This is a genomic window from Amphritea pacifica, from assembly GCF_016924145.1.
GTDB lineage: Bacteria > Pseudomonadota > Gammaproteobacteria > Pseudomonadales > Balneatricaceae > Amphritea > Amphritea pacifica.
The window spans coordinates 1-57,671 of sequence record NZ_JAFFZO010000001.1 but is presented as its reverse complement, the minus strand read 5'-3'; the positions used below and the strand labels follow the sequence as shown (position 1 = coordinate 57,671).

The following is a 57,671-nucleotide window of genomic DNA, read 5'->3' as shown; positions in this document are numbered from 1 at the left end:
GAAACTTAACCTCAAGAAGGGAAAAATATATGAAGATCAAACATCTGGTTTCAGGTATTGCTCTGTCTATGGGGGCCAGTGTACTGAGTGTCAGTGCTATGGCCGCAGATACGATTAAAGTTGGCGTACTGCACTCTCTGTCCGGCACCATGGCGATCAGTGAGACAACCCTGAAAGACACCGTTCTGATGATGGTTGAAGAGCAGAACAAGAAGGGTGGTCTGCTGGGTAAGAAGCTGGAAGCGGTGGTGGTTGACCCTGCTTCTAACTGGCCGCTGTTTGCTGAGAAAACCCGTGAGCTGCTGACCAAGGATCAGGTTGATGTGATCTTCGGTTGCTGGACCTCTGTATCCCGTAAGTCTGCGCTGCCGGTTCTGGAAGAGCTGAACGGTCTGATGTTCTACCCGGTTCAGTATGAGGGTGAGGAGTCCTCTAAAAACGTATTCTACACCGGTGCTGCGCCAAACCAGCAGGCGATTCCTGCAGTTGATTACCTGATGAATGATCTGGGTGTGAAGCGCTGGGTGCTGGCGGGTACTGACTATGTTTACCCACGTACCACCAACAAGATTCTGGAAGCGTACCTGAAAGCGAAAGGTGTGGCTGAAGAAGATATCATGATCAACTACACGCCGTTCGGTCACTCTGACTGGCAGTCAATTGTCTCTGATATCAAGAGCTTCGGCGCTGAAGGTAAGAAGACTGCGGTAGTCTCTACTATCAATGGTGACGCTAACGTGCCGTTCTACAAGGAACTGGGTAACCAGGGTATCTCTGCTGAAGATATCCCTGTGGTTGCATTCTCTGTTGGTGAGGAGGAGCTGTCAGGTCTGGACACTAAGCCTCTGGTCGGTCATCTGGCTGCATGGAACTACTTCCAGAGTGTTGAGAGCGATGCTAACAGCGCGTTTATCTCTCAGTGGAAAGCGTTCACTGGCAATCCTGACCGCGTAACCAATGACCCGATGGAAGCTACTTATATCGGCTTCAAGATGTGGACTCAGGCGGTTGAGAAAGCCGGCACTACTGATGTGGACGCGGTTGAGCAGGCGATGATCGGCCAGGAGACAGAAAACCTGACCGGTGGTATGGCTTACATGAACAAAAACCACCACCTGAGCAAGCCGGTGCTGATCGGTGAGATTCAGGATGATGGCCAGTTTGAAGTGGTCTGGGAAACGGAAGGTGTTGTACCGGGTGATGCGTGGTCTGACTTCCTGCCGGGTTCTAAGGATCTGATCGCAGACTGGACTGCTCCTATCTCTTGCGGTAACTACAACACCGTGACTAAGACCTGTTCCGGTCAGAACTACTGATTCCTCAGGGAAAACCGTAGTGAATTTGCCTGAATTCTTCAGGTTGTGAAAAGCAGGCTTCCATCGGAAGCCTGTATTACAAGTAGGCAGGGGTGATGGTGCTGTCTGATCACAGACAACCTTCACAAGGGCCGGTTAATGCAACACCTCTAAGACGTTGATGTCGCCCCCTTAACTGCCTTACCCGGACGGAGAATACCAGTGAGATATATAAACGCGATCTGCGCCTGCCTGCTTGGTTTGCTGATCAGCACCAGTGTCCTGGCAGAACCGCCCTCAGAGGCTCAGCAGCCTTTGCTGCTGGAGCTGACCGAGGTGAAGCTGAACAAGGCGTTGCCAGTGCTGCAACAGCTTGAAACCACTGAGGGGGCCGATATGCTGGCCCTGTTCAAGACGATGCTGAACGGCGATCTCTATTATGAAAAAGAGAGTAAACGTCTGATCGCAGCTCTCAAAGAGCAAAGTGTCACCCGCTACACTGACCTGTTTTCTGGTGAAGAGCTGAATGATCTGAGCAAAAATCAGGTGAGTAAAATTAAAGTCAATAATAAGCTGCGGGGTTATCTGGGGGAGGCTATCGCCCGGATGCAACTGAACCATCCTGATTCTGTCGTCAGAAAGGATGCGGTTCGCTCACTGTTCTCCGACCTGGGTGCCAATACCATTGAACTGATTCGCACTGCCCGCCTGAAAGAGCAGAGTCGCTCGGTTCAGGATGTGATGGATGTGGCGCTGGCTCTCTATCGTACTGAGCACGCTGCAGAAGCAACCGATCGGCTCCAGGCAGTTAAGGTGCTTGAAGGCAGCCTTGAGCCTGAAGTGCGTAATCAGTTGACCAGACTGGCAGAGAACGATCCCTCCCGCAGTGTTCGCAAAGCGGCGCAAACGGGGCTGGATAAGATAGATCAGAAAGCTGAGATGTATGGTTTTATCAATCAGCTGTTTTTTGGCCTGAGCCTTGGCTCGGTGTTGCTGCTGGCAGCGATCGGTCTGGCGATCACCTTCGGGGTGATGGGGGTGATCAATATGGCCCATGGCGAGATGATTATGCTGGGGGCTTATACCACCTATGTGGTGCAGCTGATGCTGCCGAATATGATTGAATACTCCCTCTGGATCGCGGTGCCGCTGGCCTTTATGGTGTCCGGTCTGGCGGGGATTCTGATTGAACGACTGGTGATTCGTCACCTGCATGGCCGGCCACTGGAAACGCTGCTGGCGACCTTTGGTATCAGTCTGATTCTGCAGCAGATGGTGCGTACTGTATTTTCACCCCTTAACCGTCAGGTGGCCACCCCTGACTGGATGAGTGGTTCTATTGAGATTAATCCGTTACTGAGTCTGACCCTCAACCGGCTCTACATTGTTGCCTTTGCGCTGCTGGTCTTCATGATTTTGTTAATCGTGCTGAAGAAAACCTCGCTGGGTCTGAATGTCCGGGCGGTGTCACAGAACCGGGATATGGCGAAGGCGATGGGGATCCGTACCGACCGGGTGGATGCGCTGACCTTTGGTCTGGGTTCCGGTATTGCCGGTATTGCCGGGGTGGCGCTGAGTCAGCTGACTAACGTCGGTCCGAACCTGGGGCAGGCGTATATCATCGATTCCTTTATGGTGGTGGTATTCGGCGGTGTGGGTAACCTCTGGGGAACGCTGGTTGCCGCCTTTACGCTGGGGGTTGCTAATAAGTTTATTGAACCGGTCACCGGTGCGGTGCTGGCGAGTATTCTGGTGTTGGTCTTTATCATTCTGTTTATTCAGAAACGTCCTAAAGGGCTGTTTCCTCAGAAAGGGAGGGCTGCAGAATGAGTTCACTTCTAAGCAGTTTCATGAGCTTTTCCCGGATTAATGGTGACAGCAGGGTTGCCCCTTTTGTGGTGGTTCTGCTGGTGGTGACCGCGCTGGCATCGTTCTGCAATCTGTTGATGCCTGCCGATTCCGTTTTTTATGTCTCCACCTATACCATCACCCTGTTAGGTAAATATCTCTGCTATGCGATGCTGGCGCTGGCGGTGGATGTGATCTGGGGATACTGCGGTATTCTCAGCCTGGGACACGGTGCGTTCTTTGCCCTGGGCGGTTATGCGATGGGGATGTATCTGATGCGTCAGATCGGTGACCGGGGTGTGTATGGCAACCCTGAATTACCGGATTTTATGGTCTTCCTCAACTGGAGTGAGCTGCCCTGGTTCTGGCATGGTATGGATCAGTTCTGGGTTGCGATGCTGATGGTACTGCTGGTGCCGGGTTTGCTGGCCTATGTGTTTGGCTGGCTGGCATTCCGTTCCCGGGTAACCGGTGTCTATCTGTCGATTATGACCCAGGCACTGACCTATGCACTGCTGTTGTCTTTTTTCCGGAATGAGATGGGGTTTGGCGGTAATAACGGTCTGACGGACTTTAAAGATATTCTTGGCTTTGATCTGCAATCCGATAATACCCGGGTAACCCTGTTTATCGTGACGGCACTGATGCTTTGCGGTTTGCTGGTGTTGAGTAAGAAAATCATGCAGACCCGGTTTGGTAAGGTGATTGTAGCGATCCGTGATGGTGAGAGCCGGGCGCGGTTTATCGGTTATCGCACGGAAAACTATAAGGTCTGGCTGTTTGTTTATTCGGCGATGATCGCCGGAATTGCCGGGGCGCTTTATGTGCCGCAGGTAGGGATTATCAACCCCGGTGAGTTTTCGCCAATCAACTCCATTGAGATTGTTATCTGGGTCGCTGTCGGTGGTCGTGGAACCCTGGTGGGTGCGATTATCGGTGCGATTCTGGTGAACTACGCGAAAACCAAGTTTACCGCCATTATGCCGGATGGCTGGCTGTTCGCCCTGGGGGCGATGTTTGTACTGGTGACTCTCTATCTGCCCAAAGGTCTGATGGGGCTTGTGGCTCAGCTAAAAGATCAACAACTGAAAGGCGAACAGCATAAGTCACAGAAGGCTGCTGATAACAGCCCGAATGAAAAAACAGAGGAGGGCCACGCATGAGTTTACTCGATACCACCCGTGAAGTGATGCGCCGGGATCAGGTCTGGCCGTTTCTTCAGGATCACAGTCAGGAGGTAGATATCTCCCATCAGGTGCTGCTCTATGTTGAGGGGCTGAATCTGAGCTTCGATGGCTTTAAAGCGCTGAATGATCTTAACCTGTATATCAATGATGGTGAGCTGCGTTGTCTGATCGGTGCTAACGGTGCGGGTAAAACCACGCTGATGGATGTGATTACCGGTAAAACAAAATGTGACAGCGGTACCGTCTATTTTGGCCAGTCCCTGAATCTGCTGGAGAAAGATGAAGCCGAGATCGCTCAGTTGGGGATCGGCCGTAAGTTTCAGAAACCGACGGTGTTTGAAGCCCATACAGTGATGGATAATCTGGAGCTGTCGCTGAAATCTAATAAATCCGTGATGCCCACACTGCTGGCTACCCTTAACAGTGCCGAGTATGACCAGATCGATCATGTGCTGGAGACCATCGGTCTGAAAGGGGAGCGGATGATGCTGGCCGGTTCTCTCTCTCATGGTCAGAAACAGTGGCTTGAGATCGGTATGTTACTGATGGCCAATCCGCGCCTGCTGCTGGTGGATGAGCCGGTGGCCGGTATGACCGTGCAGGAGGGGGAGCGGACCGCGGAACTGCTGACCTCGCTGGCCGGTGAGCGCACCGTGGTGGTGGTGGAACACGATATGGAGTTTGTCCGCAGTATCGCCCGTACGGTGACCGTATTACATCAGGGCTCAGTGCTGGCAGAGGGGACGATGGATGAGATCCAGAATAATCAGGATGTGATTGAAGTGTATCTGGGAGAAGCGCCATGATCAGTATTAACAATGTCAATCAGTTTTATGGTGGCACCCAGATCCTCTGGGATCTTAATCTGGATATTAAACCCGGTTCCTGCACCTGCATCATGGGGCGCAACGGGGTGGGTAAAACCACGCTGTTAAAGTGTATTATGGGGCTGTTGCCGGTCAGCAGTGGTGAGATTTTGCTGGAAGGAGAACCACTGCAGAAGAAAAAAGCGGAGTATCGTGCGCCTGCCGGTATCGGCTATGTCCCCCAGGGGCGGGATATCTTTCCGCTGCTGACGGTGGAGGAAAATCTCAAGATAGGTCTGCCGATCCGCAAGGATGGTGCGAAAGAGATCCCGGAAAAGATTTTCGAGCTGTTTCCGGTGCTGAAAGAGATGCTACAGCGCCGCGGGGGGGACCTCTCGGGTGGTCAGCAACAGCAACTGGCGATCGGCCGGGCACTGGTGCTGGAGCCGAAAGTGCTGATTCTTGATGAACCCAACGAAGGTATCCAACCCAATATTGTCAAACAGATTGGAGATGTTATTCTGAAGCTCAATAAGGAAGAGGGGCTGACAGTGATTCTGATAGAACAGAAGTTGGGCTTTGCGCGCCGGGTTGGCGAAGAGTTCCGGTTGATGGAACGGGGGCGCGTAGTCGCCAGTGACCGCATGGATAATCTGAGTGAGGAGCTGATCCGCCAGTATCTGGCGGTGTAAACTATGACCAGCCTGTCTCAACCGACACACAGCCTTCCTGAAACGCCGCAACAGAAGAAAGCCTCAGCCTGGAATGCTGAGCTTTCACTGCAGTTCGGCCGGACAGCCCGGGGCACTGTACTGCAACGGGCTGAACATCAGGGGCCGCTCTATGTGCAGAAAGCGTTTTACCCTGAGGGACCGGATCTGGCACAGGTTTATCTGCTGCACCCCCCCGGTGGTATGGTGTCAGGCGATCGCCTGCAAGTCACGGTGGACTGTCAAAATGACAGCCATGCGTTGCTGACCACCCCCGGCGCTGGCCGGGTATACAGGGCGCGTCCCGACCGCACATTGCAGCATCAGACCAATACACTGAACATCGCTGCAGGCGGCTCAGTCGAGTGGCTGCCGATGGAAACTATTCTCTATCCCGATGCCTGTACCCGGCTGGATACCCATGTCAATCTGGCGGATGATGCTCAGTTCATCGGCTGGGAGATCACCAGTCTGGGGATGCCGAATCAGAATCTGTCGTTTGTCAGCGGCACCCTCTCGCAGACGTTGCAGATCAGCCGCCATGATCGGGTTTTGCTGCGCGAACGCTTGCAGATTGATGACCAGAACCGGGCGTTACTGCAAGGCAGTGCCGGATTACGCGGACTGCCGGTGACCGGCTTGATGGTGGCCGGACCGTTTATCCTGGCCGATAATCAGACCTCAGAACCGACCATCGACGCACTGATACAGCAACTGCGTCAGTTTACCGAGGAGTGCGATGCTCTGGCGGCGGTGAGTCTGACCGGTGAGTTTATGACCATTCGTTATCTGGGTAACCGGACCGATCAGGCGATGAAGCTGTTTATCCGTTGCTGGCACGAGATCCGCCCGCAACTGCTGGGGCGCGAAGCGTGTGAACCGCGTATCTGGGCGACCTGAAGAGAATGAATCTTAACCGCGGTCACCCTGTGAACGCTATGAACGAGATAAGTGAAAGGGATCGATTATGGAACTGCTTCCAAGAGAGAAAGATAAGTTACTGGTTTTCACCGCGGCGCTACTTGCCGAACGTCGTCTGAATCGCGGGCTGAAACTGAATTACCCGGAAGCGATGGCCTATCTGACGATGGAGATCATGGAGGGCGCCCGGGATGGTAAAACGGTAGCCGAGCTGATGGGGTACGGTAAGACGTTACTGACAGCCGATCAGGTGTTGCCCGGGGTGGTGGAGCTGATCCATGAAGTGCAGGTGGAAGCGACTTTCCCCGATGGCACGAAGCTTGTCACTGTACATAACCCGATCTGCTGAGAGGAGATATCTATGATTCCCGGAGAGATACAGGCCGCCAAAGGCACGATTGAGCTGAACGAGGGACGCAAAACGATCTCCCTGCGGGTGGAGAATCGGGGAGACCGTCCGGTGCAGATCGGTTCCCACTACCATTTTTACGAGGTGAATCCGGCCCTTGAGTTCGACCGCGAACAGGCCCGGGGTTATCGTTTGAATATTATTTCCGGTACGGCGGTGCGTTTTGAGCCGGGCCAGGGGCGTGAGGTTGAACTGGTGGCGTATGCCGGTAGCCGCATTGTCTATGGTTTTCGTGGAGATGTGATGGGGCCGCTGGATGCCGGGGAGGATGCAGTATGAGTAAGATGGATCGTACCGCTTATGCACAGATGTTTGGCCCAACCACCGGTGACCGGGTGCGGCTGGGGGATACTGAACTGTGGATTGAGGTAGAGAAAGATTTCACCACCTACGGTGACGAAGTGAAGTTCGGCGGTGGTAAGGTGATCCGTGATGGTCAGGGGCAGAGTCAGTGCGGCAACGATATTACCGTTGATCTGGTGATCACCAACGCACTGGTGCTGGATCACTGGGGTATTGTTAAAGGTGACGTGGGTATCCGTGAAGGCCGTATTTTTAAAGTCGGTAAAGCGGGTAACCCGGATACACAGGATAATGTGGATATCGTTATCGGACCGGGTACCGAAGTGATCGCTGGTGAGGGGAGTATTCTCACCGCCGGCGGTATTGATGCCCATATCCACTTTATCTGCCCACAGCAGATCGAGGAGGCACTGATGTCCGGTGTAACCACTATGATTGGTGGCGGCACCGGGCCTGCAACCGGCACCAATGCGACCACCTGTACGCCGGGGCCGTGGTATATCGGTAAGATGTTGCAGTCAACCGATGCTATGCCGATGAATTTTGGCTTTCTGGGCAAGGGTAACGGCAGCCTGCCGCAGCCGCTGGAGGAGCAACTGGAAGCGGGTGCCTGTGGTCTGAAACTGCATGAAGACTGGGGTACCACGCCTGCATCCATCGATAACTGTCTCTCTGTGGCCGATAAATATGATGTTCAGGTGGCGATCCATACCGACACCCTGAATGAATCTGGTTTTGTTGATGATACCCTGGCGGCGTTTAAAGACCGGGTGATCCATACCTACCACACCGAAGGCGCAGGCGGCGGCCACGCACCGGATATTATCCGCGCCTGTGCCTATCCCAATGTGCTGCCCTCGTCGACCAACCCGACCCGTCCCTATACCCGTAATACGGTGGATGAGCATCTGGATATGTTGATGGTGTGTCACCATCTGGACAGCAATATCCCTGAGGATGTGGCCTTTGCCGATTCGCGGATTCGTAAAGAGACGATTGCCGCTGAGGACATCTTCCACGATCGCGGTGCGTTCAGCATGATCTCCTCAGACTCTCAGGCGATGGGGCGTGTCGGTGAGGTGGTGACCCGTACCTGGCAGACCGCCCATAAGATGAAAACTCAGTTTGGTCTGCTTCCGGAAGATGAAACCCTGGGGTGTGATAACTTCCGTGCCCGTCGTTATATCGCGAAGTACACTATTAACCCGGCGATTGCTCACGGTATCTCCCATGAGGTGGGCTCGATTGAACCGGGTAAACTGGCGGATCTGGTGCTGTGGAAACCGGCATTCTTTGGCGTTAAACCCTCGCTGATTATCAAAGGCGGCATGATCGCAGCGGCTCCGATGGGTGATCCAAACGCCTCTATTCCAACCCCGCAACCGGTTCACTACCGGCCGATGTTTGGCTCCTTTGGACAGGCGCCCGCTAAGACCTCGGTCACCTTTGTCTCCGGTGCGGCACTGGAAAAAGATATTGGCGGACAGCTGGGTCTGAATCGTCGCCTGGTGGCCTGTTCTAATACCCGCACTATCGGCAAGAAAGATATGGTGCACAACGACTGGATGCCAGTGATTACAGTTGATCCGCAAACCTATGAGGTGCGCGCCGATGGTGAGTTATTAACCTGTGAGCCGGCGGAAACACTGCCACTGGCGCAACTGTATAATCTGTTTTAAGCGAAGCCGTTTTTTGGCCTGTGTGTTTAAGGAAAAGAGATGCTGGAAGTGTATGAGCGTTTAGGTGATCACTGTCACGGTGTGGTGTATACCACCGTGGTACTGAGTCAGGAACAACGGGATCGTGGCCGGTTAAAACTGACCGGAGAGAATGGTGAAGAGATCCGCCTGTTTCTGGAGCGGGGTAAACCGCTGCTGGTGGGCGAATATCTGAAAAGCAGTTGTGGCAAACTGATTAAGGTGGAAGGTGCGGTGGAACCGGTCACCCATGCCGAATGTGATGACTGGCATACCTTTGCCCGGGCCTGCTATCACCTGGGGAACCGTCACGTAAAATTGCAGGTAGGGGAGCGCTGGTTGCGGATGCAACCGGATCATGTGCTGGAGGAGATGCTGGAACTGTTAGGTCTGACACTCAGCCATCAGGAAGCGATCTTTGTACCGGAATCGGGAGCCTACAGTCATGGCGGCCATCACCACCACTGATACCGCACTGTTAAGGCTGATGCAGCTGAGCAGTGTCAGCCTGCCGGTGGGTGGCTATGCCTTCTCCCAGGGTCTGGAGTTCGCTATTGAGAGTGGCTGGATCAGAAACGCACCGCAGGTGTCTGAGTGGCTGGAGCAGCAGCTGTTCTATTCAGTGGCACAGACCGATCTGCCGCTGTTGAAATTAGCGATGGCTGCTGCTGACGTTCAGGATCAACAGGCGTTACAGCGGTGCAATGATCTGGCGCTGGCCTGCCGGGAAACCCGCGAGCTGCGACTGACCGACAGTGCGATGGGGGAAGCGATGAACCGTTTGCTGGTGAGTCTGGGATTGTCCCAGCCATTGCCGACATCCGGTGAACTGAGTTTTGTTGTGCTGTTTGGTATCGCCGCGCAGCATTGGCAGATCGGTTATGCTGCGGCTGCCTTAGGGTTTCTCTGGTCGTGGCTGGAAAATCAGGTCGCCGCCGCCACGAAGCTGGTGCCGCTGGGACAGACTCAGGCGCAGCAACTGCTGGGCGAGTTGCAACCGCTGTTACCTCAGGCGATCAGTCGGGCAGAAGTGGTTACAGAAGATGAGATTGGCAGTGGGCTGCAGGGGCTGGCCATCGCCAGTGCAGGCCATGAAACACAGTATTCGAGATTATTCCGTTCCTGACCGGATCAGGCGGAAAGATAGAGTTTCAGGAGAGTTATTTTGAACACAGAGACAGCTAGACAGACAAACACACAGATGGGCAAGCCAAAACAGACACTGCGGGTGGGTGTTGGTGGCCCGGTCGGATCAGGTAAAACCGCCCTGTTACGCTCACTCTGTTCAGCCATGCGGGAACATTATGATATCGCCGTCGTCACCAATGATATCTATACCCAGGAGGATGCTAAATTCCTGACGCAGCATGAAGCGCTGGATGCAGATCGGATCATCGGTGTTGAGACCGGCGGTTGCCCGCATACGGCGATCCGTGAAGATGCGTCCATGAATCTGGCTGCGATCGATCAGCTGCTTGCCCGCCATGGTGAGCTGGATGTGGTCTTTGTCGAGAGTGGTGGTGATAACCTCAGTGCAACTTTCAGCCCGGAACTGTCGGATCTGACCCTCTATGTAATTGATGTCTCTGCCGGCGATAAGATTCCCCGTAAGGGCGGCCCGGGTATTACCCGTTCCGATCTGCTGATCATCAATAAGACCGATCTGGCACCATTGGTAGGTGCATCCCTTGAGGTGATGGATGTGGACGCCAGACGGATGCGCGGCGACCGGCCCTTTGTGTTTTCAAATCTGAAGAAAGCGGAAGGCCTGCAGGAAATTATCGATTTTATTGTATCCGAAGGGATGCTGGAGTCTAAGCAACTGCCACCGGTTAAGGCGGTTGTCTGAAATTTAATAGGATAGTAAGGAGCTCACAATGAATAAACGCAATCAGTTACGTCTGCTGGCGATGGCAGGGGCAATGGCACCGTTATCCGCCATGGCGCACACCGGCCATGAAGTGGCCGGTTTTGTTCAGGGCATTCTGCACCCACTGTCGGGGGCTGATCACCTGCTGGTGATGCTGGCGGTTGGTCTTATGGCTGTTGGCCATACGCGGGATACCTCCAGCCGCACCCGTATCGCGGTGCCGGCAGCGTTCCTGTTGGCGATGGTGGCCGGTACTCTGCTGGCAATGGTTGGGCTGAGCGTGCCGTTTGTCGAACAGGGAATCGTTGTGTCAGTGATCGCTGCCGGAGTGCTGCTGGCTCTGGCTGTACGTTTCTCAATGGTTGCCGGAATCGCAGTCGCCGCAGGATTTGCGTTGTTCCACGGTCTGGCGCATGGTGCTGAATTGCCGCTGGCGGCTCATCCGGTTGCCTATATTGTAGGTTTCCTGATCACCACCTCTGCGCTGCTGATGGCTGGCACCCGTCTGGGACAGCTGGCGGATAGTTATAGCATGGGGCTGATCTCCCGTATTGCGGGCGTTGCGGTAGCCACGTTTGGTGTGTTGGCAGCGGTTTGATTAGCAGCAGGTATGTACTCTCCCTGTAGCTGATGTTACAGGGATAGAGTTCTAGGAGGATGAGAGTAATTGAGAGATTATTTCAGCTAAACCTTTAGCATCAAAATTGTAATGATGCGCGGGATGATGATCCCTGCGTGTATTTTGAGGAACTGATCTGACTAAGCAGATAGTTGAACCTCAGCTACTAAAACTGTAGAGAAAAGTTAAAAAATACCTGATAAAATTCAATAAATTGCTTTGATTTTTAAGTGGTGTATTCTGCGTTGTGTTCAGCGCTATGTTAATTTGTTGATGTCTAGGTAAAAAATGGCAATTGAAATTATCTCCGGTGAAAATGCATGGTCAAAGGATAACCAGAGAAACAAAACCAGACGGTGGCCCTCCAGACGGAACCCTGAACGCTTATACCCCATCGCAACCCCCGAAGCAAAAGTAAGCTTTAAGATTAAACCCGATGAGAAGATTTTCTGTATCGGGTCCTGTTTTGCCAATGAGATAAGCCAGGCGCTATATCGACAGCATTATGATGTGCTATCCATTTTTCATGATTTACCAAAATCAGAGGATAGTCCCTTTAATAATGATTCTGTTTTTCATAAATATAATGTTGCTTCAATCTACAATGAATTGGCATGGGCATTAGATCCCGAGCAACCCTACTGTCATGATCAAGCGTTGATCAGTATCGGTGAGGACATTGTTCAGGACTATCAATTGACCGGGAAGCAGCGAAGTTACAGTCGTGAATTGGGTGAAACATTTCGTGATGCATTTAACCGTGCATTTTCTGCAATCAGAGAAGCCGATGTCGTTATATTGACTTTGGGCGTCAGTGAAGTCTGGTTTGATAAAGACACGCAGCGATATTTGAATGTTGCTGTGCCACACAGTTTGATAAAAACGTACCCGGAACGGTTTGAACTGCATGTATTTGACTATGAAACTACCTCGTTTTATCTGAATGCGATCTATCAGTTGCTGGCAACGCATCTTAAGCCTGATTTCAGGTTGTTAGTTACCGTTTCTCCAATACCACTTACCTATACATTCAGGCAGCAGGATGTGTTTATATCTAACAGTTACTCTAAAGCGGTACTCAGGGTTACGGTAGAGGAGCTTGTCGCGAGTAAAGCCAATGTTAACTATTTTCCCAGCTATGAATTTGTCACACTGAGTAATCCGTCAGCAATCTGGCGTCATGATGATTACCGGCATGTTGATTCCAGTTTTGTTGATTACATCATGGGTAATGTCATGGCTCAGTTCACTGATGCAACTGACGCGGACCATGATAAAAACTTGTTACTTAAAGTTAAGTCTTTGTATTACGGTGGTTTCATTAAGGATGCTAAAAAATTATTGTCGTTAATAAGAAAGAATCAGAAAACCAGCTCTACTGAGGTTTTTCTGCTCTGGACCGCGATGAATACAGGTCTGAGTGGGAAGGTTAAATTACTATTTTTTAAATGTTCTTCCTATTTTCAAACCTATCGTCATCTGAGCTTTGTTCAGCATATCGATTCGGTCTTGAGTATATTCAGGAAGCTATCCAAGGACGCATTAGTTGGCCATGTAGATCATTGGGACGGTCAGTGTCTTAATGGTTGGGCCTGTAATCAGAACAGCTCTAAGCCGGTTCAGATTAAAGTGTTGCTGGGTAAGGCAGTTATAAAAACAGAGCTTGCTGCTTTAGCCCGTCCGGATGTTGCCAGGCATCTGGGGCTCAAAAATGAAAACTTTGGCTTCAAAGTACCTTTAGATTCGAGTCAGGTAGAGGGACAACTGATTAGGGTTGTGTTCGCCGAGAGTGGTGATGATCTGAACTTTAGTCCCATCTATATTGATTCTAAAGTGACGGATCTGTAGTACAGTCTTTAAACAGGTAGCGATAACGTAGGTGTCAATCATGGGTTATTCCGCAGAGCGGATTACTCTGCGAAAGAGTCATCTTAAATTGTGTTCTGTTTGCCCGCGCAGAAGCCATAAAGTTTTGATGGATATTTGCACAAATATCTTTTTCAACGTTGCCTGATCGGGCACCCAGCTGCAGAACAGGTCCAGCAGCTCAGCATTGTCGGGAGATTGTTCCGGGGGCAGGCTGACATGGGGCCAGTTGGATCCCTGGATGATACGGTCTGGTGCATGGTTGATCAGCGCTTTGGAGATCGCCGCCAGATCTTCATAATGAGGCGGGCCTGATTTCGATGTTTCGTAGCAACCTGCCAGTTTTACATAACAGTTTCCGGAATCAATATGTTCTAACAGCGCTGTAAAGACCAGGTCATTAACGCTGGCTGGTTCGAGAAACTTCCAGATATTATGTTATCCCAAAGGCGTTGTTTTAGAGTTTATCTCTAGCATATCTTTCATCCGTACTGCACGTATCGATGATGAGTGAACCACGACTCCCTGGCTGCCTGACTCATATCGCTTATCTTCGCTGGTTTTCCAGGAGCCAGGAGAGGTTTATACCCTAAAACCGACATTTAGCTCTTCCAGGGCTGTTGTCAGTTCTTCAAATACCATTTGTCTCAACCAGATATGGCCGGGATCTTTCATATGCCGCTCATGCCAGATGATGGAATAGGTAAAGCCTTTCTGTTCCATAGGGAAGGGCAGCATCGTCAGTTTATATTGTTCGGCAAAACTGACCGCTAAACCGTAGGGGACGGTCAGTATCAGATCGGTTTGCGAAATCATCGCCAGAGCGGCGACAAAATGCGGCACCCTTAAGGCGATCCGCCGGCTCAGCCCCCGCTCTTCTAACAGATAGTCGATAGCCCCTTTGCGTGCACCGCCCATGGTGATCAGCGCGTGGGGGTAGGTGGCATAACTTTCCAGACTCAACCCCCGTTTTATCAGCGGGTGATCCTCTCTGATGACACAGATAAACCGGTCACTGCCCACTCCGCGACCATGGATGGCTGCCGGAGCATCCTCGACGGCGCAGATAGACAGATCGATATCCTCATGATCCAGATGTTGCACCAAATTTTCATGCCAGGGGACGATCTCAAGATTGACTCCTGGTGCTTCAGCACGTATCCGCTTCAGAACCGGAGGCAGTAATACCTGGGTACCGTAATCCGTTGTCGCCAGTCTGAAATTTTGCGTTGCCGTTGCCGGATTGAAGGTAGCAGGGGAGATTAGCTGACTCAGATCCTGCAGAGATTGCTGCAACTGCAATGCCAGCGCTTCAGCGCGTGGGGTGGGTGCTAACCCTTTTGGGGTGCGGGTGAACAGGGGATCATTAAACAACGCTCTCAGGCGAGTCAGGTTCCGGCTGATGGCGGGTTGCGTCAGGTTTAACCGACCCGCTGCACGGGTGACGCTGCGTTCTTCAAGTAACACCTGAAACACGGGCAGTAGATTAAGATCGGTGTCAGAAAGGTTGCTGATATTCATAATATAATTTCTGATTATGTAGAATATATATGACATGCATTGGATGCATTAAGGTTGAAAGCATAGACTACTCATCATTCTCAGACAACATAATCTAAGGTGCTAAATGTATATTGAATCAAGCCGTGAAATCCATCTTGTGAGCCGTCCGCAGGGGATGCCTGCCAACAGTGATTTCAAACTGGTGAGTCAGCCTGTCCCGGTGTTGAACGATGGCGAGGTGTTAGTTAAAAATCTGTGGCTTTCTGTAGACCCCTATATGCGCGGTAGGATGGTAGAACGTGCCAGCTATATTGAGCCATTTGCCCTGAATGAGGCGCTCAGCGGCGGCGCCGTGGGTGAAGTGGTTGAATCCCGTCATCCGCAATTTCCGGTGGGTAGTAAGGTTTCCAGCATGAATGGCTGGCGTGAATACTTCACCTCCACAGGTAGTGATCTGCAGTTGCTGCCGCAAACAGGGATCGCTGATCAGGCATTCCTCAGCGCACTGGGGATGACCGGTATGACCGCCTATACCGGTCTTTTCAAAATTGCCGAACTTGAAGAGGGCGACCGGGTATTTGTATCAGCTGCTTCAGGTGCTGTCGGCGCGATGGTGTGTCAGATTGCTAAACTGAAGGGCTGCTATGTGGCGGGTAGCGTAGGCTCAGATGAGAAAGCCCGTTATCTGCTTGATGAGCTGGGTGTTGATGCGGTGGTCAATTATAAAACCACATCGGATCTGCAAAACAGTATAGCCGAGGCCTGCCCTGAAGGGATCGATGTTTATTTTGAGAACGTCGGTGGTGATCACCTGGAAGCGGTACTCAACCTGATGAACGATCATGGCCGGATCGCGGTGTGCGGTATGATCGATCAATACAACGCCACATCGCCGCAGCCGGGGCCGGCCAACCTGGCGCAGATCATTATCAAAAAATTGAAAATCCAGGGCTTTATCGTCTTTGAGCACTGGGATGGTTATCCCGCCTTTGTGGAGCAGATGCTGCAGTGGATTACCGCTGGGCAGATCCGTTGGAAGGAGACTGTATTTGAGGGAATTGAACAGGCACCTGATGCGTTTATCGGACTGTTTAACGGACAAAATCTGGGCAAGATGCTGGTTAAGCTTACCTGATTACCTCTATCGACCTTTTACGGCAGGCTCCGGGCGTTCTGAATCAGTTATTCAGTGTGTCAGTGCCTGCCTGACAATCACTGATTTGTGGATTGAATATATGAACATCTTATTTGTACTGACGTCCCATGATGCACTGGGTGATACCGGTGAGAAAACCGGATTCTGGATTGAGGAGTTTGCGGCTCCCTATTATGTGTTGGCTGATGCCGGCGCTGACATCACCTTAGCATCGCCTGCCGGAGGGCTGCCGCCGATCGATCCGAAAAGTGCTCTTGAAGAGTTTCAGACTGATGACACCCGTCGCTTTGATCAGGATGCAGAGTTGCAGCAAAAACTGGCTCATACTTTCAAACTGGCAGATATAACCGCCGATCAGTTTGATGCAATCTTCTATCCGGGTGGCCACGGGCCGATGTGGGATCTGTCCAATGATCAGCACTCTGTTGAACTGATTGAGTCCTTTGCCCGTCAGGGTAAGTTGGTGGCAGCGGTCTGTCATGCTTCCAGCGTATTGCTGCATACCCGGGATGCAGGGGGAAAGCCCCTGGTTAAAAACCGCAAAGTAACCGGTTTTAGTAACACTGAAGAAGCCGCAGTGGGTCTTACCGGGGTGGTTCCCTTTCTTCTGGAAGATGAGTTGAAAAAACTGGGTGGGGTATACAGTCAGGGAGCTGACTGGGTGCCTTATACGGTAGAAGATGGACAGCTGATTACCGGTCAGAACCCTGCGTCATCATCGCAGGTAGCGAAGACGCTTCTCGCCCGACTGAGTCAGTAGATCAGTTCAGCAGGCATAAAAAAAACGGGAGCAAAAGCTCCCGTTTTGATTTACAGGCTTTTAGTGCGGAGTGATACCCCGGATGGTTTCTGACCGGCGACGCAGATATTCTACGGTGCTTAGCAGCAGTATCGACATACATACCAGCAGTGTCGCCACTGCCAGAATAGTCGGGCTGATCTGTTCCCGGATACCGGCCCACATCTGCATTGGCACTGTCCGTTGTTCAGCACCGGCAATAAAGATCGCAACTACCACTTCGTCAACGGAAGTCATCAGTGCGAACAGACCACCCGAAATTACCCCGGTTAAAATCAATGGCACAGTGACTTTAAAGAAGGCATAGGTGGGGGTTGCTCCAAGGCTTGCTGCGGCCCTGACCAGGTTGTAATCAAAGCCACTGAGGGTCGCTGTAACCGTTATCACCACAAAAGGTGTGCCTAGTGCTGTATGGGCCAGAATCAGCCCCAGATAGCTCTGTGATATTCCCAGTGAGGAATAGAAAAAGAACATACCTGCGGCAGAGATGATCAGAGGTACGATCATAGGGGAGATCAAAAAACCCATGATCATGCCTTTGAACGGCAGTTCTGAACGACTTAGCCCCAGTGCTGCTAGGGTGCCCAGAATCATAGATAAGATAGTAGAGCAAACCGCCACAATAAAGGTGTTCTGGATCGCATTCATCCAGCGTTCACTGCCAAAGAACTCCTGATACCAGCGCAGAGAATAGGCATCCGGGTCGAATGCCAGCATACCCTCTGTAAAACTGAAGTAGGGTTCAACATTAAATGACAGTGGAATAATAATGAGCAGGGGTGATATCAGGAAAACAAATACCATGCCGCAAAAAATGCGAAATGCGTAGTACCAGAATGTTTCCAGCGGGCCTGCGTAGGATGGAAGCGCCATAGTATTACCTCAAACTCATCTGATTGTTACCGCCTAAAAGACGGCTGTATAGCCCGTAGATCCCTAACACCAGCGCCAGAAGTACGACGCCTAATGCTGCAGCGAGACCCCAGTTAAGCGAGCTCTGCATGTGATAGGCAATCATGTTGCCGATAAACTGACCTGTCTGACCACCCACCAGCGCCGGAGTGATGTAGTAACCAATAGCCAGAATAAAGACCAGTATTGCGCCAGCAGAGATGCCGGGGACTGACTGAGGCAGATATACTTTGAAAAATGCAGTAAATGGTGTTGCGCCTAAAGATCGGGCCGCTCGCATATAGCTCGGTGGTATGGTCTTCATCACTGAGTAGAGCGGCAGAATCATAAACGGCAACAGTATATGGGTCATGGTGATCACCGTGCCGGTGGCGTTATAGATCATGCTGAGGCGATTATCATCACTCACCAGGCCAAACCACACCAGAATGTCATTGATTACGCCCTGGCCCTGTAGCAACGCTATCCATGACGACGTGCGTACCAGTAGTGAAGTCCAGAACGGCAGTAACACCAGAATCATCAGCGTGTTTGCTATGCTCATTGGCAGTGAGGCCAGCAGATAGGAAACCGGATAACCGAGTATGAGCGTCAGCGTGGTAATTAATACAGACATCCACACGGTTCGCCAGAGCATCTGCAGGTAGACACGCTGCTGTTCCGGCAACATTTTTATTTCCCCCGTGGGGGTTGTTTCCATATCAAACGCGGCGATGTAATAGGAGAGGGTGTAAGGCTTGGATTCGCGTTTGATCACTCGCCAGTTATCAATATCGCCCCAGCCATCATTAATTTTGATCAGTTGCTCTTTATAGGGAGGTTTAAGCCTGCCCGCTTTGCGTGCGGTGCCGGTGAGAAGGCTGCGCATCTGACTTTTTTCATAATTCAGTCGGGTAGCTGCTTTACCTATGGTGTGGTTTTTACGTCCCACTTCCAGGTCTTCTACCAGTGCTGCATAGGTTTCCTCGCCCGGTAGCTCGTTGCTATCAGCATCCCAATGTGCCAAGGCTGCCGTTGTGTTCGGCATGTATTCGGAAACTTGTGGGTTATCGACCGAACGGAACAGCATCGTCGCGATTGGTGAGACAAAGGTGACCATGATAAAGATAAGCAGTGGTGCAACCAGAAGCATAGCGCGGATTTTCTTACGGCGCAGTGAACGGTGCATATCAGCGGTTAAGCTTTTCTGCTCTTCAGGGGTTAATTGGCCTTCGGCCTCGACAGTAGTTGCCATCATGAGGAATACAAACCCTTTTATGAAGATGAATAAAATAGCGGTCGTGAAATCAGATCACCGCCTGAGGATTGGGCCATCATCCAAACCCAAACCATAATCTGGCTTTGTCCCGGTTAATCTTCCAAGCCGCTACAAAGCCAGTAAATAAACTGCAAAGGGGGGCTGGTTTGCCCCCACAGTTTACGTTTTTATTGTACCAGCCACGCGTTGAAGCGCTGACGCAACTCGTCGCCATTATCTGCCCAGAACTCTGCATTTTTCTTAATTGGAGTTTTGAAGTTTTCTGGGTTGGTTGGCATATGAGGTGCCATCTCTACACCGGTTTCCAGGTGAGTGGATACCAGGGGGGCGGAAGACTTACGCGCAGGACCGTAGGAGATATACTTGGTCTGATCTGCCAGGCGCTGAGTGTCAGTGGCAAAGCGCAGGTAATCCATTGCCGCTTTCTTATGTGGAGCACCCTTAGGAATGATATAACCATCCAGTTCGTAAACCTGACCGTCCCAGATGATGGTAAACGGCTGGTTTTCTACAACCTGAGCATTAAAGATACGACCGTTGTAAGCAGAGGCAATGGCAACTTCACCGTCGGCCAGCAGCTGAGGAGGCTGAGCACCGGCATCCCACCAGATGATAGAATCTTTAATGGTGTCTAGTTTCGCAAAAGCACGATCTACCCCTTCTGGGGTGCTCAGCACTTCGTAAACTTTGTCGTAAGGTACGCCGTCAGCGGCCAGAGCCCACTCAAGGTTCGCATCGGGTTTTTTCTCCAGAGCGCGCTTGCCCGGGAACTTCTTAAGGTCGAAGACATCCGCAATAGTGCTGGGCTTTTCGCCTGGGAAGGCATTGTTGTTGTAAGAGAACAGCGTGGCGTAAACGATGGTTGGAACATAGCAGCCAGAGAGAGAGCCTTCAACGAAGTCTTCCATCACCGGTGTGCCGTCAGCGCCAGGGTTCAGATCTTTTTCATAGTCCAGCTCCTGAGCAATGCCTTCGTCACATGCCAGAATCGCGTCACCTTCCAGAATATCGAGAACATCCCAGGTTACGTTGCCCGCTTCAACCTGCGCCCGCAGACCTGCCAGACCATTTCCTGACTTATCTTCGTCAACAATTTCGATACCGGTTTTAGCGGTGAACGGGTTACTGTAGGCCTCACGCTGAGATTTTGTATAGGCTCCTCCCCATGATACGACGGTCAGTGGTTCAGCTGCTATCGCAGATCCCATGCAAACCGCAGCACCCAGTGCCAGGACAGATGATAGTTTGGAAAATTTCTTCATTTGATCTTTCCTCTCGGGCTTGATGTCATCACGTCTTCCTCTTGAAGACGCTGTTTATAAGTCCATCACGGTGTGATGAGACGTTGTTATTCTTTTTGTAACTTATAGCAATCCAGTCCGGATCAGATCGGGTCCAGAGCCCGGCAATCCTTAGAGGACCAGCCTATAGGAGCGGTGCCTCCGACCTGTAATCCCTTGTTATCGGTTGAGTTAGGTACCTTAACGATAAATTCATCGTGGCCGCAGACATTCATGCGGACCCGTTTGTGATCACCCAGATAGATAACCTCTTCAACCTTTCCTGTGAATACGTTATCGCACTGTCCCTCAACAGGGTCGAGAAATACTCGTTCGGGACGTAAGGACAGCGTGCTTTCTTTGCCAATATCATCGGTATTGATATCCAGGGCAGTAACCAGTTCGCCAGTAGGCAGGCGTACTGTACAGATACCATCCTGAGTGGATTGTAAAGTGCCGGTCAGTTTGTTGTTCTCACCGATAAACTGAGCAACAAAAGAGTTGATAGGCTTTTCGTAAAGTTCAGTAGGGGGCGCGAGCTGTTGAATGACGCCGTCATTGAAGACCGCAATACGATTTGACATGGTCAGTGCTTCAGACTGATCGTGGGTTACATATACCACGGTAACGCCAAGACGCTCGTGAATATGCTTAATCTCATATTGCATCTGTTCCCGCAGGTTTTTGTCCAGCGCGCCCAGCGGCTCATCCATCAGAATCAGGTCGGGTTCAAACACCAGGGCTCGTGCCACCGCCACCCGCTGTTGCTGTCCACCGGATAGCTGAGCAGGGCGACGGTCTCCGAAGGATCCCAGTTCGACCATATCAAGCGCTCTCTTAACCCGGGTTTCGATATCAGAGGAGTTCATGTTTCTGACTTTTAGCGGAAATGCGAGGTTTTCAGCAACGGTCATATGTGGGAACAGGGCATAGTTCTGAAACACCATGCCGATGCCACGTTTATGAGGAGCCACATTATTTATGGCCTGACCGTTCAGATAGATATTGCCCTTCGTTGCGGTTTCGAAACCCGCCAGCATCATTAAGGAAGTAGTTTTTCCCGAGCCGGATGGCCCGAGCATGGTCAGAAACTCACCGCGTGGAACGTCAATATTCAAGTCTTTTACTACGAGAGTTCTGCCATCGTAGCTTTTCTGAACACCCTCAAATCGTACAAAAGCCTCATTGGAAGCTGAATTTTCCATCTGCTGTTTTGCCTCGCTACCAGTTATTTTTATTGCCCGCAAATTAAAAAATCTGTAGTCGGTTACTGTTTCATCTCTATTAATACACTACGATATTACGAAGTAAAAGTGCAAACATAACCTTTAAAAACCTATAATTAAGTCTAACAGGACTGTTTTCTAGATTAAAATTTACCAAATTCACTGCAAAAATTGACTATTTGCGACATTTTACTATTCCGGCTTTCCTCCTGGGTGTCGGGATGACACTTTTTATGTTGCGTCAAAGTAGTGCGTGCTGTATCGATAAAATTGCTACTTTGAGTGTCTTAATTACCTTTATTGTCCTTATTGCCCCATTCTGGATTATCGACGTCAGGATTAAAGACTGATCTGCGTTCCAATAAAGTACTCAGGCGTGATCCACGCGATGACCATCAGTCTGCTTAATCGGAGGCTGCCGTTCGCCTACCCAAATGCCAACTGTCTCAGGTTCCTCTTCTTAGGTTCTTATGGTTTCTATTCATTGTCCGGCGTTTTTAAATGAGGTCATAAACCCTGGCAATACGCTCTGCCAGACTAAAATATGCTATATCGGACTGAATAGTTATCCGTAATCACTGCCTGCAACCTATAAAGAATAGATTATTGTTGTGTAATTGCACCCTTATCTTGTTTTTTTATCAGATTGGGTATGCTTCCTGCAGTCTCTCTATACAAAGGCAGAATGGTTTAATAAATCAGCACAGATTGCACCGGTTTGGTGCGTTTTATTAAGGGCTTAGATTTGGCTGCACAACTATGGGAGGGAGGGGATGACTCAAAAAATTCTGATCTTTACAGATCTCGATGGTTCGCTGTTGGATCACTTCAGTTACAGTTTTAGTCCTGCGAAACCTTTGCTGTCTCTTTTCAATGAGATTGGCGTACCCGTTATCCCTGTAACCAGCAAAACCCGGGCTGAGTTAGCGGTTCTGCGATGCGAACTGGATAACCATGGTCCGTTTGTAGTCGAAAATGGCGCCGCTGTGTTTATTCCTGAAAACTATTTTTCCTCACCTCCCTCAGGTTGTGAGCTGATTGATGGTTTCTACCGTTATCAATTTTCTAAACCCCGTGAATACTGGACAGGCCTGTTGGCGCAGCAGGAGGCCGGGTTTGGAGGGGAGTTTGAAACCTTCACCCGTTTAGGTGTGGAGGGTATCCGGGCATCGACCGGGTTAACGGAAAGTGCTGCCAGACAAGCCAGTCAGAGGGAGTTCAGTGAACCCGTCCTGTGGCTCGGATCAGATGAGCGGAAGCAGTGCTTTATTGAAACGCTCAGAGAGACGGGAGCGACGGTGCTCCAGGGGGGGCGGTTTCTCCATGTCACCGGAGCCGGAAATAAAGGAAAGGCGCTGCAATGGCTGACGGAACAGTTTCGAGTTGAATATCCGGACAGTGCGTTACTAACTATCGCTGCCGGGGATAGTGACAACGATGTCGATATGTTGCAGGTGGCTGATTGTGCTGTGGTGGTTCGCTCGCCTGTGCATCAGCCCCCTGAAGTTGTACATCAGCATCTCTATCTGTCCCGGCAAACAGGTCCGCAAGGGTGGGTTGAAGGGGTCAACTGGTTCTTAGGTGCTGCTGACCGGCCTGAGACCGTGAATTCAATTGAATACCTTCGTACGAAGTTAAGGAGTCGTTGTTATGGGTGATTTTTATCAGAATGGCATTATCACCACCCTGCACAATCTGTCGAACAGGCCGATTGCGGAGGTTGAAGAGGAGCTGACCCGGTTTGCCAGAAAGAGACCCTTAGCACTGATTCTGCCCTCACTTTTTTCTGAATTGGAGGGGCCGGCGCTTGGCCATATTATTGATGAGATCAGTAAAGTCCCCTATCTTTCAGAGATTGTTATCGGGCTGGACCGGGCTAATGAGGATCAGTTTCGCTACGCCCGTTCATTTTTTAATAAGCTACCCCAGCATCATCGCATACTGTGGAACGATGGTCCGCGGCTCAGAGCGCTGGATGCCGAACTTCAGGCATTGAAGCTGGCACCAAAAGAGGCAGGGAAGGGCCGTAATGTCTGGTATTGCATGGGGTATATTCTGGCATCAGGGCGGGCAGAATCGGTGGCGTTGCATGACTGCGACGTGGTGACTTACAGTCGCGAGATGCTGGCCAGACTGATCTATCCGGTAGCCAACCCCCAGTTCAACTATGAGTTCTGCAAAGGGTTTTATGCCCGGGTTGCGGATGGCAAGATCAATGGCCGGGTCAGCCGGCTGTTGGTAACCCCCCTGTTGAGGGCGCTGAAACGGGTGTTTGGTGAGATCGAGTATCTGCAGTTTCTGGATAGTTTCCGTTATCCCTTAGCAGGTGAGTTTTCATTTCGCCGGGATGTACTCAGCGATATTAGAATCCCCAGTGACTGGGGGCTGGAGATAGGTGTTCTATCGGAAATGCATCGTAACTACGCTAACAACCGCTTATGTCAGGTGGATATTGCGGATCAGTATGATCATAAGCATCAGGATCTGTCATTAGAGGATAAGAATGCCGGACTGTCGAAGATGTCGATCGACATCACTAAATCACTATTCCGTAAGTTAGCTACACAGGGGCACACCTTTAATACAGAGACCTTTCGTTCCGTCAAAGCGACCTATTTCCGGATCGCACTGGATTTTGTTGAAACCTATCACAATGATGCGGTGATGAATGGTTTACAGCTGGACATTCACGAGGAGGAGATGGCCGTCGAGATGTTCTCGCGTAACATTATCACTGCCGGAGAGCAGTTCCTGAGTAATCCGATGGAGACCCCCTTTATTCCCAGCTGGAGCCGGGTCTCCAGTGCGATGCCAGAGGTGTTTGACCGCCTCATTGAAGCGGTAGAACAGGATCATCAAGAGTTTATGGCGGAATAAGATGGATAGCGTTTTAAATACTGCCAGCGAGCAGCTGGCCAGCCAGATTGAGAACCACCTGCAGACTATCTACCAGGGATTTGAGACTGATATTGCTCAACTGGTCTCTGATCTGATATCCATTATGCGTCTGGGTAGCGTGGAGCAGGTTCCTGTTCCCTATCAGAATCACTGGAGTCAGCAGGACGTTATCATCATTACCTATGGTGACAGCCTGCTGCGTGCTGATGAACGGGCGATGACAACCCTGCATCGGTTTCTCAATGAGCAGTGTGATGATGTGATTAACGGCGTGCATGTGCTGCCGTTTTTTCCCTACAGTTCGGATGATGGTTTTGCAGTGAGCGACTATTATGCGGTGCGTGAATCGGTGGGGGAGTGGCAGGATATCCAACGGCTTTCGGCAGAGTATCGTTTAATGTCTGATCTGGTGATCAATCATGGTTCCGGTGAGAGTGAATGGTTTCAGAATTTTATAAAAGGTGAGGGACCAGGACATGATTACTACTTCACCACCAGTCCCGATGAAAATCTGAGTGAGGTGGTTCGGCCTCGTACCAGCCCGCTGTTAAGGGAGGTACAGACTACGGATGGGGTAAAGTATGTATGGTGTACTTTCAGTCACGACCAGATCGATTTTGATTTCCGTAACACCGGGGTTTTGAAAGAGTTCGTTAATATTGTTCGCTTCTATCTCGATCAGGGCGTCAATATTTTCCGGCTCGATGCCATTGCATTTCTGTGGAAAGAGCCGGGCACCAGTTGTCTCAACCTTGAGCAGACCCATGAGGTGGTCAGGCTGTTACGTACCCTGATCGAATATGCCTGCCCTTCCGCCATGATAATCACAGAGACAAATATTCCCAGCCGGGAAAATCTCTCCTATTTTGGTAACGCGAACGAAGCACACTGCGTTTATAACTTTTCACTGCCGCCGTTATTGCTGCACGCCCTGATCACCGGCCAGAATTTTTATCTGAAACAGTGGATGATGAGTATGCCGCCGGCTCAGGATGGCACTGCATTTTTCAACTTCATCGCCTCTCACGATGGTATCGGTCTGCGTCCGGTAGAGGGTATCCTGCCGGATAGTGAAGTGGATCTGATGATAGCTACCATGCAGGATTTTGGTGGTCATGTATCCTGGCGGGCGCTGGACGATGGCGGCAAGAAACCCTATGAAATCAATATTGCATTGTTCGAGGCATTGCAGGGAACGGTTGAGGGAAAGGATGAGTTTGGTGAGGCGCGCTTTCTTTGTGCGCATACCATTATGCTGGCGCTTGAAGGGATTCCGGGTCTCTATCTGCACAGCTTATTGGCTACCCAGAACGATCATGAACGGGTAAAGGCTACCGGTCACTTTCGCTCAATCAATCGACATCAATGGGATTATAATGAGTTAGAACAGTTACTGGCAGATCACACTAGCCACCATCACCGCGTTTTTGCCGCGATGAAGCATCTGATCTCCATCCGGACTCAGCAGAAAGCGTTCCATCCAAATGGTACTCAGTTTACTCTGCATCTGGGGGAGCAGGTTTTCGGTTTCTGGCGTCAGAGTATCGACCGCACTCAGAATATTTTTTGTCTGAATAATATCAGCGCTGAGTCTGCGACATTATCGCTGTCAGATCTGAATCTTATCCAGACACAGGACTGGCGCGATCTGCTCAGTGGTCAACGCTATGAGGATCTGTTGGGGAGCATCGAACTGGCGCCCTATCAGAGTATCTGGCTCTCTAATCGCTGAAAAGTATTGAGAATACCTGCCATCAGGATCGCGACAGACAGCTCCTGCCCCGCTGAGCTTTTCTTCGGGCACCGGCTGGTGAGATAAAGTGCTCTGTGTGACGCCGGATGGTAAAAAGGGAGACTCTCTGTACCTGTTTTAGTGACAATCTTCTGTTCTCTTATTAATCAGTAGTGGTAGAGTGATCCTGTGTCGATCTCTTAGTTATAATTGTTATGGGGAGTTTATGGCAATAAAGCCGAAGCCTTACCTGATCCCGTCCCGTCCGGAGATATTGCTGAAACTCGCAACACTGCTCAAGTCAGCTGAGCCTGATGTTGGCGCTGTCGTTAACCTGTTGAAGACCGATGTGTCCTTATATACCGTTGTGTTATCCACGGTTAACAGCCCCCTGTTTTCAAGGGTAGGGCGGTTGTCTTCACTACAGCAGGCGGTCATGCGTTTGGGCTTCAAACGCTTACAAACGCTGATTACGGTGATCTCATTAAAACGTTCTTTATCGAAAACCGGGCGTCTTGACCGGTTTTGGGATACCTCCACCGAAGTCGCTGAACTGGCGGCCCGGCTAGCCGGCATTTTATCAGTTGATAATCCTGATGAGGCCTATGCACTGGGAATGGTACACGATTGTGGTGTGCCACTGATGATGGAGTCCTTTAGTGATTATCGTCGTTTTCTGAATGCCCTTGAAGGGCGTGATCTGGCCAGTTTAAGCAGCCTGGAACGGCAGCAATATGGTGTTGATCACTTCACGCTCGGTGCAGAAATTGCCGCTACCTGGCATATGCCGGAGTCGGTATGCGGTGCGATTAAACTACAACTGCATTATCCGTTAGAGCTTTTAAGGCCGTCTGTTGCAATTAGTGACAGGAGCAAGGCGTTGTTCTGTCTGGTGCTTCTGGCAAAAGATATCAGCGGGCAGTATCGCCGCTTTTGGCGACTGAATACCCCCCGGGAGTCATGGCTGGAATTAAAACCTGCTCTGGAATATCTGGGCTTGCCGGATATTGACTATCTGGATATCCGGGATGATTGTTTAGATCAGCTTGAGCGGGTTCGTTGATCGATAAGGCCGATGCTTCATTTTCTTAAGGATCGGCTTAATCAGATCTCCGCCTGTGACTTAGCGGCGGTATTTTCCCGCGCCTTTGTTAGATCCACCTTTGCGTTTGCGTGGTTTTGTTGTACCTGATGGGGTTTCTTTAACCGCCAGCTCAAATTCGATTTTGCGCTGATCCATATCGACCCGCACCACCCGGATATTGATCTTATCGCCAATACTGAAACTGGCGTGGGTGCGCTCGCCCACCAGCCGTTGCCGGGCGGCATCAAACTGGTAATAGTCATTGTTCAGAGCGGTGACATGCACCAGCCCTTCTACCTGAGTATCGTCCAGCTCAATAAAGAGACCAAAGTTAGTGACCGTGCTGATAACTCCGCTGAAGACATCGCCAACGTGGTCCTGCATATATTCACACTTAAGCCAGGCTTCAACATCCCAGCTGGCTTTATCCGCGCGCCGGGATACCAGCGAGCAGTGCTCAGCCAGGTTATTCATCGCTGCCAGGTCATAAGGGTAGCTTTTTCCCGGTGCCAGTGGAGCGGCAGTTTTAATCCGGTGTACCGGGTCGGAACCCACTCCGGTGACTTTCTTCAGTGCCCGGCTGATCACGCTACCAGTTTCGCTACGACGAATGACAGAGCGGATTGCACGGTGAACCAGCAGGTCCGGGTAACGCCGAATGGGTGAAGTAAAGTGAGCATAGGCCGGATATGCCAGGCCAAAGTGTCCCTGGTTATTTGAACTGTATTCCGCCTGACTGAGAGAGCGTAGCATCATCATACGGATAATCTGCGCGTCGGGTCGCTCGCCAAGTCCTTTCAGCAGACGGTCATAATGTACCGGTGTGGGCTTTTCACCGCCCGCCAGATTCAGGCCTCTCTCGCTCAGGAATGCCCGCAGATTAGTCAGCTTTTTCTCCACTGGCCCTTCATGGACACGGTAAAGCGCTGGCAGCTCAAGTTTTTCTAAAAACCGGGCGGTAGCGACGTTGGCACAGAGCATAAACTCTTCAATCATCTTGTGCGCATCGTTACGGACGACAGGCACAATGCGGTCAATCTTGCGGTCTTCGGTAAACTTGAACTGTACTTCCTGCTTTTCAAAGTCGATGGAGCCCCGTTTTGTACGGGCTTTTCTCAGCACGGCATAGAGATGGTGCAGGGTGTGGATATGGGGAACAACGTCGGCATGCTTGCGGGCAACGGTTTTACCCAATTCAGATTCGGGTGAAGAGACCAGCGCTCCTACCTGGGTATAGGTCAGCCGGGCGTGGGAGTGAATAATACCTTCAGAAAACCTATAGCTGGTCATCTTGCCGGCGTTGTTGATCGCCATTTCACAGACCATAACCAGCCGGTCTGTATGGGGATTCAGTGAACAGAGTCCGTTTGACAGCGCTTCGGGCAGCATCGGTACAACATGACCCGGGAAATACACAGAAGTACCCCGTTCAGCGGCTTCCAGATCTAAGGGGCAGCCTGGCGTGACATAGTGGGAAACATCGGCGATCGCGACAAACAGACGCCAGCCGCCGGACTTGCGTTTCTCGCAGTAGACTGCGTCATCAAAATCCCGGGCATCTTCGCCATCAATGGTGACAAATGGCAGGCCGCGCAGATCTGCACGATGCTGTTTATCCGCTTCTTTAACCTCTTCGCCCAGTGCCTCGGCTGCCTGTAGCGCATCCTGTGGCCACTTATGGGGGATATCATGGTTGCGAATCGCTACATCGATCTCCATACCCGGAGCCATAGCGTCTCCCAGTATTTCAGTTACCCGACCTTCAGCATTAAAACGATGACAGGGGTATTCGGTGATCTCAACGGTGACATACTGCCCTGCCTGAGCTCCATTTAGCTGATCATCCGGGATATCGATCTCATTACAGATACGGCTGTTTTCGGGTTGTAGATAGTACTCGCCATCCTCGACTCTTAAGCGACCAACGATCTCGGTCATATTTTTTTCAAGAACCTTAACTATCTGACCTTCCTGGCGTCCGCGACGGTCAGTGCCGGTGATCCGTGCCTGTACCCGGTCTCCGGGAAATGCTTTGAGCATCTGGCTATCGTGCAGGAAAAGGTCGTCACCACCCTGGTCCAGTGACAGGAAGCCAAAGCCATCAGGGTGCCCGATAATCCGGCCTTCAACCAGATCCTGAGCGGTTAGCAGACTGTAACCTTTACGCGGGTCGAAATTAAGTTGTCCATCACGCTCCATCGCCCTTAGGCGGCGGCGCAAGGCTTCTTTCTCTTCATCTTCAAACAGCTTCAGCTTTTTACCCAGCTGTTCGCGATTTAAAAACTTACCGGGCTCATCGAACAGGCCCATAATGTATTCCCGGCCAGGAATCGGATTACTGTATTTTTCAAAATCTGCGGCATTGATAGCCGCTTTGGTGTTATTACTCATTCTTTTCTCAAATAAACCAGCATCGGCCGCTTCAGGTAGTCAGAAGAACTCATTGCTAATGGGTTTTAATACTACGGGGTGCGAGTAGCTGGTATCACTCACGTCTCTGGAGTGAATTAAATTGGACTGGAGATCAGACCTGCTTTTGCTAGCCCGGGCACTGAGCCCTGTCTGATGACCAAAAACTAATGCTGAGATCCTTCTTAGTCTATCTCATGCACATGACAAAAATATTTATAGCTGCCGAGTGTCCACGACACTTGAATACAGCGGGTTTCCTGAAGCTGTGAACGACTGGTTCGCCCAGACAGGAAACAACAATAACCATCTGTGCAGTGTAATCGCCACTGTTCTGGTATTGTGCCGGACAACTCTGAACTGATATTTAGAGCGACTCTCTATCTGTGTTTTCACAGTGGGGTATCAACACTACTGTTCGAAATATAGTCAGAGGTGACCGGGTAGCAAAAAATAAGACTGGACTTTAAAACAGAGGGACGAGAATACTTAATTATTGCAACAACAGTAATACAACGACAACAAATGGTTAAAAAATAGACTTTTTCTAAGCTGCTCTACACTATATAGAGTTGCTGTGTTTTGTCAATATATCGTTTATTTTGTGCGCTTCTCCGGAAGATCATGGCTGAGTGGCTTCCGGTTTTCTGAGGTTTGTTGTGCTCGCCTGACGATAGGAAGCGGCTCCTCAGAGAGGCTACGTTCTTATTGCTATTGTATATAGTTCCTCTTTGTTTGCTTTTAGTAAACCATATATTGAAAGGTCTATCTCCCCTTTGGCAGCCATTACATCCATGATCTCAAGCACGTCATCTATGTTCAGCCTGTGCCGGTATGGCCGCTTTTGGCAAAGTGCCTGGAATATATCGGCTACCGATAAGATCCGGGTAGGAAAGTCAATCTGATCGCCTTTCCAGCCAAACGGGTAGCCAGATCCATCCAGCTTTTCATGATGTTCTGCTGCCCATTTTGCGATCGGGGTATTGGGGAACAGTGAATTAAGAACTCTTTTACTATCGAGCGGATGGCTGCGCATCTGGGCGACTTCGGCGTCAGTCAGTGCACCGGGCTTTTCAAGAATCTCATCTGGCGTTCTCAGTTTGCCGACATCATGTAGCAGGCCTGAAAGTCTCAGTATTCTTCTTTGATAAGGCCCCAGACCTGCTAGCCCTGAAAGTGTGTAAGCCAGGTCTGCAACCCGCAAACTGTGGTAGTGAGTATAGGGGCTCTTGGCATCAACGATCTGAGAGATTAGTTCTCCCAGCGATTCAATTTCGTCAAATGACAATGATATTTCATAGTCTTCGGAGGAGAGCGCTTCCAAGATGGCATCATCCAGATACTCCTCACGAAGCTCAAGCCAGAAGCTATCTTTCTGTATAGCGTGCGCAGCTGCTGTATATATCTCATCGGAGAACAGTATCCCAACATAAGGTGCCAGCTCAGCAAGAAGGTGTTCCCGGCCTAACAGTACTTCATGGTGCGGGTGACCGATGACGAACGACGCATAAGCAACATCTAAGCGATCCGCGAAAAATATCAGGTTTGCATATTCCCGCGTTTTATTGTCGAGTGACGGTGGCAGGTCCTGCCAGCGGGTGTGGTGGTATCTGATTGCTGCAGCGAAGGGGCTGAATGGCGGGAAACTTTGTAAAAACTGATCACCTCTCAAACAGTGCTCTTCTGCGCCTTCCCACTCAATCTCGGCCACCAGCTTGCGATGCACTGTGGTAGATGACACGCCGCAGTCGTGGAGCATGCCCGCAATCAAAATAAAATGCCTTCTGGTGCGATTCCAACCCAGCAGATGTGCTATGCGGTGACATATCAGACCAACACGGCGGCCATGACTTTTATCATCAATGCCTACGTAATCGAGTGCTTTGGTCACCGTCAGTGCGGCGTGCCCGACATCGACTTTCATGCCCTGAGTAACCTGAACCAGTTCGTCAGCGATATTTCCCATTCCGTATTTCCAATATCGGTTTTGAGTGATCAGTTAAACCTGTAGCTGTATTTTGATGGTTGACACTGCGTCTCAGAATCATACGTCGGCCGCAGCAATCGGGATCCTGTTGCGTGCAGTGATTAACCTGAGAGCAGCTACCGTGTCGCTGATTGTGAACGAGATTTGCTGCTGACCGGCATACTTTATAGCAACAGACTCAGTGTCATATATTCAATTATTCATAGCGTAGAGGGTTATCAGGCTGTTGTTAATCATCAAAGTAAAGAATATATGATTCCGTTTCTCTCAATAGTGATAAAGGCAGCTGACATAACCACGCCCGTAAACTGCTAACCTATTGTAACTTTCTGATATATATAGGGGCTAAGTATTTTGCTTGATTGGCGTAAGACTTGCTTGTGTATCTGCTATCAATCTTAAACATCTGATATTTTGCGGGGCAGGTGCCTGAAACCGGGTCTTATGCTCCGGGAGAAGTATATGATAGCCAATTATAAAAATAAGATGCGCTTCTGGAGTATTGATATTCTGACGGGCAACCGGCTGAGGAACGAGGCACAAAAAATTCGTGTGTCCTCATCATCGCCACGCTTTACCGCCCCCTGTACTAATCTCAATCACCCTGATGAAGAGGCCACATTTACGCTTCTGAAAGCCAGTTTTAAGGCCGTTCTGAGTGAACTTAATCACTGCAGATGCGTCGTGCTTCTGTTAGCGACGAACGGTGAGGTCATCTGCACAAACCACTTTGCAGATCAGGCGCTGGCAAGTGGGGATGGACTTAAAACAGATAATAAAAACCGTTTAAGTTGCCGGGCTCTTGTCGATAATCTCAGGTTGCAGAAGGCGATCGCCAGAGTTGTCAGAAGTGTCGAGAGAATATCTCTGCGGGCGTTTGAAGTTGAAAGGGGGAAAGGCTCATCCTACCTCGTAACGATTTTGCCGGTTTACCGGAGCGGTATCCCTGTTGGCGTCATCACCATCGTGATTGATTCTATAGAGCGAAATGACGTTGATTCAGTCTGTTTCCGCAAGATCTGCGAACGTGTGATCACATTGTGAATAAGGTGTCACACGTATCGATAGCGTTGTCTTAAAATATGCTGAACAGGCTTGTCGAATGACCTTTAGGTCTGACTGATACTGTGTCTGATCTGGCTAAAGTGCCTTTCGGTACTGGAATACGAAAACCGGCCTTGCCAGTCACGCTTTTTTCAGCTGTGATCAGATCCCCCCGAAACTCTTCGCACAGAAAATCCGCGACCCAATGATCATTCACGAGAAGCTCAACAGTGACAGGCTGATCAGATCCCTTTTGAAGAAACCAGCCCGACACCAGGTTTTCAGAAACCTTATCAATATAGCCGTCAAATCCGGCTTTATTGAGCAGATGAATCTGTCGTGAAATGTCCACCCATTGAGTATAAATTTTCGGAGACGCTTCGATAGCTCTGCTGGCCTGATCAATTAAGCTCCCGGTTACATCAATATCGCAAAAATCTGCAATCTGTCTTAAGTGCCCCTGAGTATCCTGCAGAAGCTTCTCATAAGAGATATGCAGAGCTGGATAGTCGTTTTTTTCGACGAATTTTACTATCCGGTTATACGCCGTCAGGCTGGATTTCATTGCCTCGACGAGAGTGATGTTCTGCACTGACTGTTTTCGGTTGGCGATTGCGCAGATATCCCTGTAAACAAAGATGAAACTGGGGTTTGAAAACAGTCTGGAAATGCGGGCTAGCTTACTGTTGCTATCAGGTAGCTTCCAGGCAAACTGCTGATACTCCTGTTCATATGCCATTATCAGTTGTTGCAGCTTTTTCCAGTTGCCGCTGCGAAACGCTTTTGCCATCTCTAAATCTTCATAGATAGGGCTATGATAGTTATCCCCAAGGGATATCCCCAGTGCCTGAAGTGCTGCCGCTATTGCCGAGGTGCCTCCTCGCTGAACACCAACGACGATGAACTGTCTGTGCTTGCCAGTATTTTCAGGGTTCTTTTTTGCAGAGAAAATCATAGATTACCATTAGCGAAAATGCTGCTTTAACCCGTGTTGGGTGGCGAAGGGAAACAGATCTGGAACTGTCGGATACTGATGATATCAAAATAAAATGGGTTTGTTGAAAGTGATTTTCTGAGCAATCTGAGTCTGATTTCGGCCATTTTGCTTGGCTTGATACAGAGCTGAATCAGCTGCTCGTAATAGCTCATCGATGTTCTGGTAGTTATGGTCTGAAACCACAGCGATTCCTGAACTCAGGGTAATAACCCCCTGGGGGGAGGAGTGATGCGGTATTTCAAGTTCCGCGATAGACGCGCAGATTTTTTTACTTAATGCCTTTGCTGCAGTGATATCCGTTTCGGGAAGAATCAGTAAAAACTCTTCACCACCATATCGTACGGCCAGCTCTCCTGCACGTTGGCATGAGCTAAGCAGACATTGGGCCACTGCTTTGAGGCAATCATCGCCCGCCTGGTGACCGTACTGGTCGTTATAATTCTTGAAAAAATCGACGTCCAGCATCATCAAAGCCAGAGGCCTTTGGTGTCGGTCTGCTCTTGCCCATTCCTTATTAAGAGTACGATCCATGCTCCGCCGATTCGCCAGTCCGGTAAGCTGGTCAGTATTGGATTCTTGCTGTAGCTTGAATTGAACTTCCTCTGTATAGCTTAGCAACGCAAATACTCCACTGATAACACTAAAAGCCGGCCAAATGATTTGTGACGAAATGACGGTGGCGCTAAAGAGTTCAGGTGAAAGTTTCAATAGCAGAGAACGGCTGGCGACGATTACCGCCATGAAGAAACAGGCGTAAGCCAGAATGATATCAGAAGGGTTTCTGTGCTGTTTTATCTTCAGGAACAGGTAGCCCATCATGCAGAAGGCCAAAGGGACAAACAGCGCACTGACGTGCAGGGCGTTATAGAGTTGTTCTGCATAGGTAAAGTAGCTTAAAGCAACGCAATTAATCAGAAAAATGGCTGATATGAATGCGACTGGTAATGAGCATTCGCATCGCTTGTAACTGAATACAACCATCCCCCAGATGAATACCGACGATAAGAGGACCGATATGATTTTTAAGGTTACACCGATATCAAATACATAGATAAACCAACTCAGAAAGTTTGCCGCGAACGCCAGAATAAAAAACAGTATTGATCTCTGTTTGCCTTCAGGGTCCTTAATTCTGGTTCCTGAGAAAGCTAATACCAGATTGATTAACGCCACGGTGAAAAAGTAAGCCTGCTCAGATGTCATTTCAGTGCCCGGCTAAAGCGTGATCTGGGAGGTGCAGGCTGAAGAGTTCTGGTTTTATTGGCTGGTCCGGGAATAAAACAAGCACGCCACGAGGGGGGGGCGCAGGTCTGATCAGGGCTGCTAAACAGTTGTAGAGGGTTTTGGTCCATCACTCACTCATTCCATTCTTTGTGTATAAGACAATTCTACTCAAGTCATGTAATTACCGGTATAGGAAAGAGGTCTGAGAGGGGAGGAAGGCCAGGTTTAATAGTTTTAAAAAAATCCGGGGTAGCTGTATACAAGATAAAACAGACGGTAATGTATACCCCGGTGAATAACGAAATGACTTCGTTAAGGTTCAGCGAAGGGGATTTGCTGAAAAACAGATTTTCTAACCGGTTGTATCGGTAAGAGGAAAAAATCGTTCGGATAGCTTCGTTAAACTGGTAAGCGAATACTTTTACCGAGAAACTTGTTACACAAAGAAAGTGGTTGGGCAGCAGTATTAGAATCTATGATCCCTAGCCTGGAGAGTTCCCAAACCAGATGCGCTTTTTATAGCGGCTTTAAAGTGCTTTATAAGTGGTCGGGGCAGTAGTATTAGGATCTATGACCCTAGCCTGGAGAGTTCCCAAACCAGATGCGCTTTTTATGGCGGCTTTAAAGTGGTCGGGCAGCAGTATTAGAGTCTATGACCCTAGCCTGGATAGTTCCCAAACCAGATGCACTTTTTATAGCGGCTTTTTAAAGTGGTCGGGGCAGCAGGATTCGAACCTACGACCCTCTGGTCCCAAACCAGATGCGCTACCAGACTGCGCTATGCCCCGACGGATGAACGGTTATTTATACACGTTTTGTTCTTTCGTGTCTCAGATAAACCACCAATCTCTTTATGAAAAGGAGGTGGTCGGGGCAGCAGGATTCGAACCTACGACCCTCTGGTCCCAAACCAGATGCGCTACCAGACTGCGCTATGCCCCGACTGAATGAACGGTTATTTATACACGTTTTGTTCTTTCGTGTCTCAGAAAAACCACCAATCTCTTTATAAAAAGAGGTGGTCGGGGCAGCAGGATTCGAACCTACGACCCTCTGGTCCCAAACCAGATGCGCTACCAGACTGCGCTATGCCCCGTTCTGAAAGATGGCTCCTCGAGCTGGACTCGAACCAGCGACCAATAGATTAACAGTCTACTGCTCTACCAACTGAGCTATCGAGGAATTACATCCGATAACGATTAAGTTGGCTCCTCGAGCTGGACTCGAACCAGCGACCAATAGATTAACAGTCTACTGCTCTACCAACTGAGCTATCGAGGATCACCTCAACCGTGGCGGCGTATGTTAATGATGAGTGGGGTATGCGTCAAGCAGAAAAGATAAAATATTTTACTGTTTTATTAAGTGGTTAAATAACGATCTGATGAATGTCCTGGTGGCTTCCCCGGCGGTACTCCGGCGATATTAATTGTGCGGCATTTCGCTTGAGGATGGTTTTCTGTATAACGGGCGTTATGATGGGTAGCACGCAAGGTGCTGGTGACTACGAAAGGATAGTCAGCCCTCCCGGTTTTTAGTGAAAATGGTAGCAAGGATTCCCTATGTCGATGATTCCCGGTAAAGACGCTCCACTGGACGATTCAATCCTTCATATGACGGCCAGTCTGCAGTCGCTGGGTTTTGAGATTGAGGAGACGCAATGGCTCAATCCTCTGCCAAATGTCTGGTCTGTCCACCTCTATGAGCGAAACAACCCGCTGCTGTTCAGTTATGGCAAAGGGGCTTCCAGGTCTGCAGCGCTGGCGAGTGCGCTGGGGGAGTTTTTTGAACGGCTAAGTTGCAACAGTTTTTTCGCGGATTACTATCTGGGTGAGCCTGTTGCCACGGGAGAGTTTGTTCATTATCCGAATGAGAAGTGGTTTCAGGTAGCGGGCAATGTGTTACCTGATGAGATGCTGGATGAACCCACCCGGCTGCATTACAACATGGATGGTGAGCTGAAAGCGTCGATGCTGGTGGATACCAACTCGGGGAACCGTGAACGGGGGATCTGTGCCATTCCTTTTGTGCGTCAACGCACCGGTGACCAGGTATGGATACCGGTCAATATTATCGGCAACCTCTATAGAAATAATGGTATTGCGGCCGGGAACAGTGTCAGTGAAGCCCGGGTTCAGGCGCTGTCAGAAATTTTTGAACGACATATAAAGAATACCATTATCTCCTCCGGGATCAGTCTGCCGGATATTCCCCTAAGGGTGCAGGAGCGTTATCCAAAAACGGTTGAGGTGATTGAGGCACTGCGTCGTCAGGGTTATGTTGTGCTGGTTAAGGATGCTTCGCTGGGAGGCAAGTTCCCTCTGGTGAACGTATCCCTGATTAACCCTCAGGATGGCGGATGTATTGCCTCTTTCGGCGCGCACCCTAAGTTTGAGGTGGCGTTTGAGCGGGCTGTAACCGAACTGCTTCAGGGGCGCAGCCCTGAAAATCTGAACGGTTTTCCACTACCGGTTTTTGATATTACTGATGTCGCGGATCAGGCAAATCTTGATGCCCATTTCGTTGATTCCACCGGTGCAGTTGCCTGGGACCTGTTTGCGACAAAGACCGATTACAGCTTCACAGAGTGGAATATTGAGGGCGATACCCAGGCTGAGTTTGAACAGCTGTGTCATCTGATTCACAAGGTTGATATGGATATATATATCGCTGACTTTGAACACCTGGGGGTGTATAGCTGTCGGGTTATTGTGCCCGGTATGTCAGAGATTTTTCCGGTCGATAAGCTGGTCTGGAACAACAATAATGCCGGCGTTGAACTGCGACAGCCATTGTTGCGACTGCCTGCCCTGACTGAGCAGGACGCTGAAAATCTGCTGGTTAAACTGGAGGAGGGGGGCTTTTCCGATCAGCAGTTGGTGGTGGATATCATCGGTATTCTGTCAGACCCTTCAACCCTGTGGGACTCATTGCGAGTGGGTGAGTTGAAGTGTCTGTTAAACCTGAAACTGGGTGAACTGCAGGAAGCGCTGAACTGGAGTGACTGGATTCAGCGGTCAGATTGTCCGCAGGGGGATCGGGCCAGCTTGTATCGCTGTTTGCATCAATGCCTGAGTTTTCGCCTCGATACAGAGCGTACACTGGACCAGTATCGCGCTCTGCTGGAGCAGATCTATGGTGTTGATCGGGTAGCTGAGGTGTTGGAAATGATCGATGGTCATGGCCTGTTTGCCGGATTGGCTGAGTCAACCATGGCGCTGGAGGGCTTTGTGCAGCACCAGAAACTCCTGTCGGCCTATGCGCGACTGCAGCAGGCGAAAAGAGCCCTCTGAATAAACATTGATCACCATTTTATCTTGTTGATTTAATTTACTTTATTATTTTTGTTCTGAGAAAAGAGCGGGTCCCGGTGGTTGTGTCTTGTTTGCCACTTGGTCAGTGTGGCTATTTCCGTTATCATCGGTACCTTTATAAAGATAGTGTGAATAAAACGCGTGTGAATTGCGTTATTTTGCCTAAGGCAGGCTCTGGCGTCGCTGAGTGTCGGCTGGTATCGCCTGAGGCACTTTTCACACGGAACCAGAGACCCCTTTTCCAGTCTGCGTGCCCGGAGATTTTAGCTGAGATGCTTTTCAAAAAGCTTCCCGAAACAATATTTGTTCCTTTTTCTGGACAAAATAAACATATCTACGAGGCGGTTCTGCTGGATCTCGCTGATCAGTTCTTCGATGAAGATCTGGTTGATCCGTTTGTGCCAAAAGACCTCATCCGTTCCTGTATTGAGGATACTGTTGTGCGCCTTGGGGTGCGTCGCTGGGAGCCGGAAGAGGGGGAGTCCGAAGCGGATCGCCAGGAGCTGCCACGCTCCACCGCCGAATATACCAGCCGTATCTATCGTCGACTGGTGGAAACTGGCTGGCTGGAAGAGGAGCAGCGGATCTATCGCACCTTTGTCCTGTTGTCTCCGGCGATCAGTTATCTGTTACGCACCCTGGTCGGTATCAATGAACTGGAAAAACGCAGCTATGGTGGTGCGGTGCTTAACGTACTCAGTTCTCTTGAGTCAGCCATCAGTGATCCTGCTGGCCGGGGGATTACCCTGCAGGAAGCGGCTCAGACTGCAGCTGATTTCAGTGCCCACCTGACCGATATGATGCTGGGCCTGCGGGAGCTGAAGATCAGTCTGGCAGCGACCTCAAACCCCCAGGAGATTGTCCGTAGCTTCTTCGATCGCTTCGTAGCCCATATTCTGGTGTCTGACTACAAAACCCTGAAAACCAAGAACAACCCGTTTCGTTTCCGTCGTCAGATTCTGACGATGTTGCGGGATTTGCAGTTTGACCCGCTGAAAGTGGAAAAACTGTCGAAACACTATCAGGAGCAGTTTGAACTCAGTTTTGCTGACGCTGAGGCGATGGTTCATAGCCATATTAACCGGATTATCAGGATCTTTGAGTCGGTGGATCAGCGTCTGGCAACCATCGACGACTTCCGTTACCGGCTGGAGAAGCGGGTGGCCGATACTGTCCGTTATATGGATAAAACCACCCCGGGGATGAGTTCCCGTTTATCACGGCTGATCTCGGATGTGTCTAAGCTGGACTCCCGTTCTATCCCGCATATCAACACCCTCGAAGGGGTTGCCTTTATTGCGCCGGGCAGTGTGCGTTCACCGATTCGTCGTCGGGTTGAAACCAGGCCCCGGGTGATCCGCCCGGTCGAGATCGACCCGCGGGTGCTGGAACTGCGTCAGCTGTTCAAAGAGTACAAAGCCCGTCGGGAAGTGAAGCCTGAGAATATTGAACTCTATGTCGAGCGCCACCTGATCGACAAGAAAAAGATAACCGCGACAGACTTCACCATCGAGTGTATCGAGGATTATATCTGCTTCAGTTATCTGCGGCATATGCGTTCACTGGGCAAGAAGGGGCGCGGAACAGCCAACAAGTATGAGATTAAGTTTGAAGATAAATATGTCAATGTCGCAGATATGGTTGAGTGTCGCGATTTCAGTATTCAGAGGAAAGTATAATGCTGGGTGATCTGCAGAAAATCATCGGTCGCAGCGATCAGTATCAGGAAGAAGATTTCGTCCGTGCTGCCAATATGCTGCTGGTGAATCAGTTTCTCTACGCTGAACGATCCGGGCACCGGGACAGCTATTTCCTGGTTGCATCCCACGTGGACTACTTTGTAAACCTCTTTGCCGCTATTGGCTGGTCGTTGATCTATCAGCCGGATGAAGCCTATCTGGGTATTTTGCCGAAAGGTGAAGAGCGCTTTATGCGGCTGAAGCTGGATGAGTCCCTGTTTCTGCTCTGTCTGCGCCAGCAATATGAACAGAAACTGGAATCGTTTGATGTTGAGGCTGGGCGTGCCTACATCACCTCCGATGAGTTGCTGACGCTGTATGAAAACCTCACCGGCCGCGAGATTCCCAATGAGACCCGTCTTAAAGAGCTGCTGTCACTGTTTAGCCGGCATGGCGTGATTGAACGGGGCAAGCCCCATGAAACGGACCCGAAAAATATCCCTCTAACCATCAATCCGGCGATCCGCCAGGTGGTGGTGGAAGACTTTATCGGCCAGTTGGAAGCGCTCTGCGAAGAGCGGGACGACGAACAGCCGGTGAAACAACCGGTTGCAGAGGAAGGTGACGCGGCGACGCCATCACCTGAGGCGCTATCAGCAGCGGAAGAGGGGGCAGACAGTGAGACAGCCGCCGAGACTGCGGCTCAGCCTGCAGAAGCGCAAGAAGACGCTGAAACCAACGCCACCATAGCGGCACCTGAGGAGACCCACTGATGAAACAGCTCAATAGAATGGTGCTGGTGAACTGGTATGTGCTCGGTGCAGTAGAGATACCGATTAAGGGTAATGTCGCGGTAATCGGGCCGAACGGGTCGGGTAAGTCATCGCTGCTGGATGCTATTCAGACGGTTCTCATGGGGGGAAACAAAAAATATCTCAGCTTTAACGCCAGCGCGGGTGAAAAGAGTGAGCGGAGTCTGCGCACCTACTGTCTCGGTTTTATGGATGACCTGGGTAATAAGGATAACTCCCGACAGGATTCAGTCAGTTATATCGCCCTGAGTTTCTTTGATACCGAAACCGGTAAAGAAACCTGTGTCGGGCTGGCGATCAGTGCATCACTGTCCTCACCGGAAGAGGATGTGCTGGGGCGTTTTATCCTGCCTGATTTCTCTGTAACACTGGAAGATTTTACCATTAAGCAGGATGGTGGCCGTCTGCCGAAAGAGTGGCCGGTGGTGAAAGAGAGTCTGCTGAAACAGTGTCCTGATATGAAGCTGGAGAAGCGCGCCAACCGCTTTATCCGCGAGCTGGTGACTGAGCTGAGTTACGATCAGCAGATGCCCAATGATGACGAGAAGTTTGTAAAAAACTTCCGCAACGCCCTGAAGTTTGTTCCGATCAACAGTCCTACCCGCTTTATTCGTGAGTTTGTCCTGGATGAAAATATTGTCCATGTGGGCGGGTTCCGTAAATCGCTGGATGAATACCGGGCGATGGAGCAGAAAACCCGCGAGGTATACAATCGCATCGTTGAACTGGAGAAGGTTCAGGAGCAGTGCAAAGGGATCGATCGCAACGTTAAAAACTCCGTCGAGTATGAATGGGTGGTGCATGAAACCCGGTTTGAACATGCCGATCTGAAAAAAGAGGAAGCGGGCGAGCGTCTCGAACAGAATCAGGAGAAAGAGACCTCTTTGCAGGCAGATCTTGAAGCTAAGAGTGAAGAACTCAGCGAGATCATGCAGTCGCTGGCCAATACCCGTGCCGAACTGAATAACACCGACAGCGCCCACAAGGTTAAGGCGCTGGAAAACTCTATCAATGCCCGTCAGCATGAGCTGAATGTGGTTAAAGAGAAGATCCAGCATGTCTATTCACTGCTGCGTTCAGCGGTCAGTTTTGCCAACTATCAGCAATACCTGCCGGATAGTTTTATTCCGGTGGTCAAAGAGTCGGTTGAGTTATGGCGCTCCGGTGAAGATATGATGGCGGAAGCCTGGCCGCTGGCACCGGTGGATGTCGATAATAACCTCAACCGTCTGAAAGAGTCGGTCGACTCGGTGCGCCGGGAGATCGCCCGCCGGTTTGAATCCTCGGTTATCCGCATGAACGAGCTGCGCAGTGAGATTCAGAGTCAGAAAAGCGCGGTTGAGCAACTGAAAGAGGGGCGGGCACCTCTGCGACGTAACACCCGCGAACTGATGCAACTGCTGAAAGATTACGGTATCGAATCGACGCCGATCTGCGAACTGGTGGATATCAACGACGAGAAATGGCGTATTGCCATTGAGAGTTTCCTCGGCGCCCGTCGGGAAGCGCTGATTGTTGATCCGGATCGGGTCAAAGAGGCGATTACCCTGTATCGTCGTAAAGGTCGTCACCTGAAGGGCTGTCGGGTGGTCAATACCACCAAGTCCCATGAGTGGCTCAACCGTTCTAAACCGGGGTCTCTGGCGCAGTTTGTTGCCTGTCAGAGTGATGATGCTCAGGCGTACATGAACCGCGCACTGGGCGGGGTGATGGCGGTAGAAACCGAAAGCGAGCTGCTGAAGCAGGAGCGTGCCCTGACCTATGACTGCATGCTGCAGACTGAGGGGACCACCACTTCAATTCGTGAAGAAGCCCCGATGATGGGCAGTGGCGGTGGCCGGCGTCAGCACCAGTTGCAACAACAGGATCGTCAGGTCGAGCAGATGATGGCCGAGTTCAGTGCGCTGAACAAAGACCATGAAGCGCTGGACAGCCTGCGGGAAAACCTGATTCGCATGACGGCCGCACTGACTGGTGTCACCGAACGTACCTTTGATCTGGTGAATCAGCGGGAGATGCTGCAAAGCGAGATCGATGGCTATCGTCAGGGCATTACGGATCTGCGTAATCAGGATGACTCGGGTATACATCAGCGGATTACCGAACTGGTTGAAGCGCAGAAAGCTGCTCAGGATGCCCAGAAAAAGCTGATGGACAAACTGCAGTCCACTCGTACCAGTCTGATTAAAGACAATGCCTCCCTGGAGGTGCTGGATAATGAGCTGGAAGAGCATGCCGCAGCCAGATCCCGCTGCGAAGCGGACCCGGTGTTTGATGCTCAGTCCGCCCAGGAAAAGCGGGATTATATGGATGAGTCCTGTTCTGGTGACCTTGATCGGATTATCTTTGAATCGGCAAAAAAGGCGCAATCTGAACTGGGGCTGGTTGAACGCAAGAAGAATATTGTGCGTGATGGTGTTGCCCAGTATAAAGCCCGTTACCACGGTTCAGGTCTCAGCCATCAGGAACTGGATAAAGTGAGCGAAGATTCAACTCACGAGCAGTTGGCTGAATTTGTTGATCATACGATCCGGTCCCTGCGGGACAGTGAGCTGGCGGAGTATACCGAGAAGGCAGAGCGGGCGCGGCTGGAGGCAGAAACCTCTTTCCGTTCCGATTTTGTTGCGCACCTGAAAGACCAGATCGATAAGATTAAAGAACTGATTCGTGAGCTCAATGCCCATCTCAAGAACCGCCCATTCCATCGGGAGATGTATAGCTTCGAAATGATGCCTAACCCGGAATTGAAAGATATCCTGGAGCTGGTGGAAGCCTATACCCGAATGGATCAGGCCAATGTTGGTTCGCTGTTTGATATGCAGTTCGATGAGAAGCGGCCCCATCAGGATGCCCTGAGTAAAATTCATGAAGTGCTGAAAGATGAGGGTGAAAGTAGTCTGCTGCAGGATTACCGTAACTTCTATAACTTCGAGCTGGTGGTTAAAGATCTTGAGGGTAACCGCAAGACCACGCTGACCCAGCGGATAAAAACCGGTTCCGGTGGTGAGCATCAGGTACCTTTCTATGTTGCGATTGCGGCGGCGATGGGGGCGACCTATCGGCTGCGTGACACCGCTGATGGCGTAACCCTTGGCGGGATTAGTCTGTCGGTATTCGATGAGGCGTTTAATAAGCTGGATGCAGAAAACACCGTGACCTCGCTGGGCTTTATGAGTGATCTGGGCCTGCAGACGCTGATCGCGGCCCCTGATGATAAATACTCGCTGATGGCCACCACCATGGACACCATTATTAACGTCTGCCGTGATGGCCGGATTGTGGATATCGATGTTGAGTTTCCCACCAAGAATGGCAAGGAGCTGCTGAACTCCGATAACCCCTATCGGCTGATCGGGAAGTCTGAAGGTGAAGCGAGTGCCGAAGATGTAGAGGGCCTGATGCCTGCCTGACAGCTACAGGAGGGATTGCATCAGGCTGAGCTGGTCCAGCGGGTTCCCCGTTGGGCCAGTTTTGGTTTTGGGGGGCTGAAATCCGGCTCAAAGCTGCACATGGGGACATCCTGACGCATAATAATTAACCGGCCAGGGTTATTTGGGTGTGGCCGAACCTGCCACAGCTCCGGCTGATTTATGATGCCTACCAGGAGCTCCTGAGCTTCAGGTGCGGGTATCCCTTTATACTCCACCATAAACTGATCATTGTCAGGCAGCGCCAGTTGCTCTGAGCGCAGATCCCGGAACTGCTGGTTTGCCAGCAGTCGTGACAGGTGTTGTAGCGTCCAGAGAGGGGGGGCTTCAGTCAGGGGGATCAGACGGCCAAGGTTTCCCGGTGAGATGATTGAGCGGTCTTTAGAGAAAAACTTGCGTACCGTGAGGTCGGTATGTGCCTTAAGCAGCGAGTTATCACGGACATTGCCATCGAAATTAATCTCTGCCAGACCGTCTATCATCATCTGCAGATTGAAATCGCAGGCCTGAATAAACTTCCAGGCAGGTTTCAGTGAACTGCGGGACCCCAGGCTGTATTTGACCGCCTGTTTTCCATGACGGGTATTGTTGTCCAGTACCGTAATCATCAGATAGGTCGTCTGGAAATCCACCATAGCTTCCGGACTCTCAGTAAAGCACGAGGACACCTCTCGCTTACAGAAATCAAGCCAGGCTTGTTTGGTGTTCAGGTGGGGTAGGCAGCGGATATTCATTCACATCTCTGGGGCTGAGGTTATAATGCTGGCCACTAGTTTAGCTGAAGTCGGGAGAAGCCTCTATGAAACTGATCAACCGTTCCGGATTTGCTGTTCTGCCGCGTCAGCCGTTTGTTGACTGGGCCAGTCAGCAGCTGGATGAGCTGAATCAGCCGATGTCATTGGACGAGCATCGCGCTGAAGGCAGTGTATATCTGACCGAAGAGTTTCACAGCGAAACCGATGTGTCGCAGCAGTTGGCGCTGCACTATGAAAACATATTTGCCAATGAGCTGGCCGCCTGGGAAGAGTTTGGTGATCACTGGCCGCAGAACAGAACGCTGGAACTGTTTCTGCAGTGGTTTGATGTGACCCCCCAGGTGTTGGCGGTTGATCTGTTGCAGGCGCCGTTGATGCTGGCTCCTTTGGAGGATTGACAGGGCTCTTTTGTAGCGGGTATTCAGGAGAGTTGCTTTAGGCCGTGGGTTTCGCTAACAATAGCGGTTTGTTAATAGAAATCAGGAAGTTTGATGTCTGTCTCTGCCAATCTTCAGCTTGAAATGCACCCCCTGAGAGAGTCTCTCTACGAAGAGATGCACTCGAGACCGTTTCAGGTTATCCCCAGTCCCGCCCGGATTTCGCATCTCTCTGTGGTGTGCAGCGAAGACCAGAAAGCTGAACAGTTCAGTCACCTGCAGCAGTTGTGTGAGTTGCTCGGCGGCGATATTCCTGAGCAGGATACGCCCTGTTTTCAGCAGCGTTTTGGCGAACTGAAGGTTCGCCGTGAAAAGCATATGGAGTTTGTATCCTATACCTTTATCTGGTTGGGCGGCAGCCACCTGCAGCCCTTCGCACAAACCGGCATCAGTCAGTTGCCTGAAGGCTGGCTGGAGGGGATCTGCGGTGAAGTTGTCGCAGCGTTTCATATGTCGGTAGAAGATGTCCGCACGATAGGCGAACCCACCATACCCGAGGTGAAAAGTCATTTTGACGAGATGCGTCTGGTGGGGAGTCAGCCTTCGCAGGGAGCGGCGCAGGTGTGGACCAGTTACCGCTTGCACAGTGATGGCTTCGGTCGTTTCCTGATCTATAACCGGGAGATGAGTGACAGTCAGCTGGGACGTCTGATTCAGCGGCTTCTGGAGATTGAATCCTACCGGCTGATGACACTGATGGGGCTACCGATGGCGCGTTCAATCAGCCCTGAGCTACAGCAGATGGATCAGCAGCTGGCTGAGCTGACCCAGATACTCTCCAGTGAACAGTATGATGACACCCGTTGTCGCGATGAGCGGCAGCTGTTAAGCCGGTTAACCCATCTGGCTTCCCGGGTTGAGGCGTATCGCGCCAGTTCTACGTTCCGCTTTAATGCGACCAATGCCTATCAGGACCTGGTGATGCAGCGGCTGGCTGACCTGCGGGAGGATGAGGTGTCTGGTCACCTGACATTACAGGAGTTTATCACCCGGCGAATGATTCCTGCGGTGCGCACCTGCAAGGCGATTGCGGGGCGGCTGGAGGATCTGTCCCGCAGAATCGACCGGGTCAGCGATATGCTGCGCACGCAGGTCGAGCTGTCGATTCAGGGGCAGAATCAGGAGTTGCTCAGCTCAATGGACCGGCGTTCGCAGATTCAGCTGATGATGCAGCATACGGTTGAAGGCCTTTCTGTCGCAGCGATCAGCTATTACACCATCGGTCTGGTAAAGATTTTCATCGGCGTGCTGTATGATCAGGGTTTGCATATCAATAAGAGTCTGTCGTTGGGGATTGCGATGCCGCTGGTGATTATTGCGGTGGCGTTGATCACCCGGCGAATTCACTCAAAATTCAGTAAACTGGCTGCCGATTCGGCGGACATAAAACAGTAAAACAGGTCAATGATATGAGTATTGCAACTGAGATCGAGCAGCGTCTGGCGCAGGCGCTGGTTTTGCAGCATCTGGTGATTGAAAATGAAAGCCATATGCATAGTGGGCCGGCAACGGAAAGTCATTTTAAGCTGGCAGTGGTGACCGATGATTTTGTCGGTAAGCGACCGGTTGCCCGTCATCAGATGATCTATGGTGCGCTTTCAGAACTGATGAACAATCCGATCCATGCGCTGGCGCTGCATCTGTATACTGTGCAGGAGTGGCAGCAACAGAATGGAGAGATTCCTCAGTCGCCCAACTGTATGGGCGGCTCCAAGGGGGATCATTGACCGGGTGGGTTCATCTTTTCGCACTGTGAGTCGCATAAAGCAGATACTAAAGACCGCATGAGCGGTTTTTTTATTCCATCACCAGACGCAGACGTCTGAATCTGGCTAAACTTCGTAAATATACCGATGAATTAAACCGTTACACTATCAGGGAGCAGGCCGCTCGTTATGGATCAGTCTCATTATAGCTGGCGCTATATCTTCAGTGTCGCTCTGGAATACCGGCCACTGTTAATCAAGGCAAATCTGATCGCTCTGCTGGCGACCTGTGCCAGCGTACCGTTGCCATTGCTGATGCCGATGCTGGTTGATGAGGTGCTGCTGAACCAGCCCGAGACGCTGGTCAGTTGGTGTAACGCTGTTTTCCCGCCGGGCTGGCAGGGGCCGGTGCTCTATATTACAGCGGTACTGCTACTGACTGTTCTATTGAGGGTTGCCGCACTGGTGTTCAATGTCTGGCAGGGGCGGCAGTTCTCTATTATCTCTAAAGAGGTGATCTTCCGTATACGCGCTGGATTGCTGCAGCGGCTGAAGCGGATCTCTATGGCGGAGTATGAAGCCCTTGGTAGTGGCTCAGTCAGCTCCCATTTTATTACTGATCTGGACACCGTAGACCGGTTTGTGGGGGCCTCAGTCAGTCGCCTGCTGATCGCGCTGCTGACAATTATTGGCACGGCGGTGGTGCTGATCTGGATGAACTGGCAACTGGCGCTGTTTATCCTGCTGCTTAACCCTCTGGTGGTGTGGCTGACGATGACGATCGGTAAGCAGGTTAAGGAGTTAAAAAAACAGGAAAACCGTGCCTATGAGCGGTTTCAGGGAGGGCTTACCGAAGTGCTCGAGGCGATCTATCAGATCCGTGCGGCTAACCGGGAAAACCACTACCTTCAGGGGCTGGTCGGGGATGCCCGCTCTCTCAGAGATCATGCCACCCGGTTTGAGTGGCGCAGCGAGGCTGCTAACCGTTTCAGCTTTATGGTGTTTCTGGTTGGTTTTGATATGTTTCGGGCACTATCGATGGGGATGGTGGTGTTTTCCGATCTCAGTATCGGACAGATGATGGCGGTATTTGGCTACCTCTGGTTTATGATGGGGCCAGTGCAGGAGGTGCTGGGAATACAGTATGCGTTTTATGGTGCGAAAGCTGCATTGCAGCGAATCAATCGTCTGGCTGAGCTGGATGAGGAGCCTGACTACCCACATCTGCATGACCCTTTTACCGGTCGTACTTCGGTGGCGATTGAACTCAGGGATATTCATTTCAGCTATATTGACGGGCAGGAGATACTCCGGGGGTTGTCGCTGACAATCGATGCCGGTCAGAAGATTGCGCTGGTGGGGGCCAGTGGCGGCGGTAAGTCTACTCTGGTGCAGGTGTTGCTTGGGCTGTATCAGGCTCAACAGGGGCAGGTACTGTTTGCTGGTGTACCGGTCGAACAGATCGGTCTGGATCGGGTGCGGGAGAATGTCGCGACGGTGTTGCAGCATCCGGCGCTGTTTAACGATTCGGTGCGGGGAAATCTTACCCTGGGGCGGACCTATACCGATCAGCAGCTCTGGAAGGCGTTAGAGGTGGCACAACTGGCCCCCTTTGTTGAGCAGTTGGAGAGTGGGCTCGATACAGTGGTGGGGCGTCAGGGGGTGCGGTTATCAGGAGGGCAGCGGCAACGGCTGGCTATCGCCAGGATGGTGCTGACCGATCCGAAAGTGGTTGTTCTCGATGAGGCAACCTCAGCCCTGGATGCAGAGACGGAATACAATCTGCATCGCGATCTGGCGAGCTTTCTGCAGGGGCGTACCACCATTATTGTGGCTCACCGTCTGAGTGCGGTTAAGCAGGCAGATCATGTCTATGTGTTTGAAGATGGTCAGGTTGCAGAGCAGGGCGATCATGAGCAACTGCTGCAGCAGAACGGACTCTACGCGCGTCTCTACGGACAGCGACAGCACTGATATCACTAGCAATCAGGATAAAGGAGCGGGTATGACGGGCAGGTATCGCTGGTCAGGGGGGAATCAGGTAGAGCTGCTGGTAGAAGGCGCTCAGTTTATTCCCCGCATGCTGCAGGTGATCGAGGAGGCCCGCTACTCGCTGCTGCTGGAGTTTTATATGGTCAGCTCCGGTGAAGTTGCTGATCGCTTTATCAGTGCGCTGATCAGCGCAGCGCGGCGAGGTGTTAAGGTATGCTGGCTGATCGATGATTTTGGTGGACGAAAGTTCTCTCTGCAAGACAGTGCGAGACTTGAGCAGGCGGGTGTTCAGGTAAGGCGATATAACCCGATCAGCCTGTTTAAAATGGCAGCTAATCTGGCCAGAGATCACCGTAAGCTGTTGATTGCAGATCAGCAGACTGGTTTTATCGGAGGAACCGGTATCAGTGATGAATACCTGCGTGCAGAGCCCGTTAGTGGCACTCTTGCGTGGCATGATATTATGCTGCAGGTGCAGGGTGTGGTGGTTGCAGATATGGTGCAACTGTTTGCAAAACAATGGCTTAAGTCCGGTGGCGTGATGCCGCCAATCAGGCTGCCGGGCACGGCCCGCCCGGGTGAGGCGTTGGCGCGGGTGACTCAGGTTGAAGGCCTTAAGATACAGCAGATTAAGCGAAGCTTCGTGCACCATATGGATCGTGCAGAGGAACGTGTCTGGCTGGCAACCGCCTATTTTCTACCGGCTTTTTCAGTGCGCAGGAGTTTGCGTCGCGCAGCACGTCGGGGAGTTGATGTGCGCTTGATTGTGGCCGGTCCTGATACCGATCATCCCTGGGTTTATCATGCCTCGAAGCGTTATTATCGGCGGTTATTGCAATCCGGTGTGCGGATTTTTGAATATCAGCCCTCTTTTCTGCACGCCAAGCTCGGGTTGTGCGATAACTGGGTCTCTGCCGGCTCCTGTAATCTGGATCACTGGAATCTGCGCTGGAATCTGGAAGCCAATCTGGAAGTCGTGGAACCGAAACTGACCCAGGCTGTCGAACGGTTGCTTATCAGTGATATGAGTCGCAGTCATGAGATTTTATACGCTCAATGGCGCAGGCGACCCTGGTATCAGAAATTCAGGGAGGCCTGTTGGTCGCTGATCTGCCAGACGCTGTTAAAGATCCGTTAAGCTGAACTGTGGTAGGGTGACACGGGTTTGGCAGATATTTGAGCTACAGATCGGCATGCGGCAGAGCGTCGCTGCTCAGACAATCCATATCAGGTTATACTTAGCTTAACGATGACAACGGTTTTCAGGACTGATTTATGAACAAAGTTATTATGATTACTTTCGCAGCAGTCGTATTGCTGTTGCAGGGCTGTGCTTCTTCGCTGAGTGGCGATACCTATTCCCGCAGTGAGGCGCGTAAAGTTCAGAATGTTGAATATGCCTGGGTTGATGCAGTGAAGCCTGTGGTAATTGAAGGCCGGACTGATAGCCCGCTGGGCGCGGGTGCCGGCGCAATTGTCGGTGGTATTGCTGGCAGCACTGTCGGGGGCGGTAAGGGTAGCAGTATCGCCTCTGTTGTGGGGGCTGTCGCTGGCGGTATTGTGGGGCAGAAAATCGAGGAAAACTCAACCCGTAAGCAGGGCCAGGAGGTCACGGTTACCCTTGAAAGTGGCAGGACAATCTCGGTCGTTCAGGAGGTCGATAGTGATGGCTTTTTCCAGCCAGGCGAAAGAGTCAGGGTGTTGCGTCAGGGGTCAACGGCACGCATTGTACGCTAGCGTAATGGCGTTCTCCGTGCTCAGTTGATGTTGTGTAGCAAGATAAAAAAAGCCCGCTGCTGATCAGTGGGCTTTTTCTTAGTCAGATGACAGACCTGGGATTATTTTTTATCAGCGGGGGCGTGGAACAGCAGATAAAGATCGACCAGCAGGTCAGGGATGGTGCGGCACATCTCATCGCAGAGTTTGGTGTCTGCGCGCATTTTAACAAACTCTTCATCATCAAACAGTTCCGATGCAATCATGATCGGAAGCATCAGTTCAGCGACTTCCTCTTCAGCCTGGTGGTTAAACCATTCGTCCTCTTTAAGGAAAACAGCCTCCATAAAGGCCTGAGCCCAGCTGGTCAGAGCGCTTTGCTCTTCGTCGTCTTCTGTTTCCAGCGTCAGCTCGCATGGCAGCAGCATATCCTGATCGTTGTAGAGGTCGCTGCCAATGCTGAAGTATAGCCGGCGTAGCAATCCTTCAATGCGTGCTTTTTCGGTATCGCTGCTGTAGTCAGGCGCACCATCAAACAGTTCCTGAAGCCACTGTTTTTCGGTAATTTTAACCGGACTGATGTTCAGCGCACAGAAGTAACCATGGGTGCCGACCAGATCCAGCGCGTCTTCAGATACTGCATCTGAGAACATAAATGCTTCAAGCTCATCCAGTTCCTCATCAGTCAGGGGGGTATTCAGCATCGCATTTTGCATAGGTTCGGGTCCGGCTAAGAAAGTGTGAGCAGATTCTAACAGCGAAAAGCCTGAGATCGTAGTGTTAATCGTCCAGAATCGGATAAATCTGGATGACAGTCAGCCTTTCATCCCGGATAATGCCGACCATGATAGAACAGGCACGACATCTCCTAAAACAGATTTTTGGATACGACCAGTTTCGCGAACCGCAACAGGAGGTCATTAAGACACTGTTGAGCGGGGAGGATGCGCTGGTTGTTATGCCGACTGGCGGCGGGAAATCACTGTGTTATCAGTTGCCTGCACTTATCCGGCCCGGCGCGGCGGTGGTGGTCTCTCCGCTGATCGCGCTGATGCAGGATCAGGTGCAGGCGCTGTCCCAGTGGGGGATCGCTGCCGGTTATCTCAACTCGTCGATGGATTTTGCCATGGCGCAGGAGGTTGAGCATCAGTTGCGCAGCGGGGAGCTCGATCTGCTCTATGTGGCCCCTGAGCGGTTGCTGCAACCGCGTACGCTGAAAATGTTGTCGGAGTGTCAACTGGCGCTGTTTGCTATCGATGAAGCACACTGCGTTTCACAGTGGGGGCATGATTTCCGACCCGAGTACCTTCAACTCAGCTACCTGCAGGACTGTTTTCCAGGGGTCCCGAGAATCGCGCTGACGGCAACTGCAGATGAGCGCACCCGGGAGGAGATCTGTGAGCGCCTCGGGTTGCAGAATGCACGAAAATTTATTCAGGGTTTTGACCGGCCCAATATCCGCTATCGAATTGGTCAGAAGCATCGTGCCAAAGAGCAGTTGCTGAAGTTTCTTAAAGCAGAGCATGCCAGTGATTCAGGCATTGTCTACTGTCTTTCGCGCAAAAAAGTGGAAGACACCGCGCAGTGGCTGCAGGAGCAGGGGTTTAATGCGCTTCCTTATCACGCAGGTCTGCATGCCGAGTTGCGACGACATAATCAGCACCGTTTTCTGACGGAAGAGAATATTCTGATGGTCGCAACGGTGGCTTTCGGTATGGGTATTGATAAGCCCAATGTACGTTTTGTCGCCCATCTTGATCTGCCCAAAAGTGTCGAGGCCTATTATCAGGAAACCGGTCGTGCTGGTCGTGACGGTCTGCCGGCCGACGCCTGGATGGTCTATGGGCTGCAGGATGTCATCTTCCTGCGGCAGATGCTGGAAAGCTCGCAGGCCGATGATCTGCACAAAAGTATTGAACGACAAAAACTTGAAGCGATGCTGGGGCTGTGTGAGATTACCAGCTGCCGGCGTCAGTCCCTGCTGACCTATTTTGGAGAGTCTCAGCCTGAACCCTGTGGTAACTGTGATACCTGTCTTGAGCCGGTGCCTGTCTGGGATGCAACGGAAGCGGCCCGTAAAGCGCTGTCGGCGGTCTATCGTTGTGGTCAGCGGTTTGGCGTAAACCATATAATTGAAGTGTTGCTGGGTAAATCCAGCGAGCGGGTGCTGGAGTTAAAACACCATACGCTGAGTACATTCGGTATCGGTAAAGAGCTGGATCGTAATCAGTGGCGCTCAGTCTTCCGGCAACTGGTTGCCCGGGGATATCTGAGTGTAGCGGCTAACAGCCATGGTGTGCTCTATCTGACAGATAGCTGCCGGCCTTTGCTGAAAGGTGAGCTGCCGATTGAGATGCGTCAGGATAAACGCAAACAGGAGTCGTTCCGTAAACGAAATGACCCGCAGCAGAAGCTTGATGCTGAAGACTATGGCTTGTGGAACCGGCTTAAAGGTCTGCGTATGGCGCTATCAAAAGAGCAGGATGTGCCACCCTATGTTATTTTTCATGATGCAACCCTGATGGAGATGGTGATGTATCGGCCATTGACTCATCAGCAGATGGGCAGGCTAAACGGAATCGGTGAGCGTAAGCTGGCGCTTTATGGCGATGCGTTTCTCGAACTGATCAGAGAGTACCAGTCTGAACAGCAGCAACCGCAAAATAAAGATCTTCAGGTGCAGCAATCAGTCGCGCTCTATCGTTCAGGGATGACTGTAGCGCAGGTCGCCCGGCAGCAGCATCTGTCAGAAAATGTGATATACAATCATCTGGCGGATGGAATCGCCGTTGGCCAGTTGAGTCTGGCTGATGTGGTGACGCTGACGGGTGATCAGTTGCAACAGGTGCAGCAGGTTATGTGTGAATCTATGGTGTCCTGCGGGGTGGCGCTTAAACCTGTCTATGAGGCGCTGGATGGTTTGTATGAATACGGTGTTTTGCGCTGTATCCGTGCTGACATGGAGCGCATTGAGCAGGGCGGCTGATCATTATGGCAGATCTTGGGGTGTGGGGCTTGTTTGTCAGCAGCTTTATCTCTGCCACCCTGATGCCCGGTGGTTCTGAGGTATTACTGGGCTATCTGCTGACTCAGCCTGACTCTCAGCCCCAGACGTTATTGCTGGCAGCCAGTGTGGGTAATAGTCTGGGCGGTATAGTGACTTTTGCAATGGGGTGGTGGGTCGCGGTACGCTGGCCACTGCTTCAGCCGAAGAAAAGAGCCCGGCAGCGTGCTCTCAGGGTTATACAAAGCGTTGGCCCTACAGCGTTGCTGTTGTCCTGGCTGCCTGTTATCGGTGATCCTCTCTGTTTTGCCGCGGGCTGGTTCCGTTGTCACCTGTTACTGTCCCTTGTCCTCATCACTCTGGGTAAGACCCTGCGTTTTTTATTCATTGTTTTAGCTTTTAGCTGATATAGTTGCTGAGACCCTCGAGTAGTTCAGCGCTAAACAGAATCGTCGAAGGGTTGTCTGATCAGCATTGAGAATGGAGGAGCTATGCTGAGATTCTTCCGGTTTCGGTCGCTGCGGATAATCCTGTTGCTGGTTATCCTGTTTGTGGTCGCGATGAATACCTGGTTATCCAGCGCACGTATTCAGTCCTGGAACAGGCCTGTATGGGTGGTGCTTTATCCGATCAATGCCGATGGACGGACCGATACTCAGGCCTATATCAATGCCCTCAGTGCAGAACATTTCGATGATATTGAGCAATTTTTGCAGCGCGAAGCGGCCCGCTATCATGTCGGGCTGAGTCCTGTCGCGGAGTTCCATCTGGCGCCGGTACTGACGGCGCAGCCTCCTGAGGTAGAGATAGATGCCTCATTGTTTGAGCGGGTTTTCTGGAGTCTTCATATGCGCTGGTGGTCATGGCGTAACGATAACTGGAAAGGTCCGGAGCCTGATGTCAGAATTTATCTGCGATACTTTTCTCCCAGAGAGCATCTGCAGTTGTCCCACTCGCTGGGGTTGCAAAAGGGGATGATTGGTTTGGTGAATGGATTCGCCAGTGTTGATTACATGGGGACAAATAATTTTGTTATCGCCCATGAACTGATGCATACATTCGGCGCATCAGACAAATATAGCCTTGAAACTAACGAACCCGTCTTTCCGGATGGCTATGCTGATCCGCAGCAAAGTCCCTTGTTGCCGCAAACCCGGGCGGAGGTTATGGCGGGTCGGATAAAGGTCTCACCTGGATGGTTGTTGATGCCGAAAAATCTCAGTGATGTGGTGGTAGGTGCCTTAACGGCCAAAGAGATTGGCTGGCCATCATTGTAACTAGTGCATAGTGTTTTTGATCACCCTGTAGTCAAATCTGACAAATACCCATACTGGGTAGTAGGTGGTTAGATTCGTCTTCCAGAATAGTAATACACTCAGATGAGGCCCTGTAAATAATAGGGGTATTAATACGTAAATACCTTTGCTATCAATGCGTTGATAATCCGTATCCAAAAAGAGACAGTCTTTTGAAGTGTTTCTATTCATCAAAGAATGATTTTAAACGCAGATTTTGAACGTTATATTTCACCAATGTGGGTAGAAAATGATGATTCTATAGGTATTTACAGAGTATTCTATGTGATATTATCTGCAAAATTTTAAACAGTTAAAAAGAATTTATAGGCTTGGCGCTCAGAACATCTGAGAGTCTAAAGTGTAACTGATATGCAACATATTGGTCTTATTTTGGGTTTTGATAGCTTGGTTAGCTAAGCGTCTGAAATCGGAATAATATCGTCTGGGGGGATGTTATGGAAAATGTAGATGCCGCAAAAGGAACTGTTGTTCGAGTTTCTGGCGAAGTCGTTGTTGTGGATTCGAAAGGTGCAGAGCACACACTGAAGGCGGGTGAGCAGATTAATCCTGGTGACATGGTTATCGTGCGAGCCAATAGCGAGGCTGAGCTTGATCTGGGCAAATCTGCAACTGAAAAACTTCCTGCGGATACCGCGGCGGTCGTTCAGGTTGATCCTGAAACCGGTGAGATTTTGCTGGTGATTCAGTCCGTCGGTACTGAGAGTTTTGATGTGGCCGATATTCAGGAAGCTATTCTCGCTGGCCAGGACCCTACCCAAATTCTTGAAGAAACCGCTGCGGGTAATACACCCCCAACCCGTTCCGGCTTTTCTGATTTCCAGTCTGTTGAGCGTACTGCCGATGAGGTTATTGCTCACGCCGGCTTTGATACGCAGCCTGAAGATTGGCAGCGTGATCCCTATGTGGATAACGAAGCCGATTTTCCTGCTCCACCGTCCCGCTATAGTATTGCCGATGTGCAGGTCAGTGAAGGTGGTTTGATGACCTTTACCGTCACACGCACGGGTGGTACTCAGGCCGCGACAATTGATTTTGCTACCAGCATTGAAAGTGGCGATACAGCGGAAGTCGCTGACTTCACCGCCAACAGCGGTACCCTGACCTTTGCATCCGGTGTTACTTCCCAGACTTTCACCGTGCAGACTACTCAGGACGCTATCTTTGAAGGACCGGAAACCTTTACTGTCCGTCTGGATAATCCTACTAATGGTGGTGAAATTGAAGATGGTGTTGCTGTAGCAACGATTGTTGATGATGGCACAGGGCCTGTACCTCCCGGAGGTCCAGGCGCACCGGATGATGATACTACCAGCTTCAGTATTGGCGACGTAAGCGTTAGTGAGGGTGGCCTGATGACCTTTACTGTAACCCGTACCGGGGATGCTGAAGCGGATCAGAGCATCGACTTTGCCACCAGTATCAGTGGTACGGATACAGCCGAAGCCAATGACTTCACCGGCAACAGCGGTACGCTGACCTTTGCTCCGGGCGTGACCAGTCAGACCTTTACCGTACAGACTACGCAGGATTCGATCTATGAAGGTAGTGAGACCTTTACGGTTACTCTGGATAATAATTCAGTAGGCAGTACGATCAGTGATGCTACAGCCGTTGCAACGATAATTGATGATGGCTCAGGCCCCGGCCCATTCGGCCCGGGACCGGGTCCCGATAATGATACAACTAGTTTTGCCGTTGATGGTGTCAGCGTCAGTGAAGGCGGTCTGATGACCTTCACCGTGACCCGCACCGGCGATGCCGAAGCGGATCAGAGCGTCAACTTCAGCACCCTGATCGGTGCCGGCGACAGCGCCGAAGCGGCTGACTTCACCGCCAACAGCGGCACCCTGACCTTTGCGCAGGGCGAAGTGAGCAAGACCTTCACCGTGCAGACCACCCAGGATGCCCAGTACGAAGGCGGCGAGACCTTTACCGTACAACTGGATACGCCGACCAACGGTGCGACTATCTCCACCGCGACCGGCACCGGTACTATCCTCGATGACGGCACCGGCCCGGGTCCCTTCGACCCTGCCGGTCCGGGCACCCCGGATGATGACCGTACCGGCTTCAGCGTAGATGACGTGCAGATCAGTGAAGGCGGCTTAATGACCTTCACCGTGACCCGTACCGGCGATGCCGCAGCGGATCAGACCGTTGACTTCGCCACCAGCATTGGTGCGGGCGACAGCGCCGAAGCGGCGGACTTTATCGCCAACAGCGGCACACTGACCTTTGCGGCGGGCGTGACCAGCCAGACCTTTACCGTGCAGACCACTCAGGATGCCGTGTTCGAAGGCGATGAGACCTTCAGCGTCAACCTGAGCAACGCCACCAACGGCGGCCAGATCGCTGACGGTACCGGCGTGGGAACCATCGTCGATGACGGCACCGGCCCGGGTCCATTCAACCCAGGCCCCGGTCCGGATAACGACACCACCAGCTTCAGCATTGGCGACATGAGCGTCA

At 51.1% G+C, this 57,671-nt stretch carries 47 protein-coding genes and 5 tRNA genes; 35 read left to right on the top strand and 17 right to left on the bottom strand.

All coding sequences use genetic code 11. The annotated features are described in order from the left end of the window. Positions 1-29: 29 nt before the first annotated feature. From urtA to JW499_RS00195, 14 genes are all read left to right on the top strand, one after another. Positions 30-1,316 (top strand): urea ABC transporter substrate-binding protein, encoded by a 1,287-nt coding sequence (gene urtA / locus JW499_RS00260; protein WP_205208697.1) that lies wholly within the window; start codon positions 30-32, stop codon positions 1,314-1,316. A gap of 201 nt (positions 1,317-1,517) precedes the next feature. Next, a complete protein-coding gene (gene urtB, locus JW499_RS00255; RefSeq protein WP_205208696.1) occupies positions 1,518-3,125 on the top strand; it encodes an urea ABC transporter permease subunit UrtB in 1,608 nt (535 codons plus the stop codon). Then, positions 3,122-4,306 (top strand): urea ABC transporter permease subunit UrtC, encoded by a 1,185-nt coding sequence (urtC, locus tag JW499_RS00250; protein ID WP_205208695.1) that lies wholly within the window; start codon positions 3,122-3,124, stop codon positions 4,304-4,306. The genes urtB and urtC overlap by 4 nt, the downstream gene beginning before the upstream one ends. Continuing rightward, positions 4,303-5,136, top strand: a complete 834-nt coding sequence (urtD, locus tag JW499_RS00245; RefSeq protein ID WP_205208694.1) for an urea ABC transporter ATP-binding protein UrtD — start codon at positions 4,303-4,305, stop codon at positions 5,134-5,136. The genes urtC and urtD overlap by 4 nt, the downstream gene beginning before the upstream one ends. Next, positions 5,133-5,828, top strand: coding sequence for an urea ABC transporter ATP-binding subunit UrtE (urtE, locus tag JW499_RS00240; RefSeq protein WP_205208693.1), 696 nt, complete (start codon positions 5,133-5,135; stop codon positions 5,826-5,828). Before urtD ends, urtE begins: the two co-directional genes overlap by 4 nt. Before the next feature lie 3 nt (positions 5,829-5,831). Beyond that, positions 5,832-6,746 (top strand): urease accessory protein UreD, encoded by a 915-nt coding sequence (locus JW499_RS00235; protein ID WP_205208692.1) that lies wholly within the window; start codon positions 5,832-5,834, stop codon positions 6,744-6,746. 67 nt (positions 6,747-6,813) lie between these two features. Next, the gene (locus tag JW499_RS00230) at positions 6,814-7,116 is read left to right on the top strand and encodes an urease subunit gamma (RefSeq protein ID WP_205208691.1); all 303 of its coding nucleotides are present in this window, start codon (positions 6,814-6,816) and stop codon (positions 7,114-7,116) included. 12 nt (positions 7,117-7,128) lie between these two features. Further along, the gene (locus tag JW499_RS00225; protein WP_205208690.1) at positions 7,129-7,455 is read left to right on the top strand and encodes an urease subunit beta; all 327 of its coding nucleotides are present in this window, start codon (positions 7,129-7,131) and stop codon (positions 7,453-7,455) included. Further along, entirely contained in the window at positions 7,452-9,158 is a 1,707-nt protein-coding gene (gene ureC / locus JW499_RS00220) for an urease subunit alpha (RefSeq protein ID WP_205208689.1), read from the top strand. The genes JW499_RS00225 and ureC overlap by 4 nt, the downstream gene beginning before the upstream one ends. Positions 9,159-9,197: 39 nt before the next feature. Beyond that, complete coding sequence (gene ureE / locus JW499_RS00215) at positions 9,198-9,644, top strand: urease accessory protein UreE (RefSeq protein WP_205208688.1); 447 nt, start codon at positions 9,198-9,200, stop codon at positions 9,642-9,644. Next, complete coding sequence (locus JW499_RS00210; protein ID WP_205208687.1) at positions 9,622-10,302, top strand: urease accessory protein UreF; 681 nt, start codon at positions 9,622-9,624, stop codon at positions 10,300-10,302. The genes ureE and JW499_RS00210 overlap by 23 nt, the downstream gene beginning before the upstream one ends. 75 nt (positions 10,303-10,377) lie before the next feature. Continuing rightward, a complete protein-coding gene (gene ureG / locus JW499_RS00205; RefSeq protein WP_205208686.1) occupies positions 10,378-11,025 on the top strand; it encodes an urease accessory protein UreG in 648 nt (215 codons plus the stop codon). A gap of 28 nt (positions 11,026-11,053) precedes the next feature. Then, positions 11,054-11,644: a HupE/UreJ family protein gene (locus JW499_RS00200; protein WP_232846147.1), complete on the top strand. Its 591-nt coding sequence runs from the start codon at positions 11,054-11,056 to the stop codon at positions 11,642-11,644. A 309-nt stretch (positions 11,645-11,953) separates the two neighbouring features. After that, a complete protein-coding gene (locus JW499_RS00195; protein ID WP_205208685.1) occupies positions 11,954-13,513 on the top strand; it encodes a GSCFA domain-containing protein in 1,560 nt (519 codons plus the stop codon). Between the two features lie 78 nt (positions 13,514-13,591). On the opposite strand, the gene JW499_RS00190 is transcribed toward JW499_RS00195, so the two are convergent. Both JW499_RS00190 and JW499_RS00185 read right to left on the bottom strand, forming a co-directional pair. Continuing rightward, positions 13,592-13,873: an amidohydrolase family protein gene (locus tag JW499_RS00190; protein WP_232846151.1), complete on the bottom strand. Its 282-nt coding sequence runs from the start codon at positions 13,871-13,873 to the stop codon at positions 13,592-13,594. Between the two features lie 240 nt (positions 13,874-14,113). After that, the gene (locus JW499_RS00185; protein ID WP_205208684.1) at positions 14,114-15,052 is read right to left on the bottom strand and encodes a LysR family transcriptional regulator; all 939 of its coding nucleotides are present in this window, start codon (positions 15,050-15,052) and stop codon (positions 14,114-14,116) included. A gap of 106 nt (positions 15,053-15,158) precedes the next feature. Between JW499_RS00185 and JW499_RS00180 the strand changes: the two genes are divergently transcribed. Further along, complete coding sequence (locus JW499_RS00180; RefSeq protein ID WP_205208683.1) at positions 15,159-16,169, top strand: NADP-dependent oxidoreductase; 1,011 nt, start codon at positions 15,159-15,161, stop codon at positions 16,167-16,169. Positions 16,170-16,269: 100 nt separating this feature from the next. Further along, entirely contained in the window at positions 16,270-16,950 is a 681-nt protein-coding gene (locus JW499_RS00175) for a type 1 glutamine amidotransferase domain-containing protein (protein ID WP_205208682.1), read from the top strand. Positions 16,951-17,010: 60 nt separating this feature from the next. Here the strand turns inward: JW499_RS00175 and JW499_RS00170 are convergent, their stop codons facing one another. The 4 genes from JW499_RS00170 to JW499_RS00155 form a co-directional block, all read right to left on the bottom strand. After that, positions 17,011-17,862 (bottom strand): ABC transporter permease, encoded by an 852-nt coding sequence (locus JW499_RS00170; protein WP_205208681.1) that lies wholly within the window; start codon positions 17,860-17,862, stop codon positions 17,011-17,013. Between the two features lie 4 nt (positions 17,863-17,866). Beyond that, complete coding sequence (locus JW499_RS00165; protein ID WP_205208680.1) at positions 17,867-19,138, bottom strand: ABC transporter permease; 1,272 nt, start codon at positions 19,136-19,138, stop codon at positions 17,867-17,869. A gap of 188 nt (positions 19,139-19,326) precedes the next feature. After that, entirely contained in the window at positions 19,327-20,421 is a 1,095-nt protein-coding gene (locus tag JW499_RS00160; RefSeq protein ID WP_205208679.1) for an ABC transporter substrate-binding protein, read from the bottom strand. 122 nt (positions 20,422-20,543) lie between these two features. Continuing rightward, a complete protein-coding gene (locus JW499_RS00155; protein WP_205208678.1) occupies positions 20,544-21,644 on the bottom strand; it encodes an ABC transporter ATP-binding protein in 1,101 nt (366 codons plus the stop codon). Between the two features lie 794 nt (positions 21,645-22,438). On the opposite strand from JW499_RS00155, the gene JW499_RS00150 reads away from it, so the two are divergent. From JW499_RS00150 to JW499_RS00135, 4 genes are all read left to right on the top strand, one after another. Beyond that, positions 22,439-23,323 (top strand): HAD-IIB family hydrolase, encoded by an 885-nt coding sequence (locus tag JW499_RS00150; protein WP_205208677.1) that lies wholly within the window; start codon positions 22,439-22,441, stop codon positions 23,321-23,323. After that, positions 23,316-24,542, top strand: a complete 1,227-nt coding sequence (locus JW499_RS00145) for a glycosyltransferase family protein (RefSeq protein ID WP_205208676.1) — start codon at positions 23,316-23,318, stop codon at positions 24,540-24,542. The genes JW499_RS00150 and JW499_RS00145 overlap by 8 nt, the downstream gene beginning before the upstream one ends. A gap of 1 nt (position 24,543) precedes the next feature. Continuing rightward, positions 24,544-26,295, top strand: a complete 1,752-nt coding sequence (locus tag JW499_RS00140; RefSeq protein ID WP_205208675.1) for a sugar phosphorylase — start codon at positions 24,544-24,546, stop codon at positions 26,293-26,295. A 226-nt stretch (positions 26,296-26,521) separates the two neighbouring features. Continuing rightward, positions 26,522-27,358, top strand: coding sequence for an HDOD domain-containing protein (locus JW499_RS00135; RefSeq protein WP_205208674.1), 837 nt, complete (start codon positions 26,522-26,524; stop codon positions 27,356-27,358). A gap of 60 nt (positions 27,359-27,418) precedes the next feature. Here JW499_RS00135 and rnr read toward each other — a convergent pair whose 3' ends face one another. Both rnr and JW499_RS00125 read right to left on the bottom strand, forming a co-directional pair. Continuing rightward, complete coding sequence (gene rnr / locus JW499_RS00130) at positions 27,419-29,770, bottom strand: ribonuclease R (RefSeq protein ID WP_205208673.1); 2,352 nt, start codon at positions 29,768-29,770, stop codon at positions 27,419-27,421. Positions 29,771-30,485: 715 nt separating this feature from the next. After that, positions 30,486-31,754, bottom strand: a complete 1,269-nt coding sequence (locus JW499_RS00125) for an HD-GYP domain-containing protein (RefSeq protein ID WP_205208672.1) — start codon at positions 31,752-31,754, stop codon at positions 30,486-30,488. A 483-nt stretch (positions 31,755-32,237) separates the two neighbouring features. Between JW499_RS00125 and JW499_RS00120 the strand changes: the two genes are divergently transcribed. Then, positions 32,238-32,819: a transcriptional regulator gene (locus JW499_RS00120; protein WP_205208671.1), complete on the top strand. Its 582-nt coding sequence runs from the start codon at positions 32,238-32,240 to the stop codon at positions 32,817-32,819. A 31-nt stretch (positions 32,820-32,850) separates the two neighbouring features. On the opposite strand, the gene JW499_RS00115 is transcribed toward JW499_RS00120, so the two are convergent. The 7 genes from JW499_RS00115 to JW499_RS00085 form a co-directional block, all read right to left on the bottom strand. Continuing rightward, positions 32,851-33,558 carry a sulfotransferase gene (locus tag JW499_RS00115; RefSeq protein ID WP_232846150.1) on the bottom strand — a complete coding sequence of 236 codons (708 nt, stop codon included), beginning with the start codon at positions 33,556-33,558 and terminating at the stop codon, positions 32,851-32,853. 300 nt (positions 33,559-33,858) lie between these two features. Then, a complete protein-coding gene (locus JW499_RS00110) occupies positions 33,859-35,019 on the bottom strand; it encodes a diguanylate cyclase (protein ID WP_205208669.1) in 1,161 nt (386 codons plus the stop codon). Between the two features lie 732 nt (positions 35,020-35,751). Then, a tRNA-Pro gene (locus JW499_RS00105) sits at positions 35,752-35,828 on the bottom strand. Positions 35,829-35,905: 77 nt separating this feature from the next. Continuing rightward, positions 35,906-35,982 (bottom strand) — tRNA-Pro (locus JW499_RS00100). Positions 35,983-36,059: 77 nt separating this feature from the next. Then, positions 36,060-36,136: transfer RNA gene (locus JW499_RS00095), tRNA-Pro, on the bottom strand. Between the two features lie 10 nt (positions 36,137-36,146). Beyond that, a tRNA-Asn gene (locus JW499_RS00090) sits at positions 36,147-36,222 on the bottom strand. 23 nt (positions 36,223-36,245) lie between these two features. After that, positions 36,246-36,321 (bottom strand) — tRNA-Asn (locus JW499_RS00085). 281 nt (positions 36,322-36,602) lie between these two features. On the opposite strand from JW499_RS00085, the gene ycaO reads away from it, so the two are divergent. The 4 genes from ycaO (at position 36,603) to JW499_RS00065 (ending at position 44,255) form a co-directional block, all read left to right on the top strand. Then, positions 36,603-38,333: a 30S ribosomal protein S12 methylthiotransferase accessory factor YcaO gene (ycaO, locus tag JW499_RS00080; RefSeq protein ID WP_205208668.1), complete on the top strand. Its 1,731-nt coding sequence runs from the start codon at positions 36,603-36,605 to the stop codon at positions 38,331-38,333. A 293-nt stretch (positions 38,334-38,626) separates the two neighbouring features. After that, positions 38,627-40,033 (top strand): Wadjet anti-phage system protein JetA family protein, encoded by a 1,407-nt coding sequence (locus JW499_RS00075; RefSeq protein ID WP_205208667.1) that lies wholly within the window; start codon positions 38,627-38,629, stop codon positions 40,031-40,033. After that, on the top strand, positions 40,033-40,806 hold the full coding sequence (locus tag JW499_RS00070) for a DUF4194 domain-containing protein (protein WP_205208666.1): 774 nt from the start codon (positions 40,033-40,035) through the stop codon (positions 40,804-40,806). Before JW499_RS00075 ends, JW499_RS00070 begins: the two co-directional genes overlap by 1 nt. After that, positions 40,806-44,255, top strand: a complete 3,450-nt coding sequence (locus JW499_RS00065; protein ID WP_205208665.1) for an SbcC/MukB-like Walker B domain-containing protein — start codon at positions 40,806-40,808, stop codon at positions 44,253-44,255. The genes JW499_RS00070 and JW499_RS00065 overlap by 1 nt, the downstream gene beginning before the upstream one ends. Positions 44,256-44,275: 20 nt before the next feature. Here the strand turns inward: JW499_RS00065 and JW499_RS00060 are convergent, their stop codons facing one another. Beyond that, positions 44,276-45,007 carry a hypothetical protein gene (locus JW499_RS00060; protein ID WP_205208664.1) on the bottom strand — a complete coding sequence of 244 codons (732 nt, stop codon included), beginning with the start codon at positions 45,005-45,007 and terminating at the stop codon, positions 44,276-44,278. A gap of 65 nt (positions 45,008-45,072) precedes the next feature. Between JW499_RS00060 and JW499_RS00055 the strand changes: the two genes are divergently transcribed. The 6 genes from JW499_RS00055 to JW499_RS00030 all read left to right on the top strand — a co-directional run bounded on the left by JW499_RS00055 (position 45,073) and on the right by JW499_RS00030 (position 50,900). Further along, positions 45,073-45,426: a hypothetical protein gene (locus tag JW499_RS00055; RefSeq protein WP_205208663.1), complete on the top strand. Its 354-nt coding sequence runs from the start codon at positions 45,073-45,075 to the stop codon at positions 45,424-45,426. Between the two features lie 93 nt (positions 45,427-45,519). Next, the gene (locus JW499_RS00050) at positions 45,520-46,860 is read left to right on the top strand and encodes a DUF3422 family protein (RefSeq protein ID WP_205208662.1); all 1,341 of its coding nucleotides are present in this window, start codon (positions 45,520-45,522) and stop codon (positions 46,858-46,860) included. A gap of 14 nt (positions 46,861-46,874) precedes the next feature. Beyond that, positions 46,875-47,192 carry a BolA family protein gene (locus tag JW499_RS00045; protein ID WP_205208661.1) on the top strand — a complete coding sequence of 106 codons (318 nt, stop codon included), beginning with the start codon at positions 46,875-46,877 and terminating at the stop codon, positions 47,190-47,192. A gap of 168 nt (positions 47,193-47,360) precedes the next feature. Further along, positions 47,361-49,145 carry an ABC transporter ATP-binding protein gene (locus JW499_RS00040; RefSeq protein ID WP_205208660.1) on the top strand — a complete coding sequence of 595 codons (1,785 nt, stop codon included), beginning with the start codon at positions 47,361-47,363 and terminating at the stop codon, positions 49,143-49,145. A gap of 31 nt (positions 49,146-49,176) precedes the next feature. Then, positions 49,177-50,301: a phospholipase D-like domain-containing protein gene (locus tag JW499_RS00035; RefSeq protein WP_205208659.1), complete on the top strand. Its 1,125-nt coding sequence runs from the start codon at positions 49,177-49,179 to the stop codon at positions 50,299-50,301. A 137-nt stretch (positions 50,302-50,438) separates the two neighbouring features. Continuing rightward, positions 50,439-50,900, top strand: coding sequence for an outer membrane lipoprotein (locus JW499_RS00030; protein WP_091357101.1), 462 nt, complete (start codon positions 50,439-50,441; stop codon positions 50,898-50,900). A gap of 101 nt (positions 50,901-51,001) precedes the next feature. On the opposite strand, the gene JW499_RS00025 is transcribed toward JW499_RS00030, so the two are convergent. Further along, positions 51,002-51,595, bottom strand: coding sequence for a UPF0149 family protein (locus JW499_RS00025; RefSeq protein WP_091357104.1), 594 nt, complete (start codon positions 51,593-51,595; stop codon positions 51,002-51,004). A 128-nt stretch (positions 51,596-51,723) separates the two neighbouring features. On the opposite strand from JW499_RS00025, the gene recQ reads away from it, so the two are divergent. The 4 genes from recQ to JW499_RS00005 all read left to right on the top strand — a co-directional run. Beyond that, positions 51,724-53,865, top strand: a complete 2,142-nt coding sequence (recQ, locus tag JW499_RS00020) for a DNA helicase RecQ (protein ID WP_205208817.1) — start codon at positions 51,724-51,726, stop codon at positions 53,863-53,865. Between the two features lie 5 nt (positions 53,866-53,870). Next, a complete protein-coding gene (locus tag JW499_RS00015; RefSeq protein ID WP_205208658.1) occupies positions 53,871-54,290 on the top strand; it encodes a YqaA family protein in 420 nt (139 codons plus the stop codon). Positions 54,291-54,374: 84 nt separating this feature from the next. Beyond that, positions 54,375-55,160 (top strand): hypothetical protein, encoded by a 786-nt coding sequence (locus JW499_RS00010; protein WP_205208657.1) that lies wholly within the window; start codon positions 54,375-54,377, stop codon positions 55,158-55,160. A gap of 476 nt (positions 55,161-55,636) precedes the next feature. Then, on the top strand, positions 55,637-57,671 hold a 2,035-nt coding region (locus JW499_RS00005), incomplete at its 3' end, for a retention module-containing protein (protein WP_205208656.1).

Excerpts from the sequence above, each read along its gene's own strand:
- JW499_RS00165 (WP_205208680.1), bottom strand. The coding sequence starts at position 19,138 with ATGATGGCAACTACTGTCGAGGCCGAAGGCCAATTAACCCCTGAAGAG.
- JW499_RS00195 (WP_205208685.1), top strand. The coding sequence starts at position 11,954 with ATGGCAATTGAAATTATCTCCGGTGAAAATGCATGGTCAAAGGATAAC.
- JW499_RS00030 (WP_091357101.1), top strand. The coding sequence starts at position 50,439 with ATGAACAAAGTTATTATGATTACTTTCGCAGCAGTCGTATTGCTGTTG.
- JW499_RS00180 (WP_205208683.1), top strand. The coding sequence starts at position 15,159 with ATGTATATTGAATCAAGCCGTGAAATCCATCTTGTGAGCCGTCCGCAG.
- JW499_RS00135 (WP_205208674.1), top strand. The coding sequence starts at position 26,522 with ATGGCAATAAAGCCGAAGCCTTACCTGATCCCGTCCCGTCCGGAGATA.
- JW499_RS00110 (WP_205208669.1), bottom strand. The coding sequence starts at position 35,019 with ATGACATCTGAGCAGGCTTACTTTTTCACCGTGGCGTTAATCAATCTG.
- JW499_RS00065 (WP_205208665.1), top strand. The coding sequence starts at position 40,806 with ATGAAACAGCTCAATAGAATGGTGCTGGTGAACTGGTATGTGCTCGGT.
- JW499_RS00170 (WP_205208681.1), bottom strand. The coding sequence starts at position 17,862 with ATGGCGCTTCCATCCTACGCAGGCCCGCTGGAAACATTCTGGTACTAC.
- JW499_RS00010 (WP_205208657.1), top strand. The coding sequence starts at position 54,375 with ATGCTGAGATTCTTCCGGTTTCGGTCGCTGCGGATAATCCTGTTGCTG.
- JW499_RS00070 (WP_205208666.1), top strand. The coding sequence starts at position 40,033 with ATGCTGGGTGATCTGCAGAAAATCATCGGTCGCAGCGATCAGTATCAG.
- JW499_RS00235 (WP_205208692.1), top strand. The coding sequence starts at position 5,832 with ATGACCAGCCTGTCTCAACCGACACACAGCCTTCCTGAAACGCCGCAA.
- JW499_RS00160 (WP_205208679.1), bottom strand. The coding sequence starts at position 20,421 with ATGAAGAAATTTTCCAAACTATCATCTGTCCTGGCACTGGGTGCTGCG.
- JW499_RS00155 (WP_205208678.1), bottom strand. The coding sequence starts at position 21,644 with ATGGAAAATTCAGCTTCCAATGAGGCTTTTGTACGATTTGAGGGTGTT.
- JW499_RS00045 (WP_205208661.1), top strand. The coding sequence starts at position 46,875 with ATGAGTATTGCAACTGAGATCGAGCAGCGTCTGGCGCAGGCGCTGGTT.
- ureC (WP_205208689.1), top strand. The coding sequence starts at position 7,452 with ATGAGTAAGATGGATCGTACCGCTTATGCACAGATGTTTGGCCCAACC.
- recQ (WP_205208817.1), top strand. The coding sequence starts at position 51,724 with ATGATAGAACAGGCACGACATCTCCTAAAACAGATTTTTGGATACGAC.
- rnr (WP_205208673.1), bottom strand. The coding sequence starts at position 29,770 with ATGAGTAATAACACCAAAGCGGCTATCAATGCCGCAGATTTTGAAAAA.
- urtC (WP_205208695.1), top strand. The coding sequence starts at position 3,122 with ATGAGTTCACTTCTAAGCAGTTTCATGAGCTTTTCCCGGATTAATGGT.
- JW499_RS00055 (WP_205208663.1), top strand. The coding sequence starts at position 45,073 with ATGAAACTGATCAACCGTTCCGGATTTGCTGTTCTGCCGCGTCAGCCG.
- JW499_RS00230 (WP_205208691.1), top strand. The coding sequence starts at position 6,814 with ATGGAACTGCTTCCAAGAGAGAAAGATAAGTTACTGGTTTTCACCGCG.
- JW499_RS00140 (WP_205208675.1), top strand. The coding sequence starts at position 24,544 with ATGGATAGCGTTTTAAATACTGCCAGCGAGCAGCTGGCCAGCCAGATT.
- urtE (WP_205208693.1), top strand. The coding sequence starts at position 5,133 with ATGATCAGTATTAACAATGTCAATCAGTTTTATGGTGGCACCCAGATC.
- JW499_RS00225 (WP_205208690.1), top strand. The coding sequence starts at position 7,129 with ATGATTCCCGGAGAGATACAGGCCGCCAAAGGCACGATTGAGCTGAAC.
- JW499_RS00200 (WP_232846147.1), top strand. The coding sequence starts at position 11,054 with ATGAATAAACGCAATCAGTTACGTCTGCTGGCGATGGCAGGGGCAATG.
- urtA (WP_205208697.1), top strand. The coding sequence starts at position 30 with ATGAAGATCAAACATCTGGTTTCAGGTATTGCTCTGTCTATGGGGGCC.
- JW499_RS00025 (WP_091357104.1), bottom strand. The coding sequence starts at position 51,595 with ATGCAAAATGCGATGCTGAATACCCCCCTGACTGATGAGGAACTGGAT.
- JW499_RS00150 (WP_205208677.1), top strand. The coding sequence starts at position 22,439 with ATGACTCAAAAAATTCTGATCTTTACAGATCTCGATGGTTCGCTGTTG.
- JW499_RS00120 (WP_205208671.1), top strand. The coding sequence starts at position 32,238 with ATGATAGCCAATTATAAAAATAAGATGCGCTTCTGGAGTATTGATATT.
- ureE (WP_205208688.1), top strand. The coding sequence starts at position 9,198 with ATGCTGGAAGTGTATGAGCGTTTAGGTGATCACTGTCACGGTGTGGTG.
- JW499_RS00035 (WP_205208659.1), top strand. The coding sequence starts at position 49,177 with ATGACGGGCAGGTATCGCTGGTCAGGGGGGAATCAGGTAGAGCTGCTG.
- JW499_RS00015 (WP_205208658.1), top strand. The coding sequence starts at position 53,871 with ATGGCAGATCTTGGGGTGTGGGGCTTGTTTGTCAGCAGCTTTATCTCT.
- JW499_RS00125 (WP_205208672.1), bottom strand. The coding sequence starts at position 31,754 with ATGGGAAATATCGCTGACGAACTGGTTCAGGTTACTCAGGGCATGAAA.
- JW499_RS00115 (WP_232846150.1), bottom strand. The coding sequence starts at position 33,558 with ATGGCATATGAACAGGAGTATCAGCAGTTTGCCTGGAAGCTACCTGAT.
- JW499_RS00050 (WP_205208662.1), top strand. The coding sequence starts at position 45,520 with ATGTCTGTCTCTGCCAATCTTCAGCTTGAAATGCACCCCCTGAGAGAG.
- urtD (WP_205208694.1), top strand. The coding sequence starts at position 4,303 with ATGAGTTTACTCGATACCACCCGTGAAGTGATGCGCCGGGATCAGGTC.
- JW499_RS00175 (WP_205208682.1), top strand. The coding sequence starts at position 16,270 with ATGAACATCTTATTTGTACTGACGTCCCATGATGCACTGGGTGATACC.
- JW499_RS00060 (WP_205208664.1), bottom strand. The coding sequence starts at position 45,007 with ATGAATATCCGCTGCCTACCCCACCTGAACACCAAACAAGCCTGGCTT.
- JW499_RS00210 (WP_205208687.1), top strand. The coding sequence starts at position 9,622 with ATGGCGGCCATCACCACCACTGATACCGCACTGTTAAGGCTGATGCAG.
- ureG (WP_205208686.1), top strand. The coding sequence starts at position 10,378 with ATGGGCAAGCCAAAACAGACACTGCGGGTGGGTGTTGGTGGCCCGGTC.
- JW499_RS00185 (WP_205208684.1), bottom strand. The coding sequence starts at position 15,052 with ATGAATATCAGCAACCTTTCTGACACCGATCTTAATCTACTGCCCGTG.
- JW499_RS00040 (WP_205208660.1), top strand. The coding sequence starts at position 47,361 with ATGGATCAGTCTCATTATAGCTGGCGCTATATCTTCAGTGTCGCTCTG.
- JW499_RS00145 (WP_205208676.1), top strand. The coding sequence starts at position 23,316 with ATGGGTGATTTTTATCAGAATGGCATTATCACCACCCTGCACAATCTG.
- JW499_RS00075 (WP_205208667.1), top strand. The coding sequence starts at position 38,627 with ATGCTTTTCAAAAAGCTTCCCGAAACAATATTTGTTCCTTTTTCTGGA.
- ycaO (WP_205208668.1), top strand. The coding sequence starts at position 36,603 with ATGTCGATGATTCCCGGTAAAGACGCTCCACTGGACGATTCAATCCTT.